This is a genomic window from Flavobacterium salmonis (assembly GCF_903819435.1).
Classification (GTDB): domain Bacteria; phylum Bacteroidota; class Bacteroidia; order Flavobacteriales; family Flavobacteriaceae; genus Flavobacterium; species Flavobacterium chungangense.
Genome location: NZ_CAIJDP010000086.1, coordinates 1 through 57,671, shown reverse-complemented (window position 1 = coordinate 57,671; position 57,671 = coordinate 1). Strand labels below are relative to the sequence as shown.

The window sequence follows — 57,671 nt, the reverse complement described above, 5'->3', positions numbered from 1 at the left end:
GTGGTCAGATTCCAGGTAATTCCAACTCCTATCAAATAATTGGTACGATCCGGATTTACGCCATCCCAATAATTTCGGTTAAAAGCGGTCTGATCTGTCGCATAAGCCGAGTCAAAACCTGAAGCTCTTGTCTGTAAAATCCCAAAAGCACTCATCGTAGGATAATAAAATCGCTTGTATAATTTAGTCTGCTGATTGCTGTAATCAATTCGGGTTTTATATAATTGCAATAACGGATGAAGGCTATCAGTTGTTTTTTCGGCTAATAATAATGCTTTCGGAATCTGGTTTACAAAAACTGTATCGGTAACAAAATCCTGAGGTGCAACGCCCATCAAATCGACTAATTTGTTGTTTTGTTCCTTAACGAAATTGCGGGCAAGATTCAAGGCGATTTTAGCTTTTGAAACTTCGGCTGTAGCCAAAGTAGAATCGACTCCAGCTAATAATCCGTTTTTAACACGGGCTACGGCTGTCTTTTTGAAAACTTCGGCACGGCTTAAATTCTTTTGCTGCGAAATCAGTAATCTTTGGCTTGCCAATAAATTAAGGTAGGCGGCAGAAATTTTAATTTTGTGTTGAAACATTTCCTGCTTTAGATCGTTTTCTTTGGCCTGAACATCGACTTTTGCCAGATTGATTTTTTCTTTTGCTTTTCCGAAAGTGAAAAAATCCCAGTTCATATTCACTAAATAAAGTGCTCCAAAAGCGGAATTCCAGTTTTGATCCGGCAATGCAGGTCCTGAAGAAGCAGCTGCCAAACCATTAAATCCGTAAAGGGCACCATTTTGCCCGTTGATCGTTCCGTAATCCTGTTGCGCAGATAAATTTAGATTCGGTAAATAATCGCGTTTGGATTGTTTTAGGGTTTCTCGCGAAGCATTGGTATAATTGTTTTTTGCCCTGATTGATCCGTAATTTTCAAGACCTGTTTTTATCGCTTCTTTTAAGGATAAGGTTTGTGAATAACCGATTGAGGCAAAAATCAGGAAAAATAGTAAAGCAACTCTTGAACTCTTGTTAAAAACGTCTGTTCGAGTGTTTTTTGTGGAGTGAAAGGGAGCAAAAAATGTATCGAGAACCGTTTTTAGTTTTAATTTTTCTTGTTCTCGATACATTTTTTTATCGAAAAACACTCGAACTGACGAAAAATTAAAACTAAAAACTAATTGCAACCAACGAGTTAAAGTAGTTTTTTTGAAATACATAAAATTTAGATGTGATATTACAGTCCAAAATTATTTCACTTGCATCGATATTTGCCTTCTTAAATGATGTAATGCAATACTAAATGACCAATTGAATTTGTCATTTTTTGGAAAAAGAAATTAAATATTTGTCCGTACTTTGTAAACTATTTAAATTTAAAAATGAATAAAAAATTTGATAACATATTGGACAACAAATGGTGGCAGGAAATTGCCGTTGTCCTCTTCTCATTTACAATTTATACATTGAAGAATGACTGGATGTTATTTAGTTCTTTTACTTCTATTTTAATGGGTGTTTTTTTCTACTTTATTTTATACATGCACGCCCAATTCAACCGATTTTTTCTTCTTCCTATATTATTCAAAACCCGCCGTCCTTTAACTTATGTATTTCTAACGCTTTTTGGTGTATTTGTCTTTTCTGTATTGTTGTATGAAATAACGATGCTGAAGATGTTTAGCAATTGTCATCTGTACCAAAATTCGCATCAAAGAAGCTATGTGTATCAATTGGCGAGTGTTTTGGGGACTTTGGTTTGTATTTTGAGTCCGATAATTGTGTTTAAATTCTACAGAATCCATAGAAAACAAACAGATGAAACCTTGCTGTTCAATCAAATGCAGCTGAATTCATTAAAAGGACAATTGAATCCGCATTTTTTATTCAATACGTTCAATACACTTTACGGTATTAGTTTGGAATTCCCTGAAAGAACGCCGGATTTGATTATGAAAGTGTCACAATTAATGCGTTATCAATTAGAAAGTAATAACAAACAATGTGTTTCTCTTGAAGATGAACTGGAATTTATAAACAGCTATGTTCAGCTCGAAAAAGAGCGTGTAGGCTATCGTTGTGATATTACCTACGATTGTAAAATTGACAACGAAAACGCTTATAAAGTTTCACCAATGTTGTTAATCGCATTTATCGAAAATGCCTTTAAACACGGAACCTGCGCTATAGAAAAATGTTTTGTTAGAATCATTGTCACGGTCGAAAACGGTTTGTTGCACCTGCATGTTGTGAATTCTATTCCGAAAAAAACCGATGTTGTTTCTACTAAAATTGGTTTAAAAAATACGATTGAACGTCTGAATTTAATTTACGGAAAAGACTATAAATTAGATATTCAGGACGATAAAAATACCTACATCGTTGATTTGAAATTGCAACTGAAAAAGTTTGTATAATGAAGGAAACCAAAAAATGCATTATTGTTGATGATGAGCCGGCTGCGCATTATGTTTTGGCAAATTATATCAAACAGAATCCACAATTGGAACTCGTTTTTCAGGCATACAATGGCATTGAAGCGATGGATTATCTGCGCGAAAATAAAGTCGATCTGATGTTTCTGGATATTAATATGCCTGAGATTTCAGGAATGGAATTGCTGAAAATCATTCCAACGCATCCTAAAACTATTTTGACAACTGCGTATTCTGAATTTGCTTTGGAAAGTTATGATTACGGTGTGATTGATTATCTGTTGAAACCCATTTATTTTCCGAGATTTCTAAAAGCTATCGATCGTTTTTTCGCAACAGAAAATGTAAAAATCAAAGAAGAAGAAGTAATCGTAAATTCTGTTAGCGTAAAAGTGGATGGTTATTTTATGGATATCGAATTAGACCAGCTTTTGTTTGCCCAAAGTTTTGGCAATTACGTAAAAATCCACACTGTCAAAAGAACGTATCTGGCTTCTATTACCACAACAGAACTGGAAAAATGCCTGCCTGAGAAAAGCTTTATGCGCATTCATAAATCGTATATCGTTGCATTGGATAAAATTGAAGAAAGTGAAAAAGATTTTGTGGTGATAAAAAATGAAAAACTTCCGGTTGGTATTACCTATCGACGAGAATTGACCGACCGGCTAAAAAATAAAGACCATATATAAGAATTCAGAAATAAGTGCTTACTAATTCAGTTATTTCAAAAAAGAAGCCTGCTAAGATTCATTTCCTGCAGGCTTTTTTGATTTTGTTTCCAAAATTAATTAACGGCTAACTTTTCTTTCCAAACAGGAAGGTTGACTCCTTTAAAAATAAGCCATAAGCTTAAGGCTAATTCTGCGATAAGGCACGGCATCAATAATAGAATACTGGAAAGCTGCGGAAACAGAATTAAAGCAAAACTGTTTGTTAAATAGCAGAATCCTGCAATTGACATCAGTACTCCAAATATTTTTGGAAAATATCCGGATTTGCAAATTAAATATCCTTCGATAAGACATACAAAACCAAAAAAGATCAATCCAACGCCGAAGCCAAAGTCGTGCAATTTTATAGAAAGATAAGACAACGTATGCAATTGATCCGGACTAAATGATTTTAAATAATCGGCATCTCCCAAAAAGAAAAGCGCTGCCAGTAAATTTAATTTGTTGGCAACCAAAACAGCGGTCTGAATCAAATTGAAAGAAAGATTAAGGAGTGCTAGTTTTTTGTTTACAGGTCTAAGTAAATAATAGAGAATTATCATTACAGGCAGATCACAAATCTGCATAATCAAATCTGCGGTAATGCCAATTTTCCATAAAAATTCAGAATGTATAATGTTGTTTGCAGTAGCGGTTGCATCTCCATAAACAACTAGTTTATTTCGGACAAAGGTTTCAGCAAAAGCACCGGCTATGATGATGAGTAAATAAAATAACCCTGCGATTCGGGCATAAAGCTGTGGAGAAGTTTCAAATTTTGTTTTGTCTTTCATAGGTGATGATTTGGTTTCAAAATTAGACGGTTAGTACATCAAAAAGTTACTTGTTTTATCAATTAAAAATCAGATTATTTTTAATTTAAACTGAAAATTTCATTGAAACTTCATTTTAAATTCATTTATAAGTAGTAAATTTATTACTGATTTTTTGGACTTATTAATTTTTAATGATAGAAAAAATGAAAAGAATGTCTGTAATTTTCGCTCTGTTCAGCTTTAGTTTTTTAATTGCACAGGAAGGAACGAATATGAAAAAAACAGTAACTCCTACTGAATTGGTTAGAGTTGCTTTTGAAAAAGAATACCCGGGAAAAATACCGGTCTGGTATGAAGAATATGTTGGCGACGACAATGATGAAATTCGTTATGAGGCAAAATTCAATGTAAACAATACTACGAAAGCACTGGCGATTTATGACAACTTAGGAAATATGAAAGCGTATGAGCTACAGATTCCGTTAAGTAAGCTGCCGGTAAAAGCACAGATTTACCTGAAGAAAAATTATCAGGCAAAAGCAATAAAAGAAATGGCAGTAGTGGTTAATGATAAAAACCAAACTACTTATGAAGTTGGAGTCGAAAAAGATTCAAAGTTTTACGATCTCATTTTTGATAAAAACGGAGGATTCGATGTGAGTATCGAAAAAAATTAAATGTGCTTACTTACTAATTCAGATATTTAAACGACAAACCCGATAAGTTTTAGCTTATCGGGTTTTGTTTTTGTAGAAGCATAGTGTTAATTTAAAACACATAGAAGCATAGTTTTTGTAAACGTAAAAGACGTTTCACTTATTTAAAAAACACATAGCTATGTGTTGAGAAATGAGTTTCTCTTTTTTAACCTTTTCAAAAAAAAAGCTATGTTTCTATGTGTTGAAAAACAGGTTGAATTTCTAAAATATTATAAAAATATTCCTCCCGAAACCTCAATACGCTGTCCATTTACCCAACGGGATTCTTCAGAACATAAAAAGGCAACTACACCGCCAATATCATCAGGAAGACCAACTCTTCCTAAAGCAGTTAAACCGGCAATCATTTGGTTTATTTCATCATTGTCACGAACAGCGCCTCCGCCAAAATCAGTTTCAATAGCACCGGGAGCCACTATGTTGGCTCTGATTTTTCTCTCGCCCAGTTCTTTTGCCTGATATTGTGTCAGAGTTTCGATAGCGCCTTTCATCGAAGCATAAGCAGCATAACCCGGGAATGAAAATCTTACCAGACCGCTTGAAATATTTACAATTCCGCCGCCATCGTTTAGTATTGGTAATGCTTTTTGGGTTAAAAAGAAAGGGCCTTTAAAATGAATATTAGTCAGGAGGTCAAATTCATCTTCAGTAGTTTCTGCAAATGAATTATGAATTCCGATTCCGGCATTGTTTACCAAAAAGTCGAATTTATTTGTTTTGAAAGTGTTTTTCAGAACAGTTGAAATGTTCTCAATAAAGGAATCAAAAGTAGCGGACTCCGCAACATTTAACTGAATTGCAGCTGCTGTCTGACCTAAATTTTCAATCTCTTTGACTACTTCATCAGCTTCGTCTTTTTTACTGTTATAAGTAATAATCACGTCAATTCCTTTTTTTGCAATTGCGATTGCCATATTTTTTCCCAGACCTCTGCTTCCGCCTGTTACCAAGGCGATTTTTGTATTTACTGCCATATTGTATTTTGTTTTAAATTGATATGACAAAGGTATAAGCAAAGCCGTGTATGCAATTGTAAATATCAAACCGATGTTTGCAAAATTCAAATCAGAATTAAAAATTCAATAGCAATGTCGATGTCAAAATTCAATATCAATTTTAAACCCAAACGTTAAATCTGAAACTGAACTTTCAAAATTAATTCCTGAAAGCTAATGGTGTTAAAGAGGTTTGTTTTTTAAAGAAATTCGAAAAATGTGCCAGTTCTTCAAAACCCAGCGAATAGGCAATTTCAGAAATATTCCAGTCGGTTTGTTTTAAAAGAATTTTGGCTTCGCTTGTTAATCGGGAACTGATTAATTCTGTTGTGGTTTTTCCGGTGTTTTCCTTTAAAACTTTGTTTAGGTGATTAACATGAACTGATAGCCTTTCTGCAAAATCTTTGGCAGTTCTTAATTCTAAACGCTGATGTGGCGATTCTATTGGGAATTGCCTTTCTAGTAATTCAGCAAATAAGGATGAAACCCTTGCTGCCGAATTGTGTTTGGAGTATAAAGCTGTAATGGGCTGTAATTTCTGTCCAAAGTGAATTAATTCAGCGACATAATTCCGAATCAAATCATATTTATAGACATAATCAGAGTTGATTTCTTTTTGTATTTTGTTGAAAATCAATTCTACTTCTGAAACTTCTTCATCCGAAAGCTGGAAAACAGGATAGCCGTCTGAAGCAAAAATAGGTAGTTCGTTTAAATCAATCCCACTTTTATTTTTTGATAAAAATTCACTCGAAAACACACAAAATTGTCCAGCCTGATTGGTTTCCTGAGGGATATAATTGTAAGGTATCCTGGGTGTGGCAAACAAAAGTCCCTGCTTTTCAATTTCGATTATTTTGTCGGCATATTCTGCTCTGTTTTTCCCCCGAATTAAACTTATTTTGTAATAGGCTCGTCGGTCATAAGGCATGGCGGCGCATTTACTGGAAAGCCTTTCTAAAAGATCTTTGATATCAAAAACATTAAAATGTCCAATCTCTTTCTGAATGTCACTTGGCAATAATGACTTTGGTTCTACAGTTGAGCCTTTGGTAATATCCTCGTAAAAAGAGTCTAATGATTTCATAAGTGTGAATTGTAAAATTCAAATATACGAAAACTAATTGTGAGATGTAAAATGTAAAATGTAGAATGTAAAATGTAGAATGTAGAATGTAAAACTTATTCACTTTCTAACTTCTAACATTTTACAAAATCAAAACAAACTTCCCTGAACAAATTCAGGCTGTGCGTTTCCATTAAATATAAAAGTATCAATAACAAAAAACTGCTTTTTAACAGGGTCGAGTTCGCGCAAGACAATTTCTTTACACAAAAAATCAATCTCAATAGTAGTAAAGAGCTGTGAGGCTATTTTGAGATTTTCAGATGTAAGTTTTCTGCCAATCGACAGGTGCGGATCATCACTTTTTTTGAGTTTTAAAGATTTCAAAGTTTCCTGAATCTTTTTCATGACTGGTTTCAGATTGTTTTTCGAAGCTTCATTGGGAGCAATAAAAAAGGCACCGCTGTTTTCATAAAACGAAAAATGATCCAGATAAATAGGGAGAGGTATAAAAGTATCGCAAACTTTAACAAGTTTTTGTTTGAAGATATTAATTTGAGAATCGTCAATTGTGAATTCGCAGATCGTAATATGTGCAGTCGAATTGCAACTGTTATACCAGTTGATTTTGCTTTTTAAATACTCCTTCATTGTTTTAACAGCATCAATAACATCCTGCGAAGGATAAATTGCAACTGAATACTTTTTCTCCATCTTAGAGTTCTCCTTTTTTATACAACCGTTCATAAATTTCAGACTGAAGCAATCCGCTTCCGCCTCCAAAATGCTCTATGATTTCAACTCTGGGATGGGCTTTTAAACAAAATGCTGAAAATTCCTTTTCGACATGATCCTCAATTGCAGAGCTTAATAGAACAAAATCAACATTATGCTGTAAAAAGTGATCCTTGGCTAATTCTTCATCATTAAACCCAACGGCATTCCAGTTTTCATTTGCATTTACTAACCTTAGCAAAATTTCAAGTATGGGTTGATTTTTACCTAATATTAAAAAGTCATATTTTTTCATAATGCTATAGTTTTCATTACAAAAATAGTTTTTAAAAGCTAAAAATGACTTAATCTACATTAAGAATAACATTCGATTGCGATAAAAAAATAATGTTTTGAGTTAATCTAATTCCTGTTAAAAATGGAAATTTGATGTAACAAACAAAATCAGTATTAACTAAAAAATCAATATTATGTTACGTTGGACAGTCATTTTTATTATCCTGGCTATAGTAGCCGGAATATTTGGTTTCGGAGGAATAGCTGCCGGAGCCGCTAGTATCGCTAAAGTCTTATTCTTTATATTTATTGTATTATTTCTGCTGTCATTAATTAGCGGAAGAAGAAAAATTTAGATAAAACTTCAAAAAAGGAAAGTAAAAAAACGGCACATTTATTTTGGTAAATGTGTCGTTTGCAATTTTAAAATAAAACATAAAATCATGGCAACAAAAAGTGGCGCTTATCAGCACGTTTACATCAAAAGAGAAGAGGAAATGGTAAGCTTAAAAAATGATGTTACAGATTTTTGCGAAAAATATATAAAACCGATTCATCCGGATAATTGGGACTGGTCGGTCAGGGATTTTGAAAATCCGGATAATGATCCAACCGTTGAGGAAGCAAGAGTAATTGGAAGATTGGTTTTTAAAGATTTGAGTGATGAAAAAGAAACCGATGTTGATCTTTCTACGATGAATAATGTTGAATCTATAAAAGCTTACTTAAATCCGGACAGTAAGTATGAAGTATTTAATATGGAAGAATTTGCTTTTGCGCTTAAAGTCGAACTGGAACATGGAAGAATTAAGGATGTCAATGTAACCAACAACCATCCTTTTTTAACTGCGATGATTGCACTTGCTCATATGACAGAAAGCCTGACGTATTATAAAAGATTAAAAGTGATGGAAGCTGAAGGTGAAATTTATGAAATCATGCGTAAAATAGAAAGTTCAGACAGTTTTGAAAAAGACAAATGGTACAAGGAACTGATTAAAGCCGAAGAAGAACTTACAGAAGCAAGAGCAGGTCTGGCGGAACGTCTTGAAAAAATGGATGATATTCCGGCTCTGGAAAAAATTGGGGATTGATTATTAAAGTGTAAAGCCGTTAAAATTAAACGGCTTTTTTTGTGTTTTAGGATTAAGTTGTTGATTATAAGGGAGATTATTTGTTTGGATAGAATAGGGTAATTTTCTAAAGAAATCCTTTTTTAATTCTTTTAATATATAAATAAGCTATTGCTCCCTTTCTGACGATGCAGATAAAGAAGAATATAAGTTGTCGTAATTTCTTTTTTATCTTTTTGTTTAAATCCTCCCCAAAGTGCTGATTTTTTATTGTTTATTTTTTGTAAGCACACAAGCTTGCCATTAGCATAAAATTTGACAGTAAATTTCTCAATAGGTTTTAAATCAAAAAAGTCAAGATTCTGATCAGTTCTGAATTGATAATCATTCTGCCATCTGTCTTTTATTTCAGCAGATGATAAATAAAGTTGCTGCGAAATTCTCTTCTCTTTATCATAATTTATATTAGCTAGTTCGTCTTTAGTACCGGATAGATATATTTCTCTAATTTGATTGTATTTTGTGAGTACCTGTTCTTGTAATTGTTCTAATTTTTCTATGTCTTCTGTGAAAAGAATTTCTGAGTTTTCTAAAGTTTGTATTTCATAAGGAACTTCAGAAATAAATGTAAAATTGTCTTGATAAGACGGTCTGCCTGAAAATACTGAAACTAATTTCTCATTTATTTTATTTAGAGGAGTGTTGTAGGTTATAACTTCTTCTTCATCAGCCATTTTGTTAGTACTGTCTAAAAATGATTTAACTATTTTTATTTGTATAGCTGAGTTATTCTCTAAAATTTGATTAAATGTATTTGCTTCCTGATTAAAACCAGGATACATTTTAATCGTTATGTTTTGAATTCCGTCTTTAGAAATATGCCAGTTTAAAGGATAGTATGAGCCTTTTAAAGTTGCATTTGATGGCATAAAATGATTAACTATTGGCAAATCATTTATGAGTATTTCAAATGAGCAATTATTGGTATAAATATATGCTCCATAATGATATTCTTTTTCAAATCTGTTTATTTCCTTGCTTAAGGAATAAATATCCTGACTATTTTTCATTGTTTTTAATAGTATGTTATTTCTCTGATCGTTTGTTCTCTGATTTCCTTTTTGTCCTCATTATAATATATAGTACGTTTAATCCAGTTATTTTTATCATCGTATTCATATTGAAAATAGGAGTAACCATCTTCTTTGTTTCTCGAATTATACTCTTCTTTGTACTTAATTAAGATACAATCGCCAATTTCATTATAGCTGTAATTAATATATTTGTCACTTATTTTCAAGCGTCTATTAGAATCAATGTATTTTTTATAATCAAAGAAATTATCTTCAAATCCATGTTTGTTAAAAGTAGAATCTAACAAAACTTTGTCATGGCGAACCGCTGGGTTATTTGGAAGCATATTTTTTATGGAGTATCTCATTATACTGCTTTTTATAATATTTCCTTTTTTGTTAAAGGTTATTTTTATAGTATCTACAATTCCCATATATTGACCTTTGTATATTTGAGATGAATTAATACCTGCAATGTGTTCATCAATATGTATCAATTTTATAGATTTTACATCATTTATTAAATCATATAATTCCAAATCCTCAGAATTAAATTTTTTAGGCTGTATTTCTTTTTTTTGAATGTTTTGGCAACTCGTTATCTGAGAGAATAGAGTTATCATGTAAATTATTTTTATGTATTTCACAATGTCCTGAGTTAAGTTAAATAAAATTGAATTTTTTTGTCATTAGAGTCTTCAAAGCTGCCTTCATATTCATGCATTAAAACTAGATTAAATTCCATTGATTCTTCACCAGATGAATATTCTCCCCCTTCAGAATTTTCAGCGGCGTATCCGGCTGCGACTGTGATTTGTAATTTTATACCATGAAAAGTTAATAGAGGATCTATGAAAAAACCTTTATCATCTGCTTTTATAGCTCCAGATAGAGTAAAACCAGTAACTACCTCAACTCCTGCTTCTGCATAAGCTGATATTGTTCCTAACCATATGCTACTATATTTTCTGGATAATTTAATATTTGCTTCTAATTTTAAACCAAAAACACCATTTACGGTTAATGGACTGTCATCTTCAGCATCCCCAGCTAATGATTGTTGGTTTAGGTTGGTTGTTCCGCTTGCATGGTTATATCTAAGCATACCGCTAATTTCTAATTGTCCACTTACTTCTAAATTGACATTTATTTCAGGTCCTACTCCTATAGCAGCTCCTACGTCAATTAATGTAATAATCCCTCTTGCGATTGGATGTGCTTTTTGTGCTAAAGCTAAAAAATCCATAGTTATTGATGCTCCGATTAATGGCTTTGCCAAAACTTGAATTTCACCAACAATTCCCACTTGGGTCTTATGAATATCTTTAGGGTTTTCAGCATACCAAGAACCTAATATTGCAAGTGAAGGAGGTATGACATCAAAAGAAAATAAAGGTCTTCCTTTTAACGCATCACCAATTTTAGCCAGTTGCTCGGAGGCCTTTTCCTCATCAATTTCTTTTAATTTTTTATCTAACTTCTTTTTTGATTTCTTTTTACCATCCAAAATTAATTCAATCATTTTGGTGATTTCAATAATTTGCTTTACCAGACTGATGTACCTTTTGTAGCTTGCGGATATTTCAATTGCTTCTCCTGGGCGGTCATACTCTACATTTAAGGATACTACCAGGTCTGACAATCCTGATTCAACATTATCTTTAAAACTAAATAGATCGGGTCTGTCTGCCTTATATTGTTTTTTTGCTTTTGTTTTATCTTTATTATATTTTTTTTGAATGTTTAATTGCTGTTTCTTTCTTTCATTTAGTTTTGAGATTAATTTTTTAAATTTTTCCTTATCCTTTTTTTTAGCTTCACTCAAACCTAAATTTGCATTTGCAATATCCTGATCTATTTTGTTGATTTTCGATGCAATCTCTTTTGGTTTTAGTTTTTCATCTAATTTTTCAACCCGCACCAAATATTTGTCATATTCTTCGTTTCTCATTTCCTGAAATTCTTCGGGATCACAGTCATATGAAAATTGTAATATCCATTTTATATCAGGATAGACAACAATATCTAATTGTTTTGTAAAACAACAAGTTTGCAAAATAATAGGATAATGCTGTAATGCACCTTGACGTAGAGGCCAAATATACTTTAACAAACTAACTGAAGATTCATTACCATAATCAAATCCTATATCTAAAACGACTTCTGTATCTGAATTAGGATATTTTCCCGTGGTTTTTTTATCTTTATATAATGTTGAGTTACTCGTTTTAGAAATACCCATAGGGCTTTTTAAACTAGAAGTGCTACGAGTATGAGAAGCACTGATTTCATTATCGTCATTAGTGTCTTCATGTCCTTCTTCTTCCTTGCTGAAATTTAACCATCCAATTTTAAAACTATTTTCACTAAATATCAAATGTTCATTAATTCTGGTACTATCTGCAACAACAATATTGCCTTGAATTAACGATAAATCTATAACTTTTCCTTTATGAGATTTAATTTTATCATTAATAAAAAGACATTCGTCAGTTTTTGAATCTAATATAATCTTGACATCTCTGCGTGCTTCCCTTACTCCAGCTATAACAGGCATTATTAATTTTTGTTTTGATGCTTCTGTCTTTGAATTGAAAATTTCAATTTCAACAGGCTCATTATTTTCTCTATCAGCGTTTTTTGCGTATGAACCTTTAATGGTATCATATCTGCATGGTCTAAAAATGGCTAAATTAGTTTCTACTTTTCCAACAAGAGTAGGGTTATTGGTTGCTTCTATGACAGTTTCAGTCATTTTACCATCAGGAGCTACTTCTAAAAAATAATTTTCTTTTGTAGGTAATTTTAAAAACTGTCCGGTTTCTTGTGATTTTACAGAAGGATAAATTTTTAACTTGCTTCCTGCTAAAGCCTCCCATTTTTTGTCAACTAAAACCTCGATTTTTATTTTTTGAACATGGGTTTCCGATTTGCCATTTACTTTTAGATTACCAGAAATTCCGGTTTTGTTTATCTCGTTAGGAAGCAATTTATATATTAACGCTTCACTTGTAAAATTGTCCATATTTGAAATTGGCAGTAAATCATCTGAATCTGCTGTGTCTCTATCCCATAATCCAACCTCTAAATCTTGGCCATAAAGATGGCTTGTATAAATATTTAAAAGCACCTTGGAACCAAACTTAACTTTTTCTGTAATAGGTTTGCAATCAAGATCTGTCCATGCAACGCGAACAATTTTAGGAATTCCGGTAGCACAAACAAATAAACCATGTGGTATTTTTCCTGTAGCCGGATCATTCTTTGTAAAAACTTCAAGCCACGCAAAGCCGCCACCAACCAAAATTTCAGGAAAATTAATTTGCTTTTCAGGAATTTTAGGCATTCCAATTGTAAAATCGTTATTGTGGGCTATCATTTTTCCGTTCATACCATTACCTACAGTTTCCCAAGCCCAGCTTAATGTTGAAAGTTCTTCATTAAGCTTTTCATTAAAAGCATCTTTTTCTTTAGTATATTCGGCTTCCTTCTTCTCTCTTTTTTTAAGATCGGCTACATACATTTTCCGATCATCAACATTAGGCATTTTCCAAACTTCTTCCTGAGTTAATTTTTCAAAAGGGGGCAGTTTTTTTGGAGCACCACTATAAAAACCATCGGTAGGTATGATTTCAACTGTAAAATTTCCTGCCTTGGACAATGTTAAACAACCCATTGCCTTATCAAATTTTTGATCTTTTGTGAGTGGTGTTTTTAGAACTAAATGTAAATTCTTGCTCATGGTTTAATTTTTATTTTCAATCATTAAAATAGAATTTCCTAAATCTTCAAAATTTACTCCCGGCAGAATTTCGTTTAACACTTCAGGCTTACTATTCTCTATATTTTTTTTAGAGACTTCTGAAGTTTGACCATGATCTTTAATGATAATGCAGTCGGGTCCTCCAATAGGGCAAGTTCCTTTGCTGTCTTCGAGTAATATTTTACCCTGATTAGATAAAGTTACTTTTTCGTAAAGACCACTCCATTTTGTAATTGTTGCCTGACATGGTAAATAATCTCCACTTCCATTGGGTTGCATTTTGCATTTGCCAAAAGTGTTTTTTTCTAATGTTTGCCCAATTTCTTTATCTGTTGCAATAAGTTTATCCTTTACGTCTTTATCATTTGCATAATGCTTAGAATGTGTTTTTACTTTTAAGGTATCTTTTTTGGGTTCAACGCTAAACTTACATTGGCAGGTTGCCCCCTGAACTACAAAATGTTTTTCGGCCATAATAATAGGTTTGTTATACTTTGATTTAGGATCGTATATTTTTTAAAATAATTTAAATTTGCTCCAAAAACTCTTTTTTTCTTTAACGGGTTCCTCTTCACGAACGAAAAATGATATGTTTGTGTGCCTGGATTTTGATGAAGGTCTAAAAGAACTATTTTCAGGCAAATGATAAATTTCTATTTGGGTAGTTTTATGTTTTTTTTCTGAGATTGTAGTGTTATAAGTTCCTACTATGGAAAAGATACTTAAATCTTCTCCATACAACTTATATTGCACTTCCATGTGAGATTCCAAAGGTTTATATTTTATTCCTGTCATTTCAGATTTTGGATAGCTGTAATTATTCAATACTTCGCCTATTGATCTTTTATCTTTAGAATCTCCTTTGATGTTTATGTAAATTTTATTTGTTGCAGAGTAATGTTCCTCTAACGTCTGATGTATGTCATAAGAAATGACTTGGTTTCCAAATACAGGAGATTCCCAGGCATAATTATGTGATTTACCTTGATTGTAAATTTTGTACAATGGTTTGAAGTAAAGATGAAAAAACCATGTTTTACAAATTGATTCGGATAATAAAATTTTATTATTTAAAACTGTTTCCGTTTTGAGAATTATCTCAGGGAATATATCTCCTCTGTAATATGTAGACAATTTTTCTTTTATTGAAGGCCATCTTTCTTTGATGTCATGATGATTTGTAATATCTATAAAGTTGCCTTCTTTGGTTACATCTATTCTTATTGGAAAAATAGCCTGTGAGCATGCATCGGCAATTTGTTCAATTTTTAAATCAGGGGCTAGATTATCTATATAAATTTGTTGCCTGTTTATTTCAAAAGATATAATATTTTCAGCATAACTTTCAATGCATATAATATCTACCTTATAATGCAAAGTGCTTAGTAAATTATCATTTTCGAAGTTTTGACATACAAACCCATAAGTTCTACCTTGATAAAATCGGTTGAATTCTATTAAAGTATCTTTTTCTAAAAATACTTTTTTTAAATCTGACATAAATTAATTATTTGGGGCTAATTTTTTGCGTTTCAATTTAGATTCAGCAATTAAAATGTAAGATAAATACACGATAGTAAAGATATGTATTTTTCTTACATGTGAAAATTAAAATAAGGAAATGATTACTTATTGGAGAAATAATTATTTAAAGTATACGTAGAGATTCGAAGATATTTTACTTTAAGTCATATAAAAAGGTGCAACTTTTATAAAGTTGCACCTAAATTATTTTTTATATTGATTAGATATGGCAGAAGCGTTGAGTAATCTTAGAACTTCCTCGGATCATTTGAAGGATAATTTTCCTCATTTTTTTCTTTCTGAATATCATCTTCTTTATATTCTAAGCCGTCCTCTTCTTTAATCTCTTCGTCGTCCTGATCAATTTCTTCTAAATCTTCTTCGGTTTCATTAAAGGTGTTGTCAAATGAATCAGAAGGATTGTCAAATTCGTCATTAACGATTCTTTCATCGCCATCAAGGTCAATTTCTTCATCAAGGTCGTCTAAGTTGTCATTGCCTTCCAGATCTCTGTCTGCATGAAAATCATCGTTTAGGTCGTCTAAATCATCTTCATCATTTGTGATTCGTTCATCCGGATTTGGTTTGTTTGGGTCATGACCATTTCGAACCGCAAACCCCTGTTCGGCGATTTCTCTGTTGGTTTGTTTCTGTTTATTGTTTTGATACAGTTCCTCATTCATAAGGACATTTTTATCTGTATTATTTTGATCTATAGTGCTCATAATAGTAGTTTTTAGTATTATTAATATTTAGCTTATGATTAGTCATTTCGTTGTTCTAACTCGTCATAATCTAAGTTTTCATCGTTTTGTATGCCTTCTTCTTCCTGTTCCGTTTTTTCAGGTTTGTAGTAATTATCATCTTCCTGATGTTTTTTAACATATTCTTCTTCGCTCATACTTCCATCATTTGGAATATTTTCATTTCGAAGTATATTATCTTTTTTCAGAAGTTTATCAATTGCGCTTTCAATTAAAATAGCCGCATCAGGATCCAAAAATCCTCCCTGATATTTTTGTTCAAAGTAAAGCTGTGCGTTTTCGTAATGGTTATATTTATTTCTGCTATTTGAGATATGCGTTTTCATGATATTTATTTTTAATAATTCAATATTACAAAGCTATCCACGATTCAAAAGAAACCTCTTACAGAATTTAATAATCTATTTTCATAATCTACAGGTGTTTATCTTGAAACTCTGGATTTGAATAATATAAGTAAAGGGTTGATTAACAATCTAATTTTGAAAACATTAATCAATAAAAATTTATAATTATGAAAACTACAGATAATAAAAAAGAAACAGCCCTTAAACAAGAAGCTAAAAAAAGTGGAGCAGTAAAACCAAAGTCAAATGCTGCAAAAGGTCTGACAGAATTGTTTGAGGATAGTCTTAAAGATATCTATTGGGCAGAAAAAGCCTTGACAAAAGCACTTCCAAAAATGGCTAAAAATGCAACATCGGCTGATTTAATCGAGGCTCTAAATTCTCACTTGACCGAAACGGAAGAACATATAATTCGTTTGGAAAAAGTTTTTGAACTGATAGGCAAAAAAGCTACAGCTAAAAAATGTGATGCTATGGATGGCTTAATCGAAGAAGGAAAAGGAATTCTTGAAGAGACAGAATTAGGTGTGGTACGTGACGCCGGAATAATTGCAGCAAGTCAAAAAATTGAACATTATGAAATTGCAACTTACGGAACACTTAGACAATTTGCAGAAACATTAGGATTCGAAGAAGCAGCTGCTTTATTAGAGCAAACGCTTGACGAAGAAAAAGGAGCAGACAAAAAACTTACCGAAGTAGCAGTAAATGCAGTAAATCTTGAAGCTGCAGAATTGGAGTAATTTTTATGAAATATTAAAAAGCGCAGTTCTATACTGTGCTTTTTTAGTTTATTAAAATAGTGATATTATGCCAGAAGGTCCATCAATAGTGATATTAAAAGAAGCAGTACAGCAATTTTCAGGGCAAAATATCATTGATGTTTCGGGAAATAGCAGTATCGATATTTTGAGGTTAAAAAACAAAACGATACTTGAATTTAAAAGTTGGGGTAAGCATTTTTTAATTTGCTTTGATGACTTTACTGTCAAAATTCACATGCTCATGTTTGGTACTTATCTAATCAATGAAAAAAAGGAAACTATTCCAAGACTGAGATTGGTTTTTACAAATGGAGAAATTAATTTTTATACCTGCTCGATTAAAATTTTAGAAGGCGACATCAATCTTTATTATAATTGGGAAGAAGATGTGATGAGCGAAAATTGGAATCCCGAAAAAGCAAAAAAAAGTTTGGATAAGATTCCCAACAAGATGATTTGTGATGCTTTATTAGAACAGGACATATTCTCCGGAGTAGGAAATATTATAAAAAATGAAGTTTTATACAGATGTAAAATTCATCCGGAATCTTTAGTAGGTAAAATTCCTTTAGAGGACATTCAAAAACTTATTGACGAGAGTGTTATATATAGTTTTCAATTTCTGGACTGGAAAAAAAAGTATGAATTAAAGAAACATTGGCTCGCACATACCAAAAAAAAAATGTGTTCGTTGTAATCTTCCATTAGAAAAAAGGCATACCGGTATAAAAAAACGACGAAGTTTTTTTTGCACCAATTGTCAAAAAATATACCTATGAAAAATAATGTTTTAAAAGGCTGTTCAAGTTTTAATAATCGTTTTTGGAAAGGTATTTTCTATCCTGAAAATCTCCCTGCTTCTAAATGGTTCGAACATTATTGCCAATATTTTGATACTTATGAATTCAATGGTAGTTTTTATAAATTTCCTACAGTAGAAATATTTCACAATTGGTATAAAAAAGCTCCTGAAAACTTTCTGTTTTCAGTTAAGGTGCATAAAGAGATTACTCATATTAAAAAATTTACAAATTGTAAAACCCTCATTGAAGATTTTTACAGCATTTGTAAAAACGGCTTAAAGGAAAAATTAGGATGTATTTTGTTTCAGTTACCGCCAAGTTATCAGTATAGTAAGGAAAGGCTCCATGAAATTGTAGTGAACTTAGATTATGAATTCAAAAATGTTATTGAATTTAGGCATGAAAGCTGGTGGAATGAAGATGTATGGGAAATTTTTCTTGAAAATAATATTACCTTCTGCAGTGTAAGTTATCCAAATCTTCCACAGACAGTTTTTACTGAATTCCCATTAATTTACATCAGGTTTCACGGTAATTCAGAACTTTTTTATTCGGGTTATTCTACCGTCGAATTAAAGCAGATTAAGAACAAGCTGGAAGACAAAAATGCTTTTGTTTATTTTAATAATACAGCAGGCACACAAGGAATCTTAAATGCCCTTGAATTTTAAAAAATATAAAAATGACAATTAATAATCATTTCGATTGCCATTTTTATATCCTTACTATAGTTCAAGATTGCCTTCAATTCCGTCATCCATTGTTTTTCCGGTTACAAAAGCTACTGTCATTTTTGCAATTGCAACCATTTTACCATTTTTATTATTCCAGTAATAACCATCTTCGGGAACAACTTTTATAATACTCAAATTAGGATCATCAGCACCGCCGGTCATCCAGATTTTGATTATAGAATTCCATAATTCTTTAATCCTTTTTCGATCATACGAAATAGTAGCATTGCCATGCAGGATCATGAATTTGTCGTGAGGCTGGGCAAAAATAATTTCGACTTTTGAATTTGCTGAAATTTCTTCATTTTTGTTACTGTTCTTATCTGATAAGAAAAAAAAATTTCCATATTCGTCGATCTCCTGAAATGACATTGGGCGAGATTGTAATTTTTCGTTTTTATATGTACACAACATACACGTTTTTATATCTTCAGCCAGATCTTTTATTTTTTCAGCTGCTGAAATATTTTTAAGGTCTTTATGATCTCCCATGTTTTTATTTTTAAAATTTATACAAAAAATAAAGATCAGTTTTTTTAGTTTTTTACAGTTATATAATTCATTCTTAGGATTATGATATTTCTATTTTTCCTGTTTTCAGAAATTGTGATGTAATTGGTAATCCTCTTAAATTATTTATCTTTGGCTTAGATTTATTAATTTAAAAATTCTTATGGATGCAATAACTATATTCTACACTGATGATGACGAGGATGATTTGAGTATTTTTGCTGATGCTGTAGAATCATTGCAGAAAGAAATAAAACTTCAGACATACACAGGTGGAGAAAAACTGTTAAATGCAATTTATAATCCCCCACCAGCACCGGATGTTATTTTTTTGGATTTGAACATGCCGGGGAAAAACGGTTTTGATGTTTTGTCAGAACTTTATAATGGCGATAAACTAAATATTCCGATCATTATATTTTCAACATCAAATGAGCCCGGAATTATCGAAAAATGTCGTGCTTTAGGAGCTAGTTTATTTATAACCAAGCCAGTTTTAATGAATGACATTATAAAGTCTATTGAGCATGCCCTGCAAATAGACTGGGAGAATTTTGTTCCAACAGTTAATAATTTTGTTTTTCAAAATAAAGATTAAAAGCACTGTCTTTATCTTTTAGTTTTGATTATTGTAATTTCTTATACTTTTCTGCATTTTACAATTTCCTGAGCCAATCTGGCTCAATTCCTGTTTGCTTTCACAATATTGATAATTCGGAGATGGCATTGTATTTTAATTGCTTTTTTTCGGGTTAAAATCTCAATATTGTTCTATATCGAATTTATAGTTGCGTTTTTTAATTTTTGCACAAATGACTTAATGGGATAAAAAAAATATTTTTTGAGTCAAAAGGTTCTTTTTAAATAAGTGAAATTTGCTTAGAAAGGTTTGAAAAACTTTAATGAATCATATAATTGATATTATCATGAAAAAAGAACTTTCAAAACACGAATTAGAATATATAGAGGAGTATCAAAAAAAAGGGTATTGCTGTAATTTTTTGTTTCAGGATGACTCTCTTTTAGAAACAGAATCTAAATATTCTTATAAACCGGAAGAGATTTTTATTGTAGCCCATCATAGATACGAAGGAATGAGCGATCCGGACGATATGTCAATTTTGTATATTATAGAAACGGCAGACAATAAAAAAGGTACTTATTTATTAGGATATGGCCCATCTGCCGATTTGGAAGCAGCTGAATTTTTTAAAGACATACCCGAAAAAAACTATTCGACTAATGCCGATATTAATAAACTCACTTAAAGCTTAATTAGATTCATAGGTTAGGATTTTTTTATTTTGCTGAAAAAACAGCTGTTCAAACATTAAGTTGGAGCAGCTGTTTTTGTTTTATCAGACATGTTGTTTTTTTATAAACTATTAATTATGAAAGTCCTGCGAAAAATTATATAACAACAAACCTTCGCAGTATATCGAAATTTGAATTGTTCAAAAGAGATAGAATTAATCATAAAAAATTAAAGTTTAAAATTCCGAACTCTTTTTAATTATAAAACTCATTTTTAAAAAACGATCAGATGAAAAAACTTTACTTAAATACAGGCAGAATGAACACTATTTTTAATGACCTTAAAGATAGTTTGAATGGGACATTAACTTCAGAAAATAATCAATACAATTTAACGGTTAAGTCTAAAAATGCAAACGGGTTTATAAGTGGTATCACTTTTAATAAACAAATTTCATATATACAATTTGATATCGTATTTAATGATGATACGTTGCTTAGCATGGAATCCTGCGCACATTCGCCTATTTTATTCGCTTACTGCTCAGAGGGTAGCTTTAGTCATAGTTTTGGAATCAATGGTGCAATAAAAAAAATAAAAACCAATCAAAGCGGTATTATCAGAAACACGTCAAATATTAATAATATTTTTTATTTGGAGGGATATAAACGTGTTCAGATGTCGATTGTGATCTGTACTGCTTCTAAAACAGAAGATGTTGGTCTCTTGTCAGATTTAAATAAGATTTTCTATAATACATCAGGACAATATATCAATATTGAGCCGCAAAATTTTAAAATCGCACAAAAGATTAAAGAAATTGAGGCTATTCCGCAAAAAGGAATTGTAAAAAAATTATTGAGTAAAAGAATTGTAGAGAACATTTTAGAAACAGAACTCGATCAGCATACATATGGATATATGAAAGACATAAAGCCAATTTTAACACTCGCCAATAAACAAATAGAAGAACTTAAAAGAGTTTCTAATTTGAATTTTTTGAATGCGTTTTCAGGAACCGGCCAGATGAGCCGAAATTATTTATCAAAAGTATTTAAAGAAAAATATCATCTGGCATTCAGTAAATTATATAATCAAAAATTAGTTAGCTAGCAGAGCCTCACATATTGAAAAAAAACAGCTTTTATCAGGCTGTTTTTTTTATTTTAGGATTTATTCTCTTTCATAGTAAATAATAAAATAAACCATTATGAGATTTAAGAATAACGAAATGCTGTTGGTAATAATGATTGGGAAATCTTTTTTTAAAATCCCGTAAACAACCCATATTACAATTCCAAAAGTGAGTACGCTAAAGGTCAGTAGTGAAATTTGTTTTACCTTTTTGGTTTTCCATACTTTTATTATTTGAGGAATAACCGAAACAGTGACACAAAATCCTGCAAACAAACCCATTATGTCAGTAAAATTCATAATTTTAAATTTAATTAACCTCCTATCAATTCACCACCGTTTATGTGAATAAATTGCCCGGTAATATAACTGCTGTCTTCAGATGCTAGAAAAACATAAGCAGGACCAACTTCTGATGGCTGCCCTGGTCTTCCCATTGGATTGTCTTTTCCAAAATCAGAAATTTTATCGAATGTAGCAACAATCAGAGGTGTCCATATGGGGCCAGGAGCAACGCCGTTAACCCTGATTTGTCTTTTTGCCAGCATGGTTGATAACGATCTGGTAAAACTTAAAATAGCACCTTTTGTACTCGAATAATCAAGAAGATGTTCACTTCCACGATAAGCAGTGACCGAACTTGTGTTTATAATGCTGTCGCCTTTGTTTAAAAAAGGTAAAGCTGCTTTGGTAATATAAAAATAAGGATAAATATTGGTTTCAAAAGTTTTTTGAAGCTGTGCCGCAGTAATTTTTTCAAGCTCATTTTGAGGAAACTGAACAGCAGCATTGTTTACTATCACATTTATTTTGTTAAATGTTTTGATACAGGCTTTTATAGCATTTTTGCAAAATTTTTCATCCTTCAGGTCCCCACTGATTAAGAGGCATTGCTGACCTTCTTTTTCAATTAACTCTTTGGTTGTCTGCGCATCTTTATCTTCTTTAAGGTAAACAATTGCAACATTGGCACCTTCTCTTGCAAAATGGACAGCAACACTCCGGCCTATTCCGCTGTCACCTCCGGTTATAAACGCGACTTTCCCTAAAAGTTTTCCGCTTCCGTCATAATTTTCTTTGATAATCTCAGGCTCGGGTTTCATTAAATATTCATTGCCAGGAAGGCTTTGTTTCTGTTCAGGAAATGTTTTTGTATTTTTCATGATACTTAATATTTAAGATTACCTGCTAAAATAATTCTAATCCTTGGTAATGTTTGACTTGAAAGAATTTAAGATTGTCGCAAAAAGTCTTTGATTGCATAAACAAACAGACATGGGAATTATGTAAGGAATATAATTTCTAAATACAAAAGGTTGATTTTTTTTTAAATATATTTGAGAGTTTATAAAAATTTAAATTATAAAGTAAATTTTTAAAATGTACTGTAATCATAATGCTTTAGCTCACAAATAGATGATATTAATTGTAGACGATATAAGGGCAAATATTATAGCCTTAAAAAAAACATTAGAATTACATGATATCGATGTAGATACCGCAGAATCAGGAGAAGAAGCATTAAAGAAAATTTTACAAACAAATTACTGCCTTATTATCATGGATGTTCAGATGCCTGGTCTGGATGGTTTTGAAGTGGTAAAAATTCTCTCGGGCAATAAAAAAACAAAAGACATTCCTGTTATTTTTCTTTCGGCACTTAATATTGAAAAAAAATACATTTTTAAAGGATACGAAACCGGAGCGGTAGAATATATAACAAAGCCGGTTGATACAGATTTGCTGATTTTGAAGGTAAAAACTTTTCTGAAGATTTACGAACAGCAGAATCAGTTAAAAGAAATGAAAGACCTGCTTTCAAAAGAAATCAAGATTCGAAAAGAAGCGCAGGATAATCTTGAAGTAAAAATCTCAGAAAGAACAAAAGAATTAGTCTTAAAAAATGAAGAGCTGGAGCTTAAAAATCATGAGCTGCAACAGTTTGCATGGGTAGTTTCACATGATTTAAATGAACCTATAAGAAAGATTCAGATTTTTATTAAAATCATCAAAGACCTTTATCTGGCTAAAGATGAAAAAGCGGTTGATTATGTAAACCGTACTATTAAATCGGCTGAAAGGATGCAGACTCTAATTACAGATTTGCTGGCTTATTCGAGATTATCATCAAAAGTACAGCCTGAAAAAACCGATTTAAATGAAGTTCTGCAAGAAGTGTTATCTGATTTTGATTACCTCATTGAACGTAAGAATGCAACAATAAAGACAAATGTGCTTCCAACTATAGACAGCATTCCGAGTCAATTGCGACAGGTTTTTCAAAATTTGATAGGAAACGCGCTTAAGTTTTCAAACAATAAAGAAAATCCTTTTGTAGAAATTACATCTGAATTAATCGCAACTAAAGATTTCGGAGGAAAACCTTCAGCTCATGGAAAATATTGCCGCATCATTGTCAAAGACAACGGAATTGGTTTCGACGAAATTTATCTGGATAGGATTTTTATCATTTTTCAAAGTCTCAATGACCGTCAAAGCTACGAAGGAACCGGTATTGGACTCGCAATTGCAAAAAAAATAATAGAAAAACATAACGGTTTGATTACTGCCAAAAGTCAGATTGGTCAGGGAGCAAGTTTTATTATGGTTTTACCCTTAGAATATCAGGAAATAAAATAATATATATGAAAAAAAATAACTTTAAAAGAAATTTACTGATCAGTTCTTTTGCCTCATTAATTATATTGATGATTAGTTCTATAGCTTCTTTTTTAAGCATTAGAAACTTATTAGAAAGTAATTATTGGGTCAATCATACTCAGGAAGTTATTTACAATTTAAACGAAGCAGCTTCTGTAATTACAGATGCTCAAACCAGTATGCGCGGATATTTAATATCAGGTGACGAGCAATTTCTGGATCACTATAATAATGCTGAAGAAGTATCAAATACATTTTTTAACAGACTGGAAGAATTAACAATTGATAATCCTTCGCAGCAGAAAAGCCTAAAAGAATTAAAAGAACGACGAGATATTTTTTTGAAATATCTCAATAATCAGGTTGTAAAAAAACGTTTGAAAAAAGATGCAGTCACTTTTGACCTTAACGAAGGAAAAAGGATGATGGATGAGATAAGAAGCTATTTTAAGCGTATCGAAAATAGCGAACAGTCCTTATTGAAAGAACGAAATGCAAAATCTGAGAAGTATGGCAATTACAGCTTTATTTTAATTATTGCAGCTTTTATAATCTCGTTTATAATTGCGATTACTTTTTTTATTCGGATCTTAAAAGATTATAACCAACGGTCTTTTCTTCAAAGTGAATTGCAACGAAAAGATAGTGAAACAGCACAGAGGATTGAGGCTATCAGTACTATTGCACAAAATATTTCAAATGGAAATTATGATGTTAAAGTAGACGATAAAAAAGCGGATGCTTTAGGCAGTGTTGGCGAATCACTTAATGCAATGAGTACTTCACTTAAACACTCATTCAGTTTGCTATCTCAAAAAGAATGGATGCAAACGGGGATAGCTAAACTGAATAATGTAATGCTGGGTGAGAAAGAACTCGAAAACATGTCAAAAGATATTATTGAATTTTTATGCCAATATACCAAAAGCAGTGCCGGGGTAATATATGCAATGGAAGGGGATGAGTTGTATGCAACGTCAGGTTACAGTTATCTGCCTAATAAAAATAGAACGCATATTAAAAAAGGACAAGGTTTAATTGGTCAATGTGTTGTGTCAGGAAAAGTTCTGGAATTAAAATCGTTTTCCGAAAATGATGTTCAGATTACATACGCTTTGGGAGAAATAAAACCCAAACATATTGTAGCAGTTCCTTTGATTGATACCAAAATTGAAGGCGCATTTGAGTTAGCGAGTGTTTATGGTTACAGCGATATAGATTTAGAATTTTTAGAAACTGTTTCCAGCAATATTGCCATTGCTTTAAAATCAACTCAAAATCGTAGACGTGTTTTTGAATTGTTAGAAGAAACTCAGGCACAATCTGAGGAACTGCAATTGCAACACACGGAATTAGAATCAATAAATGCTGAATTAGAAGCTCAAACCGAAAAATTACAAGCCTCAGAAGAAGAATTGAGGGTTCAGCAGGAAGAACTGGAACAGACTAATGAAGAACTTTCGGAACGCAGTGTTTTATTAGAGGAAAAGAACACTGAAATTCAGAAAAAATCTGAAGCTTTGGAACTTACAACCCGCTATAAATCTGAGTTTTTAGCCAATATGTCTCATGAGCTGCGAACGCCATTAAACTCTATTTTACTTTTAAGCCGATTGTTGTCTGAAAACAACAATAAAAGCATGAACAAAGAAGAAATTGAGTTCGCAAGAGTAATTATGAGTTCCGGTAACAGTTTGTTGGGACTAATTGATGAAATTCTGGACTTATCTAAAATTGAAGCAGGAAAAATGGAACTCGAGTTTTTGGAGGTCTCGACAAAAGAGATAACCGATAGTTTAGCAAGTTTATTTACTCAGGTCGCAAAAGAAAAAAATATCGGTTTTGAAATAATCTCAAAAGAAGCACCTCTTGTTATTAAAACGGATCGAATGCGCTTAGAACAAATCCTTAAAAATCTGCTTTCAAACGCTATTAAATTTACCGAAAAAGGATCTGTAAGTTTAGAAATAAAAATAAATGATGATGATGATAAAATTATTTGTTTCATTGTAAAAGATACCGGAATCGGAATCCCGTTAGATAAGCAGCCTTTAATTTTTGAAGCTTTTCAACAGGCAGATGGTTCTACAAAACGTAAATACGGCGGGACTGGTTTAGGATTGTCAATAAGTAGAGAATTAGCAAAATTGCTTAAAGGCGAAATTATTTTGCATAGCAAGGAAAATGAAGGAAGCAGTTTTACATTATGTTTGCCAATTTATGGTTCATCAATAAAAAAAGTTATAGTCGAAAAAACACCGCCAATTCAAATTCAGGAAGAAAATAATGAGGAAACAGAAAGCAAAAAAAAATACATAAGCACTACTATTCCTGAAGAAATTGAAGATGACAGGGATTCGATATCTGAAAATGATAAAGTTATTCTGATAGTAGAAGATGATATGAATTTTGCAAAATCACTGCTTACCTTTACACGCAAAAGCGGTTATAAAGGAATTGTTTCAGTGCGAGGCGATTATGCTTTGAATTTCGCCTTAATGTATAAACCTGTTGGTATTTTACTAGACATAGAATTGCCTGTAAAAAGTGGTTGGGAAGTTATGGAAGAATTGAAAAACAATTTGCAAACCAAACATATACCGGTGCATATTATGTCATCGCATAAATTAAAACAGGAAAGCTTATTAAAAGGAGCCGTTGATTTTCTGGATAAGCCTGTTGCGTTTGAAAAAATTCCTGATGTTTTTATGAGAATTGAACACATCATTAGCAAAGAATCTCAAAAGGTTTTAATTATAGAGGACAATCCAAAGCATGCCAAAGCGCTGTCTTATTTTTTAGAAACCTATAATATCAATTCTGAAATTAAAAGTGATGTTTCTGACGGGTTAAAATCCTTGACTAAAAATAATGTCGATTGTGTGATTTTGGATATGGGAATTCCCGATAAACAGGCCTATCAAATTTTGGATGGTGTAAAAAAGAGTCCAGGTTTAGAAAATCTTCCGGTAATTGTATTTACAGGAAAAAGTTTATCATTAAAAGAAGAAGTAAAAATCAAGAAATATGCTGATTCTATTATCGTAAAGACAGCACATTCTTATCAGAGGATGCTGGACGAAGTTTCTCTTTTTTTACATTTGGTTGAAGAAAATAAAAATGAGAGCGGTAAAAAAGAGAGTTATAAAAAACTTAATCTGCTCAATAATATTTTATTTGATAAAACGGTTTTAGTGGTTGATGATGACGTTCGAAATATTTATTCACTGACTAAAGCTTTGGAAGTTTTTAAAATGAATGTTATTACCGCTTTTGACGGTAATGAAGCCATAAAAGTTTTAGAAGAAAATCCAAATACAGATATTGTTTTGCTTGACATGATGATGCCTAATATGGATGGCTATGAAACGGCAGAAAAAATAAGAAGTAATCCTAAGCATTTATCTCTTCCATTAATAGCGGTTACAGCAAAAGCAATGACGGGTGATCGTGAAAAATGTATCAAAGCAGGCGCATCAGATTATATCACGAAACCGGTTGATATTGATCAGTTGCTGTCATTGCTGCGTGTTTGGCTGTATGATAAAGTTTAATTATAAAGTGGTGAAAAATGACTAAAAAACGACTTTTAATTATAGACGATGATTTGAGAAATATCTTTGCTCTCGAAAATACACTTCGCGCTAAATCATTCGATTGTTTATCATGTTTAAGTGCTGAGGAAGCTTTAAAAATGCTGAACTCTGACGAGAATATTGATGCAGTGCTAATAGATATGATGATGCCCGAAATGGATGGTTATGAAGCAATTCCTTTGATAAAAAAAATCCCTTCACACGAATCAACTTTTATTATAGCAGTAACAGCTCAGGCAATGACAGGAGATAAAGAAAAGTGTTTGCAAGCTGGCGCTGATGATTATATTTCTAAACCCGTTGATGTAGATAAATTGCTTTTAATGTTAAGCAAAATTTGAAATTGTTATGATAGAAGATATCGAACTGGAAACCCTTATTAATGAAATATACGAATACTACGGTTTTGACTTTGGTAGTTATTCAAGAGCATCTTTAAAAAGACGTGTAAACAGAGTATATCAATTGGATGGATTTACTCATTTTGATGAATTTTTATCAAAGGTGAGATACGATTCGGACTATTTTAAACACATGGTTGATGAAATTACGGTAAACGTTACTGAAATGTTTCGGGATCCTTTTTTTTATACTGTAATTCGAAATCAAATCCTTCCATTATTAGGAACAAAACCTTTTATACGTATATGGCATGCCGGCTGTTCATCCGGAGAAGAGGCCTATTCAATGGCAATTTTATTAAAAGAAGCTGGAATTTTGAATAAATCCTTAATCTATGCTACAGATATAAATACAAAGGTTTTGGAAACAGCCAAAAAAGGAATTTTTCCATTGAGAATGATGAAAGAGTATTCTGAAAATTACCGTGTTTCAGGAGGTAAAGAAGATTTTTCAATTTATTATACTGCAAATTATGGGATTGCAAAATTTAATGAGGAATTAGCTCAAAAAATGGTTTTTTCACAGCATAATTTAGTTTCGGATACCTCATTCAATGAATTCGATTTAATTTTTTGCAGAAATGTTTTAATTTATTTTGATAATGATTTGCAAAAAAGAGCCATCAGTTTATTTGATGAAAGTTTGTCTGTTTTAGGTTTTTTAGCTTTGGGAACAAAAGAAACCATAAAGTATTCAATCTCTCCGGGTAAATACAAACAATTAGACAAGGAAAAAATATGGAGAAAGATCAAGTAATTCCAGATTTTAAAGTTGTAATTATTGGTGGGTCTGCAGGAAGTTTAAGTGTTTTAATGCAAATTTTACCTCAATTACCTGTAATAAAATCGTATGCTCTGGTAATCGTACTGCATAGAAGAAGTACAGATGAACAGACCCTGGAAGAGCTTATAACATTAAAAGTTAGCAGTAATGTTAAAGCCGTAGAAGACAAAGAACCCTTTCTACCCGGATGTGTTTATGTTGCGCCTTCCAACTATCATTTGTTATTTGAGAAAAATAATGTTTTATCGCTCGATACTTCTGAAAAAATAAATTACAGCAGGCCAAGTATTGATGTTTCTTTTGAATCGGCTGCTGAGGTATACAAAAAGCAATTAACAGGAATCTTATTGTCCGGTTCTAATGCTGATGGTACTCAGGGATTAAAAGCGATTCAAAATGCAGGAGGAACCATTATCGTTCAGGATCCGGAATCTGCCGAGATGCCTTTTATGCCAAATAGTGCCATTCAAAACACGACACCTGATTATGTTTTAAATATTCAGGGAATACTTGACTTTATTCTTTCAATAGATAACGAAGTTTAATTATTTTAGTAGTTTGAAAATAACTATATAAAGTATTGATTTGATGAATTCACCTATCTATGTTCTCGGTACCGGACTTTCCCACAACGGTTCAGCAGTTTTATTAAAGGACGGAAGTGTTTGTGTCGGTATTGAAAAAGAACGTTTGAGCCGTATTAAACATGACGGAGGCAATGATAATTTGGCAATTCAGTATTGCCTAGAGGCAGAGGGAATTGAATTAAAAGATATTTCCCTGGTAGTACAGTGTGCTAATTTTGAAATTCCGGAGCGTGATCAATACAAAGGTAAAAGACTTTTTGCAGAAGCAAAGGATTTAAAAATAGTTGATATTTCACATCATTTGGCTCATGCCTACAGTGCTGTTGGAACCTGTTCTTTTTCTGAATGTGCGGTTATGGTTATTGATGGCTGCGGAAGTCCGCTTGACCAATTCCTAAAATTACATCCCGAACAAAAACAATTTATAAGCCCTGAAATTCTGAATGAAGTTCAGATGGTTTGTGAAAAAGACAGTTTTTACCATTTCGACGGACAAAAACTAACTCCTTTAATGAAGGATTTTAGCGTAATGGCATATAAATCAGATAGTTTATTTTCGCTGCCTACCACCCAGCATTCTATTGGAGGTTTTTATGCGTCGGTTAGCCATTATGTTTTTGGTGATATGGATGATGTGGGTAAATTAATGGGACTCGCACCATTTGGGAAATCGGGAATCTTTAATTTTGAAGCTTTTGAATTCAGATCTGGCAACCTGTTTATAAATGAAGACTGGAAAAATCAATTTGCGAATCCGTCAAAAGGATATGAGTATTTCAAAAGTAATTTTGATTATTATGCCAATGTAGCAAAATGGGCTCAGGAGCAGGTAGAAAAAGCCGTTTTAAAATGCATTCATAACCGATTGGAAAAATTTCCTCACAAAAATTTATGTTATACAGGCGGAGTTGCGCTTAATGCCGTTGCAAATGCCAAACTGCAGGATAGTAAAATAGTTGAAAATATATATTTTGAACCAGCTGCCGCAGATAATGGTTTGGCACTGGGCTGTGCATTTTACGGTTGGTTAGAATATTTAAATATGCAAAAAGTACCTCACGATGGCAGTACCTGTTTTGGTAAAGCATACGCAAGTAATGAAATCGAAAAAGAGATCCATAAAGTTGAAAATAAAAAATACAATCCTGTAAAGTTTTTAGACGAAAATGAGCTCGTAAAGTTTTGTGCCGAAAAATTAAATCAGGGAAAAACAATAGCGTGGTTTCAGTCGGGAGCAGAATTTGGACCTCGTTCTTTGGGACGAAGAAGTATCTTGGCGCATCCCGGAATTGAGGGAATCAAAGATCATATCAATCTGGATATTAAATTCAGGGAAGATTTTCGTCCGTTTGCACCGGCAGTTTTAAAAGAAAAAGCAGACAAATATTTTGTGCAGGGAAGAAATAGTCCTTATATGATTTTAGTAGATAAAACAAAACCGGAATATTTAGAAAAGCTCAAAAACGTAACGCATCGGGATGGTTCAGCACGCGTACAGACTGTTGAAGAAAGCTGGAATCCGAAGTTTGTAAAATTGCTTACGGCATTTTATGCACAAAGCGGAATCGCAGTCTTACTGAATACAAGCCTGAACAAAAAAGGGATGCCGATTGTTGAAACCCCACAAGAAGCAATTGATTTATTTGAAATGACAGCTTTGGATATTTTGGTTTTAGAAAATTATGTTTTAGAAAAGTGATTTAATTTACTCCAAATCGTTCAAAATAGCATCTAAATTTGGCGGGTTCATTCGTTTCAGTTCTGCAATCATAAGTTGTTTTTCCTTTTCGGAAATTTTTGTAGCAGACCGTACAAAATCATTTTGATCGGCTTCCTTAAAAAATAAACGATCAGTCCATTCATTGCGAAGTCCGTCAATAACTAAATGAATACGATCTTCAGACCCTCGGTTAGCTACCGAATGAATAAAGTTTGCATCAATATACCAGCATTCGCCTTCATTCATAATCAGTCGATTACCATCCAAAACAAATTCAACGTCACTATTTGTAATGATAGGAATATGCAATCTGAAACAGCCGTCCTCATATCCAAGACAATTGTCACGATGAGGTTTGACTGTTGCACCAACATCTAATTTCAGCAAGCGAACAGCCGTTTTTTCGAATAAAAAGCTATTTAATATTTCTTCAAAATAAGTACAGGAATCCAGAATTTCGGTAGCAACGAGTTTATCCTCACCATTTGGCAGTGCAAAAATAGAATTCGATTTTCCGTTTTGCGACATTAAGGCAATCGAAGTCCATTTTCCGGAATAATCATTTGTATTATAATGATTTATCCAGTTTTTATCGATGATTTTATAAACATCTTTTTTAAGTTTTTCAGGATCAAAAAACATTGGAAACTTTATTGACCGCACAAGTTTATCCATAATTTAATCTCTTAGCCATTTCAGCATTTTTGGAAAAGGTTCTTTATCTTCTTTAGCTGCGCGTTCTTTTCCTAAAGTAAGTCCTGCCCATTCCAGAAAGGGCAATCCAATATAATTTTCATTGGTAAAATTTGAAATCAGCCATTTTGATTCATTTTTGTATCCGTTGGGATGAAATACAAATTCAATAGGCAACTCTAAATGTTGTGCTGCAGCAAAAGACCATAAAATAGCCCCTATTTCTTCGCCTTGTGAAGGCCAGTCTGAAGCCATTCTATCCGTTCCTGCGATTTTTCTTTCGGCAGAAGTTGTAACAGCCAGATGCCCAGCTTCGTGAAGGATGTCTCCAGGATATAATAATTTTTCGAAATCAATATAAAGACAGTTTGGCCCTAAACTCAATCCGGGCAAAAAAGAAGTTTCGAGTACTTTCTCAAACACGTCTATCCCGATTTCGTTTAAGAATCCCAGGACTTTTTTTAATTCAAAAGATTGATTTTGTACAGTCATTTTAATAAATTATTTCGCAATTAAATCGGTGTACCAGAATCCATAATCAAATGCATTGGTTGCGTTTGTGTCGCAGGCTGTATTCGAAGAATCCTGATTTTTAGGCTTTTCATATTTACGATAAACAGTTTCACCAATTTCAAAACTAATTGGTTCTGAAAAAACAGGACCATCAAAAGTAAAAGTATGAAATTCTCCGTTTTCACCACAAACATCTACATTTTCCGGTAAATCATTTATAAAATCCTGATCTATAATCCGGCCAACAAAACTTTTATCGAGGTAACGTTCGTTTACACACACAACAATAGTTTTAAACCCTAAGCTGATAAACTCCTGAATTAACTCTTGTGTTGAAATTTTCCATAAAGGAAATTCGGCTTCAAAGCCAATTTCGGCTAATTTATCTTCACGGTATTTTCGTAAATCTTCCAGAAAAATATCTCCAAAAACCGAATGTGTGATGCCTTGTTTTTTCAGTTCAGATAATGTTTCAGTCATGACATTTTCATAAACTTCCATGGTTGGCATCTCTGGAATCTGCATTATTTTTAAAGGTAAACCAATACTTTTTGCCTGAGATTCGAGCAATCCTACACGTACACCGTGCATCGAAATTCGCTGATATTGCTGGTTGACACTTGTTAATAAACATTCTATTTTAAAATCAGAATTTTGAAGGATTTTGTATAAAGCCAGAGCAGAATCTTTTCCGCTGCTCCAGTTAAATAAAGCTTTTTTAGATGTTGACACGATTGTATAATTTTCTAATGTAAACATACAAATTTCATTCGATTTGTTGATGAAACCTTTGTAACTTTGGATTTTGCCTTCAATTTAATTCAATGAAATACATTCTATTATTTTTCACCGTCTTGGGTTTTGCACAACAAACCCAATTTGTCGATTTTAAATCCGTTTCCGCACAATTAAAAATAAATGCCAATGAAAAATCGGTTTCAGGTTTGGTTGACTATGAATTTGAAGTTTTGAAACCAGTTGATACCATTAAGATTGATGCCAGAAACATGGAATTTTCAAAAGTAGAAATCAACCAAAAACAAGCTGTTTTTATTAATACGGGGAAGCAATTGCAAATCATAGATCATTTTCAGAAAGGTGAGAATCAATTAACTTTTGAATATTCAGTAAAACCAAAACAGGCTTTGTATTTTGTAAACATTGAAAACGCTGAGGTACAAATCTGGACACAGGGGCAGGGAAGGTACACGAGTAACTGGTTTCCGAGTTTTGATGATGTAAATGAAAAACTGATTTTCAATTTAGGAATTTTGTACAATAAAGATTATCAGGTTCTTTCGAACGGAATTTTAAAAGAAAAAACTGAGAACAGCAATCAATTTCACTGGCAATACCAAATGAAAAAACCAATGAGCTCCTATTTGTTGATGTTAGCCATTGGAAAGTTTGATAAAAAAGAATTCAGATCAAAGTCTAAAATTCCGCTTGAATATTATCTTGAGCCTAAAGATAAAAACTGTTTTGAACCTACCTACCGATATTCTAAGCGTATTTTTGATTTTTTAGAAAAAGAAATAGGAGTGAAGTATCCCTGGGAAATCAACAGGCAAATTCCGGTTCGGGATTTTTTATATGCCGGAATGGAAAACACTACGACAACACTTTTTGCAACCCGACATGTAGTGGATTCGATTGGTTTTGAAGACCGAAATTATACTAATGTTGATGCACACGAGTTAGCGCATCATTGGTTTGGAGATCTGATTACCGCCGAAAGCAGCACACACCACTGGCTTCAGGAAGGTTTTGCTACTTATTATGCTTTATTGGCCGAAAAAGAAATTTATGGCGAAGACTATTTCTATTCGAAATTATACGATACGGCACAACAACTTAAATTTGCTTCCAGAACCGATACAATTCCGGTTTTGAATGCCAAAGCCAGTTCGTTGACTTTTTATGAAAAAGGGGCCTGGGTATTATTTGTTTTGCATGAATCAATTGGCGACAAAGCATTTAAAAAGGCTGTAAAAAGTTATTTAAAAAAGTATGCCTATCAAACAGTCAATACCTGGAATTTCTTTGATGAGATTAAAAAAACATCCGATTTTGATTTGGAAAAATTTCAGAAAACCTGGCTTGAAACAACTGCTTTTGATACACCAACGGCCAATGCTCTTTTGAGTAAAAATAAAGCAATTCAGGATCGTCTGGAAATTGATAAACTTAAAAAAACACCTTTGGCAGAAAAGCAGGATTACTTTTTAAAAATTTTAAATTCAGATGCGTATCACGCTGTAAAAGTATCTGTTATTGATCAAATTGAATCTGAAAAACACGAAGCTAAAAAAACACTCTTAATAGCTGCTTTAAAGACCAATAATACTAAAGTTCGTCAGGCTGTGGCTGAAAATTTATCGACAATTCCTGAAGATTTTAGAACAGAATACGAAAGTTTACTCGAAGACAAATCCTATCAGACACAGGAAATAGCTCTTTATTTTTTGTGGAAGAATTTTCCGGAACGCAGAACAGAATATCTTTACAAAACTAATACCTGGATTGGATTCAATGATTACAACCTGCGTACTTTATGGCTTTCATTAGCATTGTCCACAACAAATTACAGCAATGATCCCGAAGTTTTGGTTTCAGAATTAATTGCTTTTTCTTCTACAAAATATGAAGCTACCACTAGACAAAATGCTCTGGAAAAGTTAATTGCTTTTAAAATAATTAATGATCAGGTTTTGAGTAATTTAGTCAACGCTACAACCCATCATATGTGGCAATTTTCGAAATTTGGAAGAGAAATGATTCGATTTTTATTAAAAAATTCTGAAATGCGTGCTTCGTTTGAAAGAATTTTGCCTAATTTGAACCCCGATGAACAATTTCAATTAAATCGTTTATTGACAGAATAAAAATGGATGCAAGAACCAAGAGTCGGGTAACATACTTTAAGAATTTACAGAGATTTTTTTTCTTGATTCTTTTTTTTCTTTCGTTTAACAAAAACAAAATCTACAGTTAATTTATGAGAGCATTGGTTATTTCTGGTGGCGGCAGTAAAGGAGCATTTGCCGGCGGTGTTGCACAATATTTATTAGAAGTAAAAAGACATAAGTACGATTTATTCCTCGGGACTTCAACCGGAAGTTTATTGATTCCGCATCTCGCACTCGGAAATATTGAGCAAATCCATTCGATTTATACCAACGTCAACATGTCTAAAATATTTAACATTTGCCCTTTTGTTGTGAAAGTTAAGGACGGTGTAGACATTGTAACGATTAATCACTTCAATGTAATTCGGCAGTTTTTTAAGGGAAAAAGAACGTTTGGAGAAAGCAAAGGATTAAAGAAATACATTAGAAATAACTTTTCATTGTCTGATTTCAATAAGTTGAAAAAACTTAAAAAAGATGTTGTTATTACTGTAACCAATTTTACAAAAAACGAAGCCGAATATAAATCGATAAAAGAGTGTACTTACGAAGAGTTTTGTGACTGGTCCTGGATTTCGAGTAATTATGTACCTTTCATGAGTCTGGTCGAAAAAAACAATTTCGAATATGGTGATGGTGGATTTTCAAGTCTGGTTCCCATTCGTGAAGCAATCAACCGTGGAGCAACAGAAATTGATGTAATTATTCTGGAAACGGAAGTCAATATGGAAAAAACCGTTATAGGAAAAAACCCGTTTTCTTTGATGATTGATTTATTTCGAATTGCTTTGGATCAGGTTGAAAAACACGACATTGCTATAGGAAAACTAATAGCAAACAATAAAAATGTAAAACTTAATTTATATTACACACCAACTAAGTTGACTAATAATGCTTTGATTTTTAATAAAGAAGTGATGAAAACCTGGTGGGAGCAAGGATATGAATATGCTCAGAATAAATCTGAGATTATGAGTGATAATAGGTAAAAAACTAAGATTTTAGTATCAAGTATTAAGCTGTAATAAATAGCTATATGTATGTGTCTTAATACTTGATATTAAAACCTTACTTCTCCACTACCATAACTCGGCAACCTCATTCTTAATATATCCCAAAGCAGCATTACTAGGAGATTGTTTCTCTAATAAATCGTTCAAAATTACTTCACGTAATTTATCAGCACTGTCGACACGATCGCTCATGGTGGCTTTACGGATCATTTGTATAGTTGAGTTCTTAGCTGTTGTGATAATAGTCCAGCATTCATCAGACATGTAAATCTGCTGAGTCAGATTGTGCTCAAACTCCTGTTCGATCTGGTCAATTACAAAGTTTTCATAATCGTGTTTTTGATTAGAAATCGGTGCAATCCGAATCAATAATTTGGTCAGGTTGATACGTTCTAAAAATAAGGTCATACGCTCGTATGCCTGCAAACGTATTGGCAAAGATTGTTTGTGATATTCTTTGTTTAATAAAAAAGCACGTTTTTTGTCATTGTTTTTAATGTGAAGTTCGAAAAAACTGTAGGCCACAAATCCCGTAACAATCGCAGGCAAAGTATAACTCGCTAATTCTATAATTCTTGTAAAATCCATTTTCAAATATTTTTAGCAAAAATATACTTTTTGCAGAGAAATTCACTTTAAAATTATTTAATAAACTAAATGGAAGCCTTACTTTTGTGCCAATTTTCATAACTTTTTGGAATACAAATTTTTAATGGATTCATATATAATAATTTTACTTTGTTTAGCTGCATTTGCAGCAGGATTTATTGATGCAATTGTGGGCGGCGGCGGATTAATTCAAACTCCCATGGGATTAATTTTATTACCGAATCTTCCAGTTTCGACAGTCGTAGGGACCTTGAAAATTCCAGCGTTCAGCGGCACTGCTTTTGCAGCTTTCCAATATCTTAAAAAAGTTGTAATTCAGTGGAAATTACTTTTAATCATGATGGGTTTGGCAATACCCTCAGCATTTTTGGGTTCAACAATATTAACTTTGGTAAGCAACGATTTTATGAAACCGCTTTTACTGGTGGTTTTGTCATTGTTATTTGTTTACACCTATGCTAAGAAAAATTTCGGACAGCATGTTGCCAAAGATCATTCCTATAAGACACAAATTTTATATGCTGTTTTTATTAGTATAATTGTTGGCTTTTATGACGGATTTATTGGTCCGGGAACAGGAAGCTTTTTTGTTGTTGCTTTTATTGCCTTAATGGGTTTTGATTTTTTGCACGCGTCTGCGAATGCGAAAATGGTAAACCTTGCAACCAATTTCGGATCTATTTGTTTATTTGCAATAAAAGGAAAAATTATCTGGACCATTGCAATACCTATGGCGATAAGTAATGGGCTTGGCGGATGGCTTGGCGCAAAACTGGCTATCAATAAAGGTAATGGTTTTATTAGAATTTTCTTCCTGATTGTGGTAATCGGTACACTTGTCCGGTTTGCTTATGATGTTTTTTATAAAAAGTAATAAAGAAAATTCCTTTCTTTATTTTTCTCTCCTTATTTTGAGTTTATGTCATCGATTACAGTTTGCAGATATTTCTGGTTTTTTCTTACTGTTTTACGAATTTCATAATTACAGATAGTCTTTTTTTAGATGTTAATTTTTACATATTTAAATATATTTTAACATTTTATTAGGTATTGTCTGAAAAAAAATATAAATTCGTGTAATCGATTACATTTGTAAAAGTCAAATGTTTTCGATTTTAATAAATGAGTTTCAGAAATCGAGTATAATTTTTTGAATGAATAATAATTACTAACTATCATAAAACCTTTATTAAAATGAAAAAAAAATTAACCAGTTTATTCGGTGTATTGTGGCTTTTTCCACTTTGCATGTTTTCACAAATTTATGTTTCACCAACAGGTACCGCTGGCAATCCGGGTACTTTGTCAAGTCCTACTACGCTGGCAAATGCCATAGTAACAGTAAGCCCCGGGCAAACCATTTATATGCGGGGCGGTACATATTCAATAGCTTCCACAATTTTGATTGAAAGAGCAAATAGTGGCGCATCAGCTAATCTTAAACGTATTGAAGCTTATAATAGTGAAGTTCCAATTCTTGATTTTTCAGCACAAACTGAGAGTTCTTCAAACAGAGGGATTGTTTTAGATGGACTTTATTGGTATTTTAAAGGAATTACTATTAGAAATGCAGGTGATAATGGTATGCTGCTTTCAGGTAATAATAATACTATAGATAATTGTATTTTTGAAAAAAACAGAGATACCGGTCTTCAGTTAAGCAGATATACCACAAGTTATACTTCAATTAGTCAATGGCCTTCCAATAATTTGATTCTCAATTGTGAGTCTTTCGACAATAAAGACTCAGGTTCAGAAAATGCAGATGGTTTTGCAGCAAAACTTACCTGTGGACAGGGCAATATATTTAGAGGATGTATTTCTCATAATAATATTGATGATGGCTGGGACTTGTATACTAAAACAGATACAGGACCAATCGGGATTATTTTATTTGAAAATTGTGTAGCATATAATAATGGTACACTGACAACAAGCGGAACTTCCGGAAGTGGAGATAAAAATGGTTTCAAATTAGGAGGAGAAGGTATTGCTGTAAATCATATTGTGCGACGTTGTATTGCTTATGGTAATGGCCAACATGGTTTTACAGATAATAACAATCTGGGATCTATAGAAATGTCTAATAATACCTCTTATAATAATGCAGAGAGTAATTTTAATTTCCGAACAGGCGGAACCCATCAGTTCAGAAATAACCTGTCGTTTAACTCAGGCAGCAGTGATAAAAAAACAGGAACCGATGTAAGCAATTCTAATGTATGGTGGATAAACAATGTTAGTACAAATGGAGGTTCACTAGTTGTAAGCAGCGCAGATTTTGTTACTTTAACTGCCCCAACAGTTACTAAAAATGCAGACGGAAGCCCTAATTTAGGTAATTTTTTAACATTAAGTGCCTCCAGCGATTTAATAAATGCGGGTGTTTCTGCTACCGGAATTACTTTTAACGGCACAGCTCCGGATCTTGGAGCAAGAGAATCAGGAGGAACCCCTGTTACGAACTATACGCTTACAACTACTGCAAATCCAACAGCAGGAGGAAGTATTGTGCGCAGTCCTAACGCTACCTCTTATGCCGCCGGAACTGCTGTCACACTTACAGCAACCCCTGCGTCCGGATACACATTTACGAGCTGGAGTAACGGAGCAACAACTGCTACAATAACAGTAACGATGAATGCCAATAACACAATTACAGCAAATTTTACAGCAACAACAACTTCTTATACTTTAACTACAACAGCTGCACCAGCTGCTGGCGGCAGTATCAGTCGTAGTCCAAATGCAGCCAGTTATACAAGCGGAACTGTAGTAACCCTTACTGCAACACCTGCTTCCGGTTACACGTTTGCAAGTTGGAGTAATGGAGCAACAACAGCTTCAACCACGGTAACGATGAATGCCAACACCACAATTACAGCAAATTTTACAGCAACAACAACTTCTTATACTTTAACTACTACAGCCAGCCCAGCTGCTGGTGGCAGTATCAGTCGTAGTCCAAATGCGGCCAGTTATACAAGCGGAACTGTAGTAACCCTTACTGCAACACCTGCTTCCGGTTATACGTTTGCAAGCTGGAGTAATGGAGCAACAACAGCTTCAACCACAGTAACGATGAATGCAAATACAACAATCACTGCAACTTTTAGTCCGGTAACTACAGGTAATACTACCTTAAGAATTGATGATAATACCACCACAACAAATGGGTATTGCGGGGCTGATGGATCTCGTCAAAGCAGTTATACAGGGGCTGATGGAGGTTTTTATATTAATCTGTCTAATTCAGCTGCAAAAGGAATAGATTATTCCATCAATGTACCTTCAGCAGGAACTTATACAATTAAATTTAGATACGCTAATGGTAGTAGTTCTTCGGCCTCGGTAGCCAAAGTAGTTTTAAACGGTGCTACTGCTATTGCCAGTTTAGGATTTCCTAAAACTACAAATTGGAGTACCTGGTCTACTACTGCAGATGCAACAGTTACACTGGTAAGCGGAATAAACAGAATAAGATTAGAAACAACCGTAAGTTCAGAATTTGCTAATATTGACTGGTTAGAAATAACAGGAAATTCTCCAACAGCAGCTAGTTGCAGCAGTTCAGCTAAACTAGCATCATCTAATAAAGCTATTGCAGAAACTGCTTCTGTTTCTGTTTCCGAAGCAGTTGTTTCACCAAATCCTGCTGAAAACAGTATCAACTTAATCGTTACTGCAACAGAAACTAAAGAAGCAAATATTACATTGTCTAGTGTGAACGGGCAAATACTTGTTTCAAAAAAACAAATATTAGCGAACGGACAAAATGTAATTGCGGTTAATGAACATTCAATTTCTGCCGGTTTATACATATTAACTGTACAGGCAGCTGATATTCAAAAATCAATTAAAGTGATTGTGAAATAATAAACACATAACCTTGATCAATAGCCACTTCATAATAATTAAGAAGTGGCTATTTTTTTGATTAATAATCGATATTCAATCTTTTTTTAATTTTTACAGGGTTAAAAAAATAGCATTAATTTGATTCGACTTACATAATAATTGGTTTTGTATATATACAATTTCTAACGCTTAAATTCTTATTTTTGCATAAAAGGAGAAAAATTTCATGCAAAATTATATTGACCAGCTCAACGAAGCACAAAGAGAACCCGTTTTACAAAAAGACGGTCCAATGATTATTATTGCTGGTGCCGGTTCGGGAAAAACCCGTGTTTTGACAATCAGGATTGCCTATTTAATGTATCAGGGAATTGATGCATTCAATATACTTTCACTCACATTTACCAATAAAGCTGCCCGTGAAATGAAACACAGGATTTCAGCAATTGTTGGGGCAAGTGAAGCAAAGAACTTATGGATGGGGACTTTTCACTCTGTATTTGCACGTATTCTCCGTTCAGAATCTGAGCATTTAGGGTATCCTTCTAATTTCACTATTTATGATTCTCAGGATTCACAACGACTGATTTCTTCCATTATAAAAGAAATGCAGCTTGATCGTGATATTTATAAACCCAAACAAGTTTTGGGAAGGATATCGACCTATAAAAACAGTTTGATTACTGTAAAAGCCTATTTTAATAATCCTGAATTGATGGAAGCCGATGCAATGGCAAAAAAGCCACGTTTAGGCGAAATTTATCAGCAATATGTTGAACGCTGTTTCAAAGCAGGAGCAATGGATTTTGATGATTTGTTGTTGAAAACCAATGAATTATTAACTCGTTTTCCGGAGGTTTTAGCTAAATATCAGAATCGTTTTCGTTATATCCTGGTTGATGAGTACCAGGATACGAATCATTCGCAGTATCTGATTGTAAGAGCTTTGTCAGACAGATTTCAGAATATTTGTGTAGTTGGTGATGATGCCCAGAGTATTTATGCCTTTCGAGGAGCCAACATCAACAACATTCTGAATTTCCAAAAAGATTATGAAGGGGTGAAGATGTTTCGTTTAGAACAAAATTATCGTTCTACCCGAAATATTGTTGAAGCGGCAAATACGGTAATGGAACATAATAAAACCAAACTGGATAAGGTAGTTTGGACAGCTAATGATTATGGGCACAAAATTAAAGTGCATCGAAGTCTGACTGATGCCGAAGAAGGCCGTTTTGTAGCCAGCACTATTTTCGAACAAAAAATGCAAAATCAACTGCACAATGGTGCTTTTGCTATTTTATACCGTACAAATGCCCAATCTCGTGCTATGGAGGATGCATTGAGAAAAAGAGATATTCCGTATCGAATTTATGGAGGACTTTCATTTTATCAGCGTAAGGAAATTAAAGATGTTTTGTGTTATTTACGTTTGGTAATTAATCCAAAAGATGAAGAAGCACTGATTCGTGTGATTAATTATCCGGCACGGGGAATTGGAGATACAACTGTTGAAAAATTGACTATTGCAGCCAATCATTACAAACGCTCAATTTGGGAAGTAATGGTGAATATTGATAAAATCGATTTGAAACTGAATGCCGGAACAAAGAACAAACTGAAGGATTTTGTTACTATGATTCAGAGTTTTCAGATTATTAATGAGAATCAGGACGCTTTCTATATTACTGACCATGTTGCTAAGAAAACGGGTTTGGTACAAGAACTTAAAAAAGATGCTACTCCGGAGGGGATGGCTAAAATCCAGAATATTGAAGAACTTTTAAACGGTATTAAAGATTTTACAGAAGGACAAAAAGAAATAGACGGAGCAAGAGGAGCTTTGTCTGAATTTATGGAAGATGTAGCATTGGCTACAGACTTAGATAAAGACACATCTGATGAAGACCGTGTAGCCTTAATGACTATTCACTTAGCAAAAGGTTTAGAATTTCCACATGTTTTTGTGGTAGGAATGGAAGAAGATTTGTTTCCGAGTGCAATGAGTATGAGTACACGAAGTGAATTGGAAGAAGAACGTCGTTTATTTTATGTAGCTTTAACCCGTGCTGAACATCAGGCATATTTAACCTATGCGCAATCACGTTATCGTTGGGGGAAACTGACAGATAGTGAACCATCACGTTTTATTGAAGAGATAGACGGTCAGTATTTAGAATATTTAACGCCTTCAGAAAGCAATTATCGTTATAAACCCACGATTGATAGTGACATATTTGGTGATGTCGATAAATCGAAACTCAGATTAGCAAAACCAATAGGAGGAACACCTCCAAAACCTATTACGTCTAATGAATCCACTCCCGATTTAAATATTCGAAAACTAAAGCCTGTTGCAGGAACAAATCCAAATGCTGCTGCTAATTTATTTGATAATAAACTAACCGTAGGCAATATTGTAATGCATGAACGTTTCGGCAAAGGAGAAGTTATCAATTTAGAAGGAGTTGGAGCTGATAAAAAGGCCGAAATTAAATTTGAAGTAGGTGGAATTAAAAAACTTTTGCTGAGATTTGCTAAGTTAGATGTTGTAGGATAATAAATGTTTTGATTTTCAAGTTTTCGTAAGGTAACTTTAAATCTGAAACAAAATAAAATTTAAAGAAAAAAAAAATGGCTGAATTCATAAAAATATATCCCGACAAACCCAGTGAAGCTGCTATTGCAAAGGTGATCAAAGTACTTCAGAATGGAGGTTTGGTTATTTACCCAACAGATACTGTTTACGGATTAGGTTGTGATATAACTAATTCCCGTGCTTTAGAAAAAATTGCAAAAATTAAATGTATAAAATTAGAAAAGGCAAATTTCTCTTTTATCTGTCATGATTTAAGTAACTTATCAGATTATGTTCGTCAGATAGATACGGCTACTTTTAAAATATTAAAAAGAGCATTGCCGGGGCCTTATACTTTTATTCTGCCCGGAAATAATAATCTTCCAAAAGAGTTTAAAAAGAAAACAACCGTAGGAATTAGAGTTCCTGATAATAATATTATTTTAGAAATTGTTCGGCAATTGGGAAACCCTGTAGTATCAACTTCTATTCGTGATGAAGATGATGTAATTGAATATACAACTGATCCGGAATTGATTTTTGAGAAATGGCAAAATCTCGTAGATCTTGTCATAGATGGTGGTTATGGGGATAACGTAGGTTCAACAATTATAGACCTTTCAGAACATGAGCCGATTATTATTCGAGAAGGAAAGGGGAATGTTGATGTTTTGTAAAAAAAAACTTAAAACAGCTATTCGTAGAAAAAATATTACTAACTTTATGATTAGTTAAATTTAGTTAGTTAATTAAAAAAGTTTATCCTTGCGGATACTAAAAAAGCAGGTCATTTGACCTGCTTTTTCTGTGTAATTCAATATGTATTGAATTATTTTGCCTGTTTTTTCATTTCTTTTTCAATCATATCATAAAACTGATCAATTTTTGGCATAACAACAATACGGGTTCTTCTGTTTTTTCCTTTGTTTTCCGGAGTATCGTTTGCAACTAAAGGCACATAAGAACTTCTACCGGCTGCAATTAATTTAGCTGGATTTACACCTAAATCGTTTGTTAAAACTCTAACAATTGAAGTAGAACGTTTAACACTCAAATCCCAGTTATCAAGTAAAACTCCGTTACTTCTATAAGGAACATTATCTGTGTGACCTTCAACCATACACTCAAAATCTGGCTTATCATTGACTACTTTTGCAACTTTAGCTAAAACACCTTTTGCAGCATCAGTTACTTCATAACTACCACTTTTAAATAATAATTTGTCAGCGATAGAGATAAATACAACTCCTTTTTCAACATTGATTTCAATATCCGGGTCATTGATTCCAACAGCACCTTTTAAACTTGTAACTAATGCTAATGTTACACTGTCTTTTTTAGTAAGAGCATCTTGAAGTCTGGAAATTTTTAAATCTTTTTCTTTTAAACTTTCCAATGATTTTTCAAGATTTTCTGCACCTTTAGTAGTTAAAACTGTCAAATCTTTTGAGCTGTTTATTAAATCTTGATTGTGTTCTTTATAACTCGCAGCCGTAGCAGCCAATCCTGCTTTTTCTTCCAGACATGCATTCAATTTTACAGTACAAGAATTTAATAAATCCTGAGTCTCTTTGTTTTTAGCTTCCAATTCAGCATATTTCTTTTTTGAAACACACGATGTTAAAGCCATTAATACCGATAGTGCGATTACTATTTTTCTCATAGATGTTAAATTTAATTAGACGTTAATTACAAATTTAGTTTTTAATATTTTGATTAATGTTAAAGATTTCTTTAAAAAAAACCAATTTCTTTATATAATAGATGAAAACGATACTTTTTATAGTGTAGTATTTTTGCATTTGAAAATCTTTTCTCTTTTTTAGATAAATTAATGAAAGACAGTAAAATGAAAAATGGGCATGTAAAATTGCAAGTGTTAGTTTAAATTTTCCTTGTGTTAAAAATCTTACTCCGGCAATTCCATCCAGTACCATTCTGAAGAAAATTATAAAAAACAATCCTTTTTTTGGAAGATTTTTGACCATCATCAGTAATGAATTTCTGAAATTCAAATAAGTCTTTTTCGGATTTCCTTGTTGCAGTGTTGCCCCTCCAACATGGTAAACAATAGACTGTGAATTATATTTGATAGTATGTCCTTCGTTTAAAGCACGCCAGCACAAATCAATTTCTTCCTGATGTGCAAAAAAAGATTCATCAAATCCTTCTAATTCATCATAAATTTCTTTTCGGATAAAAAAACAAGCTCCCGATGCCCAGAATATTTCACAATTATCATCATATTGACCACTGTCTTTTTCTAACGTATCAAAAATTCGGCCCCGACAAAATGGATAACCATACTTATCAATGAATCCTCCGGCTGCTCCGGCATACTCAAAATATTCCTTATTTTTAAAATCAAGAATTTTAGGTTGGATAATAACTGTATTTTTTTCTAAATCAAAGGTTTCAATAATAGGTTTTAACCAACTTTCGGTCACTTCAATATCCGAATTAACTAAGGCATAAATTTCGGCATCAACTTCTTTCAAAGCATCATTGTAGCCTTTGGCAAATCCATGGTTGTCAGTATTTTTAATGATTTTTATCGTTGGAAAATGCTGTTGAACGAAATTTACTGAATCATCTGTTGAAGCATTATCGGCTACATATATAGTAGCATCTGGAGAAAATTTAATTACTGATGGCAAAAATTGTTCTAATAATTTTATTCCATTCCAATTTAAAATGACAATCGCAACTTTATCCAAAAGTAATCTTTTTAATAATTTAATAAATCTCTTTGTAGTCTGGCAGTGATTTCAAAAACTCATATTTCTCGTTTTCAAAATCCATCTGGCAATAATAATGATGCAGACCATTTGTGACTTTCAAAAACCGTGCCTGCATTGTCATATTGTAACGCGCAATTTGATCAAAAGTTGCCTGAGATATTTTTACTTCTGGTGCTTTGCATTCTACTAATATATGTATTGAACCATCCGAATTAAAAACTACAACATCATAACGTTTTCGTAAACCATTGACCGTTAAAACTTTCTCGACGTTAATGAGCGATTTTGGGTATTTTTTTTCATTCATTAAATAATGAACAACATGTTGGCGAACCCATTCTTCAGGGGTAAGAATTATAAATTTTTTTCTGATTTCATCAAAAATAGACACTTTATTTTCGCTATTTTTGAATCGAAAATGATAGATTGGAAAATTTAATCGTTGCATAAAGCAAAAATATAAAATAGTTTGAGGTTTCAGGTTTAAACTTGAAACTTTAAACTTGAAACAAAATTTGGATGGACGAAGTTGTAAAAATTGTTAATGATATCAAAGCAGGAAATATAAAACCAATTTATTTTTTAATGGGTGATGAACCTTATTATATCGATAAATTATCAGAATATATTGAACAGAATATCCTTTCGGAAGAAGAAAAAGGATTCAATCAAACTGTTTTATACGGAAGGGATGTTTCTGTAGAAGATATTGTTTCAACAGCAAAGCGTTATCCGATGATGGCAGACCGTCAGGTTGTTATCGTAAAAGAAGCTCAGGATTTATCAAGAACTATTGATAAAATTGAATCTTATGTAAATAATCCAATGGAAACAACGGTTTTGGTTTTTTGTTATAAATACAAAACACTTGATAAACGTAAAAAAGTGACTAAATTATTAGCACAAAACGGAATCGTTTATGAAAGTAAAAAATTGTATGAAAATCAGGTAGCGGACTGGATTAAGCGCGTTTTGGCAGGAAAGAAATATACAATTGACCCGAAAGCAAATGCCATGCTGGTAGAGTTTTTAGGGACAGATTTGAGTAAAATCAATAATGAATTAGAGAAATTACAGATTATTTTACCACAAGGAACGGTAATTACACCACAACATATCGAAGAAAATATTGGTTTCAGTAAAGATTATAATGTTTTTGAACTTCGAAAAGCGATCGGTGAACGTAATCAGTTAAAAGCGTATAAAATTGCCGAAAATTTCGCTCACAATCCAAAAGAATATCCTTTAGTAATGACAACCGGATTGGTTTTTGGATTTTTTGTTCAGCTTTTAAAATATCATGGGCTTAAAGACAAAAATCCAAAAAACGTAGCAACAGCGATTGGCGTAAATCCTTATTTTTTAAAGGAATATGATCTGGCTATCAAAAATTATCCAATGCGAAAAGTCAGTCAGATTGTTGGGGCATTAAGAGATGTTGATGTAAAAAGTAAAGGCGTTGGAGCCAATGCCTTACCCCAATCAGATTTGCTAAAAGAAATGCTTTACAAAATATTTAATTAAGCGATTAAAATTCACGATATTTGCACTTCTAAAAAAAATACCACTTTAAATTATTACACAATTATGGGAATGAATAAAAATACCGTTTTAGGATGGGCTACTTTTATAATGGTAATCATGGGATTGTTACTTATAGGTCTTGGTGCTTTTAGGTATAGTGAAGTATCAGGTTGGGGATTTGCAGCAACTGGAGTTGGATTTTTAGCAAATGCATGGGTTTTTAATGCCTTAAAAGGTAGGGTTTAGGTTTGTTGTTTATAGTTTGTTGTTATGGCGAGGATAGATAAATTTGAAGATTTAGAAATTTCGCAGAAAGCAAGAGAATGATGTCAATATGTTGAGTTATTAATTCAAACAACAACTTTAAAAACAAATTATTCACTAAAAGATCAAATAGATTAGGAGTTCAGGATCTGTAATGGATAATATTGCAGAAGGTTTTGAAAGAAATGGAAATAGAGAATTTATACAATTTTTAAGTATAGCAAAAGGTTCAGCTGGAGAAGCAAAGTCACAATCTTATAGACCTTTTGATAAAAAATTGATTTCAAAAGAACAACATTTTAAATTAAATGAAATGACTGAAATTGAAAAAAATAAAATAGGAGCAATGATGAATCATTTAAGAAATTGTGAAATCAAGGGACTTAAATTTAAGTAATTTAACAATAAATAATAAACTAAAAACAATAAACATAATATGTCAGACGATAAGAAAGTAATTTTCTCAATGCAGAAATTGAGCAAAACCTATCAGGGAGCAGACAAACCGGTACTTAAAAATATTTATTTAAGTTTCTTTTACGGAGCTAAAATTGGTATTTTAGGTCTTAACGGTTCCGGAAAATCTTCGCTTTTAAAAATTATTGCAGGTGTAGATAAAAACTATCAGGGAGATGTGGTTTTTCAGCCAGGATATACAGTTGGGTATTTGGAGCAGGAGCCAATCCTTGATGATTCTAAAACCGTTATCGAAATTGTCCGTGAAGGAGCTGCTGAAACAATGGCAGTTTTAGAAGAATATAATCAAATCAATGATTTATTTGGTCTTGAAGAAAATTATTCAGATCCAGATAAGATGGACAAATTGATGGATCGTCAGGCAGCTTTACAAGACAAAATTGATGCTCTTGGTGCCTGGGAAATCGATACCAAATTAGAAATCGCAATGGATGCATTGCGTACGCCGGAAGGCGATACACCTATCAAAAACCTTTCAGGAGGTGAGCGTCGTCGTGTAGCTTTATGTCGCTTATTATTGCAGCAGCCGGATGTATTACTTTTGGATGAGCCTACCAACCACCTTGATGCTGAGTCGGTTCTTTGGTTAGAGCAGCATTTAGCACAATATGCAGGAACTGTTATTGCTGTAACGCACGACCGATATTTCCTTGATAATGTTGCAGGTTGGATTCTTGAGTTGGATAGAGGAGAAGGTATTCCATGGAAAGGGAACTATTCTTCATGGTTAGATCAAAAATCAAACCGTATGGCTCAGGAAGAAAAAGTAGCTTCTAAACGCAGAAAAACGTTAGAGCGTGAGTTAGAATGGGTTCGTCAGGGAGCAAAAGGTCGTCAGACAAAACAAAAAGCGCGTTTACAGAACTACGATAAATTATTAAATGAAGACCAAAAACAATTGGACGAAAATCTGGAAATCTACATTCCAAATGGTCCACGTTTAGGTACGAATGTTATTGAAGCAAAAAGTGTAGCTAAGGCTTTTGGAGACAAATTATTGTACGATAACCTGAATTTCACTTTACCACAAGCCGGAATTGTTGGAATTATCGGGCCAAACGGTGCTGGTAAATCTACCATTTTCAAAATGATTATGGGAGAACAGGCAACTGACAGTGGAGAATTTTCAGTTGGTGAAACTGTGAAAATCGCTTATGTAGATCAATCACACTCTAACATCGATCCAAATAAATCGATTTGGGAGAACTTCGCAGACGGTCAGGAATTAATTATGATGGGTGGAAAACAAGTAAACTCAAGAGCTTATTTATCACGTTTCAACTTTGGTGGTGGAGAACAGAATAAAAAAGTTTCAATGCTTTCTGGAGGAGAACGTAACCGTCTTCACTTAGCAATGACATTAAAAGAAGAAGGAAATGTACTTTTACTGGATGAGCCTACGAATGACCTTGATGTAAACACCCTTCGAGCTCTTGAAGAAGGTTTAGAGAATTTTGCAGGTTGTGCCGTTATTATTTCGCACGACAGATGGTTCTTAGATAGAATTTGTACACATATCTTAGCTTTTGAAGGTGACTCTGAAGTATATTTCTTCGAAGGAAGTTTCTCTGATTATGAAGAAAACAAAAAGAAACGTCTTGGCGGTGATTTAACTCCAAAACGTTTGAAATACAGAAAATTGATTAGATAGTTTTCTGAAAATTTTAATTTTAAAATCCCAAATTCCAAATTGTAAAAGATTTGAAATTTGGGATTTTTTGTTTTAATAATTTTTAATGTAGTTTGTCATTTCGACGGAGGAGAAATCTTCCCGAGTAACTCCGTTCCAAATAGATCAATCTTTGTCGAGCTTCTTGTGAAGATTTCTCCTCCGTCGAAATGACAATATTGTATCAAATTGAAATTTACAGAAATTTAGCTTTCAATTCCGGTGTCGGAATCATACAGCTTTCTTTTTTGCCGTACCATTTGTAGCGGTTTTTAGCAATATAATCGTAAATGTAATTCCGTACTTTTTCAGGGAAAATTTTAAAAATTGAAATTAAACTGTAAATCCCGCCTAATTCTTCTGCAATTTCAATAGCTGCAGATGATTTGTAGTAATAAGCGACTCCGGGATTATAGAAAATGATACTGTCAATTTTAGTCTGATCTACACCAATATAACTGCAAATTTCTTTTCCCAAATCAGATTGCAATGCTGTAAAACGAAAAATATCTTTTTTATCGTGCCTGATAATGAATTGAACTGCTCCGTTGCATAAATTACAAACACCGTCGAAGAGGATTATTTTTTTGTTCCCGGCAGTCATTGCGAGGAACGAAGCAATCTCACTATGTACTTCCATTTTTAACTTTTATTATTCAGTAATTATACTTTTTATTTCTTCATACAAATCTTTCCAGGTTGGATTCATTGAACGAATTAAATCATTTTTTGCTTCTCTTGAACCTACTTTGATTTGTTTTTCTCTTGTAATGGCATCTTCAATCCACTGAAATTGCTCATAATAAACTAAAATGTTTACATTATAACGAGCCGAAAATGACTTTGGATATTTTTTGCTTTTGTGTTCTAAAATTCTTTCAGAAAGATTTGAAGTCACACCAGTGTAAACAACAGTTTGATATTTATTGGTGATGATGTAAACAAATCCTGGTTTCATGTTTAAAATTTTTAAGTTTTTTGTAATTGCGAGGAACTAAGCAATCGCCTATTTGAAGGACTTGTTTATTTTAGTGTGATTGCTTAGTTCCTCGCAAAGACTTCTGATTGTGAAAAATAAAATACTATTTCTTCACAGCTTCTACCAATTCCAGTTCATCCAGACTTACTTTCGACGTAAAAATACCGTAATTTACTGTTGCTTTATTTTTTTCGATAGCATCAATACTTCCAACAGATCTTCCGTCGAGCATTCGAACACGGTCACCAACCTTTAAAATAGGTTTTGGTTTTTCAATTACAGGTTTAAGTTTCTTCTCTTTTTTCTCTTTTCGGATTTCTTCAACTTGTACAGCAACTTCAGCAACAACTTCTTTTTTCTTTTCGATTATGGCTTTGGCTTCTTTAGGAGTTGCTTTTTTACGTTTTGAATTTTCAATTTCTATGATTTTCAAAAATTCTCCAATAAGCTCTTTCTTGTTTTTATTGTTGAAATATTTCTCAGAGATATCTTCAATTTTCTGACCAATGTAAATGGTCTTCTGGTTGCTGTCATACAATTCCTGATAGCTTTCCAGTTTCTGTTTGATTTTTACATTGATGTTTTCCATCTTTTTGCTTTCTTCACGTGCTCTGGTTTCTTCCTCTTTTAAATTCAGAGAAGTTTTTTCCAATTTTGAACGCTCTTTTTGTAGTGTTGCAATAGTTTTGTCAAAACGAACTTTTCCAACTTCAATTTTCTTTTTCGCACGATTAATCAGTCCAAACGGAATTCCATTTTTCAGCGCAACTTCAAAAGTAAACGAACTTCCGGCCTGACCTAAAGCCAGTTTGTACATCGGTTCGAGTGATTTTTCATCAAACATCATATTGGCATTCGTTGCATATGGTAATTCGTTAGCCAAAATCTTTAAATTGGAGTAATGCGTAGTGATAATTCCGAACGCTTCACGATGATAAAATTCTTCAAGGAAAATTTCTGCCAGAGCACCACCCAGTTCAGGATCTGAACCTGTACCAAACTCGTCAATCAAAAACATGGTTTTATGATTACATTTCTTCAAGAAATAATTCATGTTTTTTAATCGGTAGCTGTAAGTACTTAAATGGTTTTCAATAGACTGATTATCTCCAATATCAGTTAAGATTCTGTCAAACAAAAAAGTTTCACTTCGCTCATGAACCGGAATCAACATCCCGGATTGCAGCATTAATTGCAATAAACCAACAGTTTTAAGCGAAATGGTTTTTCCTCCCGCATTTGGTCCGGAAATCACAATGATTCGGTTATCTTGTTTTAATTCAATGGTCTGAGGATGCGTAACTTCTTGTTTTTGTTTGTTATTCAGATACAAAATCGGATGATACGCTTCTCTAAAGAACAATCTTCTTTCTTCAGTAATTGTTGGAAGGATTGCGTTAATTCTGTTAGCGTATTTTGCTTTTCCGGCAACGACATCAATATCACTTAAAAAATCCTGATATTCAATTAGTAAAGGGAGATATGGTCGAATCACATTCGATAAATTCTTTAAAATTCTCGTAATTTCTTCTTTCTCTTCGTATTCTAAATTGGCTAATTCACGAGAATATTTTAGTGTAGCTTCAGGTTCGATATAAGCAATACTTCCGGTTTTGGAACTACCTAAAATTGAACCTTTTACTTTACGGCGATACATGGCTAAAACAGCTAAAACTCTGCGATTTTGCACAAAGCTTTCTTTAATATCATCAAGATATCCTAAACCATTGTATTGTGTCAGTGCAACACCAAAACTTTGGTTTACTTTACCGCGAACCAAATTCATATTTTGGCGAATACTTAATAAAGCAGGAGAAGCATTGTCTTTTATTTCTCCGTATTTATCTACAATCGCATCAATTGCAGTGATGATATCTTTGGTCAGTTCTACACGTGATGCTCTTGCATTTAAGTTTGGATAATAATCGTCGAATTTTCGTAAGAAATTCAACAGGACATTTGTCGTTGCAGAAAGATTGGCGATTTTTCTGAAACTTCCCACTTCAAGAAAACTGTCTTCAATTGCCAAAAACTTAATTTCATGCGTGATGGGGTCAAATCCGTGATTCGGAATGGCGTTGTTATTTTCAAAAGACGAAACATATTCAGAGGTCTGCATTAAGGCCTGCATCAAAGTTTCTTTGTCTCTAAATGGTTTTATTTGTAAAGCTTTTTCTTTTCCAATATCGGTATTGCATCCATCTGAAATGGTTTCGAGAACGGTTGGAAATTGTAAATCTTGTAATGTTTTTTCGGTAATACTAATCATTTAATTTCTTTAAGAAAGTGAAGGCAAAAATACAAAAAATAGTAGCATCGAGAACTGTAAAGTTTAGATCTAATTTTATTCGTTGTAAATATGATTTCAATAAAAAAATTCTGAAATTCGCATAAAAAAATTATGGACGTTAAAATACATGATTCCTGGAAGCCGGTTTTGAATGAAGAATTCGAAAAACCGTATTTCAATGAGTTAATTGAATTTGTAAAATCTGAATACACGACAAAAGTCTGTTATCCAAAAGGTAGCCAGATTTTTTCAGCTTTTGATCATTGTCATTTCGATCAGGTAAAGGTGGTGATTATCGGACAAGATCCTTATCATGGTGCCAATCAGGCGAATGGTTTGTGTTTTTCTGTAAATGACGGAATTCCATTTCCACCTTCTTTATATAATATCTTTAGAGAAATAGAAACCGATTTAGGTAAGCCGTTACCCAAAACCGGGAATTTAGAACGTTGGGCAGATCAGGGTGTTTTTCTTTTAAATGCAACTTTGACAGTCAGACAATCTGAAGCCGGAAGCCATCAGGGAAAGGGGTGGGAAAAATTTACTGATGCCGTTATCAAACAAATTTCTGCTGAAAAAGAAAATGTCGTTTTCTTGCTTTGGGGAGGTTTTGCTCAGAAAAAAGCAACTTTGATTGATGCTTCAAAACATCATATTTTAAAATCTGGACATCCTTCGCCTTTAAGTGCAAACAGAGGATTTTGGTTTGGAAACAAACATTTTAGCCAGACCAATACTTTCCTGAAAGCAAAGGGATTAAAAGAAATTGAATGGTAGTGTTTTAAGTTAGATTGGATTTTTTTGTCAATCAAACTTACGAATCATCAAAGAATTAAAAAAAGGGATTATCTTTGCACCACATTCAACACAAACTAAGTTTCATGAGTTCAGATTCTAGCAAAAGGTACGCACAAAGAGGTGTTTCGGCATCAAAGGAAGACGTACACAACGCCATAAAAAACATTGATAAAGGTTTATTTCCGCAGGCTTTCTGTAAAATCGTTCCTGATTATTTAACGCAGGACGAAGAACATTGCCTGATTATGCATGCTGACGGAGCCGGTACAAAATCGTCTTTGGCGTATATGTACTGGAAAGAAACCGGAGATATTTCAGTCTGGAAAGGAATCGCTCAGGATGCTTTGATCATGAATATTGATGATTTATTATGTGTGGGAGCAATCGATAATATTCTGCTTTCTTCCACTATCGGAAGAAACAAAAATTTAATTCCTGCCGAAGTTATCTCTGCAATCATCAACGGAACAGAAGAATTAATAAACGAATTAAAATCTTTCGGCGTAACGATTCATTCAACAGGAGGAGAAACTGCTGATGTTGGGGATGTGGTTCGTACTATTATTGTAGATTCAACCGTTACGGCCCGTATGAAACGAAGTGATGTTGTAGACAATGCAAACATTAAAACCGGAGACGTAATCGTTGGTTTGGCTTCTTTCGGACAGGCAACTTACGAAAAAAGCTATAACGGCGGAATGGGGAGCAACGGATTAACATCTGCACGTCACGATGTTTTCGGAAAATATTTAGCTAAAAAATACCCTGAAAGTTTTGATGCAGCCGTTCCTGAAGAATTGATTTATTCAGGTCAGGTTAATTTGACTGATGCTGTAGAAAACAGTCCAATAAATGCAGGGCAGTTAGTGCTTTCGCCAACCAGAACTTATGCGCCAATCATTAAGAAAATTTTAGACACTTATACGCCAAATGAAATACACGGAATGGTGCATTGCAGTGGAGGAGCGCAGACTAAAATTTTACATTTCGTTCAAAATTTACATATTGTAAAAGACAATTTATTTCCGGTTCCGCCATTGTTCAAACTGATTCAGGAGCAATCAAAAACAGATTGGAAAGAAATGTATCAGGTTTTCAACTGCGGTCATCGTATGGAACTTTATATGCCTGAAAATATTGCTCAGGATATTATTGCGATTTCAAAATCATTCAATGTCGATGCACAAATCGTAGGAAGGGTAGAAGCTGCTGATGTTAAAAAACTGACTATCACCAGCGAATACGGAACTTTCGAATATTAAAATATATAACTATTAGCTTTTTTAGGAGCTAATCCCGCTATTCGTTACAATCTTTTGCTTTTTAAAGAAAAAGCAAAAGGATTTTCACTTCTATCGGGGCTAAAATTATAGTTGCATAAGAATTACAGTGGTTATCCATAATTTTCAAGATCTGAATTTTTTAATCTTTCAATGTTTTAATCTTTTAATTTAAAGATATGTATGAACTGCTTTTTTGGAGATATTTAGACGAAATTTACCTGAATAATCAGGAAGTTTATGAAGCTTTACTTGAAAAGCAGGAAATTGAAGGTCTTGAAATTCTTCCCATACAGATAATCCTTAACCGAATTGGCTCAGTTTTCTCACAATGGGAAAAAGTGGATGAAAACAGCTGGAAAAATAATACTGGAAAAGGTGCTTTTCAAATTATTACTACACCACAAAGCATAAAAATAGACTGTTACGGGACCGAAGGCAAAACTATGAACAAACTGGTAGATTTACTGGAAGAGTTCAAATGTCCTTTATATGATCCACAAGTTCCGGAACGCTATGACGAAATGAGCGAGTAATTTTTCTCTTCTATAATTTTAAAATTCCTTCATGACATCAGATTTAAATTTCACAGATAATATTTTTTTAGAAGATGATTTTGTTTTATTGCGTTCCCTGCAGGAATCAGACGTTGAAAATTTATTAGAAATATCTATCAACGAGCCCGAAACCTGGAAATATTCTTTAGTAGGCGCTGACGGAAAAGAAAATCTCATCAATTATATTCAGTCTGCTATAAAAGCAAGAGAAGCCAAAAAAGAATTTCCTTTTATAGTTTTTGATAAAAAATCCCAAAAATACGCAGGCTCAACCCGATTTTACGATATAAACTTAGATTTTAAAACTCTTCAGTTAGGATATACCTGGTACGGTTCTGTATTCAGGGGAACCGGACTTAATAAACATTGTAAATTTTTATTACTTCAATTTGCATTTGAAACTCTCGGACTAGAACGTGTAGAATTCCGTGCTGATAATAATAACGACCGAAGTATTGCTGCAATGAAAAGTATTGGTTGTAAAGTCGAAGGCGTTTTGCGAAGTCATATGCCAACAGCAGAAGATGGAGTTCGACGCGATTCAATCGTTTTAAGTATTCTTAGAAATGAATGGTTTGGCGAAGTCAAGGAAAAACTAAAACAAAAATTGTAGAATTTATAAAAACTTCACGAAATTAGCACTTTAAAATTAATAGCGAAATATGAAAATAAATCTAAAATCAGGAATTGATAAATTGCTTTTCGGAATGAAGCAAAATGATGTAACAGCAGTTTTAGGAAAACCTGATAAGAATTACAAAGATGAAGATGATAATGTAATTTTTGTTTACAATGAACAAAAAATAAGATTAACTTTCTATCAGGAAGAAGATCTGAAATTAGGATATGCAGTTGCTTCCAGTAATGATCTCGAGGTTTTCGGATTTAAGTTAATAGGAAGAAAAATTGCAGATGTAAAAAAAGATTTGGCAACCAAAGGAATTACAAAATACAATCAGGAGACTTTTGATACTTTTGAAAATTATTTCAACGAAGACAATTGGTTCATTCTGCAAACTGAATTTGATGAAGTAGTGAAATTCGAAATAGGAGCAATCATTAATAATAAAGATGAGTTTGATTGGAAATTCCCGGTTAAGAAATAAGAGATAAAAAAAATAGAAAACAGAAAAAACCGATAAGATTAGTCTTGTCGGTTTTTTTTTAGTTTTAGAGTAATATATAAGTATAGTTTTTTTGCTATACTATAAATATAAGTTTGTATCCGACAGGTTTTCAAAACATCTGGGGTTTGTTTTTGAGTATACATATAATATATATTTATAGAATGTGTCAGGTTGAAGGAAGATGAAGTCTTTTTTAGGTACCGATTGGAATTTAAAAATTGAGAATAGACAATAATAAGTAGCATATTCCTTCTATCTTTTTTGAATACTCTCTATAAAAAGGATTTCGGATGCTTCCAGGGTTAAAAATCCGGTTTTTAGAAGAGGTTAAGTTAGGGATGGAGGTTTTGAAATAATAATAAATTCAGATAAAAAAGGCAATAAATACTAAAAACTCTTCAAAATGGGTAACCTTAGCATAATAGAAAGTATTAAAACTGTATTATTGTTAAGAAAAAACTTATATTAAAATAAAAAAGTTAAATTATAAACAAGCTGTTACCAGACAGTTAAGAAAAAGAATAAAAAAAGGTTGAAATTTTATAATAAAAAGGCTTGGTAAAGTGGATAAAGGTTGTACTTTTGCACCCGCAACA

General features: G+C 32.9%; 57 protein-coding genes and 1 pseudogene (1 of these 58 running past the window's edge). 32 read left to right on the top strand and 26 right to left on the bottom strand.

What is annotated here, in order from left to right; translation table 11 throughout:
* Positions 1-1,118: the 5' portion of a TolC family protein gene (locus FLACHUCJ7_RS20860; protein ID WP_180910308.1), read on the bottom strand. The gene continues 364 nt to the left of window position 1, outside the view; the window shows 1,118 of its 1,482 coding nt (coding positions 1-1,118); the start codon lies at positions 1,116-1,118; its stop codon lies beyond the left edge, outside the window.
* A 252-nt stretch (positions 1,119-1,370) separates the two neighbouring features.
* Between FLACHUCJ7_RS20860 and FLACHUCJ7_RS20855 the strand changes: the two genes are divergently transcribed.
* Together FLACHUCJ7_RS20855 and FLACHUCJ7_RS20850 are read left to right on the top strand one after the other, a co-directional pair.
* On the top strand, positions 1,371-2,405 hold the full coding sequence (locus FLACHUCJ7_RS20855) for a sensor histidine kinase (RefSeq protein ID WP_180910307.1): 1,035 nt from the start codon (positions 1,371-1,373) through the stop codon (positions 2,403-2,405).
* Complete coding sequence (locus FLACHUCJ7_RS20850; protein ID WP_180910306.1) at positions 2,405-3,115, top strand: LytR/AlgR family response regulator transcription factor; 711 nt, start codon at positions 2,405-2,407, stop codon at positions 3,113-3,115. Before FLACHUCJ7_RS20855 ends, FLACHUCJ7_RS20850 begins: the two co-directional genes overlap by 1 nt.
* Positions 3,116-3,210: 95 nt before the next feature.
* On the opposite strand, the gene FLACHUCJ7_RS20845 is transcribed toward FLACHUCJ7_RS20850, so the two are convergent.
* Positions 3,211-3,930, bottom strand: a complete 720-nt coding sequence (locus tag FLACHUCJ7_RS20845; protein ID WP_078230031.1) for a DUF4386 domain-containing protein — start codon at positions 3,928-3,930, stop codon at positions 3,211-3,213.
* 194 nt (positions 3,931-4,124) lie between these two features.
* Here FLACHUCJ7_RS20845 and FLACHUCJ7_RS20840 point away from each other — a divergent pair, with 194 nt between their 5' ends.
* On the top strand, positions 4,125-4,589 hold the full coding sequence (locus FLACHUCJ7_RS20840) for a hypothetical protein (protein WP_230408889.1): 465 nt from the start codon (positions 4,125-4,127) through the stop codon (positions 4,587-4,589).
* Positions 4,590-4,840: 251 nt separating this feature from the next.
* Here the strand turns inward: FLACHUCJ7_RS20840 and FLACHUCJ7_RS20835 are convergent, their stop codons facing one another.
* The 4 genes from FLACHUCJ7_RS20835 to FLACHUCJ7_RS20820 all read right to left on the bottom strand — a co-directional run bounded on the left by FLACHUCJ7_RS20835 (position 4,841) and on the right by FLACHUCJ7_RS20820 (position 7,722).
* Positions 4,841-5,605: an SDR family NAD(P)-dependent oxidoreductase gene (locus FLACHUCJ7_RS20835; RefSeq protein ID WP_180910304.1), complete on the bottom strand. Its 765-nt coding sequence runs from the start codon at positions 5,603-5,605 to the stop codon at positions 4,841-4,843.
* 181 nt (positions 5,606-5,786) lie between these two features.
* Positions 5,787-6,713 (bottom strand): helix-turn-helix domain-containing protein, encoded by a 927-nt coding sequence (locus tag FLACHUCJ7_RS20830; protein WP_078230030.1) that lies wholly within the window; start codon positions 6,711-6,713, stop codon positions 5,787-5,789.
* 129 nt (positions 6,714-6,842) lie between these two features.
* A complete protein-coding gene (locus FLACHUCJ7_RS20825; protein ID WP_180910303.1) occupies positions 6,843-7,406 on the bottom strand; it encodes a 2'-5' RNA ligase family protein in 564 nt (187 codons plus the stop codon).
* Position 7,407: 1 nt separating this feature from the next.
* Positions 7,408-7,722 (bottom strand): hypothetical protein, encoded by a 315-nt coding sequence (locus tag FLACHUCJ7_RS20820; protein ID WP_180910302.1) that lies wholly within the window; start codon positions 7,720-7,722, stop codon positions 7,408-7,410.
* Positions 7,723-7,897: 175 nt separating this feature from the next.
* Between FLACHUCJ7_RS20820 and FLACHUCJ7_RS20815 the strand changes: the two genes are divergently transcribed.
* Entirely contained in the window at positions 7,898-8,059 is a 162-nt protein-coding gene (locus tag FLACHUCJ7_RS20815; RefSeq protein WP_078230027.1) for a DUF1328 domain-containing protein, read from the top strand.
* Positions 8,060-8,146: 87 nt separating this feature from the next.
* Positions 8,147-8,797: a DUF5661 family protein gene (locus tag FLACHUCJ7_RS20810; protein WP_180910301.1), complete on the top strand. Its 651-nt coding sequence runs from the start codon at positions 8,147-8,149 to the stop codon at positions 8,795-8,797.
* A 131-nt stretch (positions 8,798-8,928) separates the two neighbouring features.
* Here FLACHUCJ7_RS20810 and FLACHUCJ7_RS20805 read toward each other — a convergent pair whose 3' ends face one another.
* From FLACHUCJ7_RS20805 to FLACHUCJ7_RS20775, 7 genes are all read right to left on the bottom strand, one after another.
* A complete protein-coding gene (locus FLACHUCJ7_RS20805) occupies positions 8,929-9,846 on the bottom strand; it encodes a hypothetical protein (RefSeq protein ID WP_180910300.1) in 918 nt (305 codons plus the stop codon).
* A gap of 5 nt (positions 9,847-9,851) precedes the next feature.
* On the bottom strand, positions 9,852-10,472 hold the full coding sequence (locus FLACHUCJ7_RS20800; protein WP_180910299.1) for a hypothetical protein: 621 nt from the start codon (positions 10,470-10,472) through the stop codon (positions 9,852-9,854).
* A gap of 35 nt (positions 10,473-10,507) precedes the next feature.
* Positions 10,508-13,591, bottom strand: a complete 3,084-nt coding sequence (locus FLACHUCJ7_RS20795; protein WP_180910298.1) for a hypothetical protein — start codon at positions 13,589-13,591, stop codon at positions 10,508-10,510.
* Positions 13,592-13,594: 3 nt separating this feature from the next.
* A complete protein-coding gene (locus FLACHUCJ7_RS20790) occupies positions 13,595-14,086 on the bottom strand; it encodes a DUF4280 domain-containing protein (RefSeq protein ID WP_180910297.1) in 492 nt (163 codons plus the stop codon).
* Positions 14,087-14,128: 42 nt separating this feature from the next.
* A complete protein-coding gene (locus tag FLACHUCJ7_RS20785) occupies positions 14,129-15,112 on the bottom strand; it encodes a hypothetical protein (protein ID WP_180910296.1) in 984 nt (327 codons plus the stop codon).
* A gap of 272 nt (positions 15,113-15,384) precedes the next feature.
* Positions 15,385-15,861: a hypothetical protein gene (locus FLACHUCJ7_RS20780; RefSeq protein WP_180910295.1), complete on the bottom strand. Its 477-nt coding sequence runs from the start codon at positions 15,859-15,861 to the stop codon at positions 15,385-15,387.
* Positions 15,862-15,899: 38 nt separating this feature from the next.
* Positions 15,900-16,226, bottom strand: a complete 327-nt coding sequence (locus tag FLACHUCJ7_RS20775) for a hypothetical protein (RefSeq protein ID WP_180910294.1) — start codon at positions 16,224-16,226, stop codon at positions 15,900-15,902.
* A 188-nt stretch (positions 16,227-16,414) separates the two neighbouring features.
* On the opposite strand from FLACHUCJ7_RS20775, the gene FLACHUCJ7_RS20770 reads away from it, so the two are divergent.
* The 3 genes from FLACHUCJ7_RS20770 (at position 16,415) to FLACHUCJ7_RS20760 (ending at position 18,485) form a co-directional block, all read left to right on the top strand.
* Positions 16,415-16,990 (top strand): YciE/YciF ferroxidase family protein, encoded by a 576-nt coding sequence (locus FLACHUCJ7_RS20770; RefSeq protein WP_078230023.1) that lies wholly within the window; start codon positions 16,415-16,417, stop codon positions 16,988-16,990.
* Between the two features lie 67 nt (positions 16,991-17,057).
* A complete protein-coding gene (locus FLACHUCJ7_RS20765) occupies positions 17,058-17,708 on the top strand; it encodes a DNA-formamidopyrimidine glycosylase family protein (protein WP_230408888.1) in 651 nt (216 codons plus the stop codon).
* Positions 17,709-17,786: 78 nt separating this feature from the next.
* Positions 17,787-18,485: a DUF72 domain-containing protein gene (locus FLACHUCJ7_RS20760; protein WP_078230021.1), complete on the top strand. Its 699-nt coding sequence runs from the start codon at positions 17,787-17,789 to the stop codon at positions 18,483-18,485.
* Between the two features lie 54 nt (positions 18,486-18,539).
* On the opposite strand, the gene FLACHUCJ7_RS20755 is transcribed toward FLACHUCJ7_RS20760, so the two are convergent.
* Complete coding sequence (locus tag FLACHUCJ7_RS20755; protein ID WP_180910293.1) at positions 18,540-19,040, bottom strand: pyridoxamine 5'-phosphate oxidase family protein; 501 nt, start codon at positions 19,038-19,040, stop codon at positions 18,540-18,542.
* A gap of 181 nt (positions 19,041-19,221) precedes the next feature.
* On the opposite strand from FLACHUCJ7_RS20755, the gene FLACHUCJ7_RS20750 reads away from it, so the two are divergent.
* From FLACHUCJ7_RS20750 to FLACHUCJ7_RS20740, 3 genes are all read left to right on the top strand, one after another.
* Entirely contained in the window at positions 19,222-19,656 is a 435-nt protein-coding gene (locus FLACHUCJ7_RS20750) for a response regulator (protein WP_180910292.1), read from the top strand.
* A gap of 304 nt (positions 19,657-19,960) precedes the next feature.
* Positions 19,961-20,326 (top strand): hypothetical protein, encoded by a 366-nt coding sequence (locus FLACHUCJ7_RS20745; protein WP_317170941.1) that lies wholly within the window; start codon positions 19,961-19,963, stop codon positions 20,324-20,326.
* 275 nt (positions 20,327-20,601) lie between these two features.
* The gene (locus tag FLACHUCJ7_RS20740) at positions 20,602-21,426 is read left to right on the top strand and encodes a hypothetical protein (protein ID WP_180910291.1); all 825 of its coding nucleotides are present in this window, start codon (positions 20,602-20,604) and stop codon (positions 21,424-21,426) included.
* A 60-nt stretch (positions 21,427-21,486) separates the two neighbouring features.
* On the opposite strand, the gene FLACHUCJ7_RS20735 is transcribed toward FLACHUCJ7_RS20740, so the two are convergent.
* Positions 21,487-21,747: a SemiSWEET family sugar transporter gene (locus tag FLACHUCJ7_RS20735; RefSeq protein ID WP_180910290.1), complete on the bottom strand. Its 261-nt coding sequence runs from the start codon at positions 21,745-21,747 to the stop codon at positions 21,487-21,489.
* A gap of 14 nt (positions 21,748-21,761) precedes the next feature.
* Positions 21,762-22,610, bottom strand: coding sequence for an SDR family oxidoreductase (locus FLACHUCJ7_RS20730; protein WP_180910289.1), 849 nt, complete (start codon positions 22,608-22,610; stop codon positions 21,762-21,764).
* A 253-nt stretch (positions 22,611-22,863) separates the two neighbouring features.
* On the opposite strand from FLACHUCJ7_RS20730, the gene FLACHUCJ7_RS20725 reads away from it, so the two are divergent.
* The 6 genes from FLACHUCJ7_RS20725 to FLACHUCJ7_RS20700 are packed head-to-tail and all read left to right on the top strand — an operon-like array spanning position 22,864 to position 31,175.
* Entirely contained in the window at positions 22,864-24,087 is a 1,224-nt protein-coding gene (locus FLACHUCJ7_RS20725) for a hybrid sensor histidine kinase/response regulator (protein ID WP_180910288.1), read from the top strand.
* 5 nt (positions 24,088-24,092) lie between these two features.
* Positions 24,093-27,662: a response regulator gene (locus FLACHUCJ7_RS20720; RefSeq protein WP_180910287.1), complete on the top strand. Its 3,570-nt coding sequence runs from the start codon at positions 24,093-24,095 to the stop codon at positions 27,660-27,662.
* A 17-nt stretch (positions 27,663-27,679) separates the two neighbouring features.
* Positions 27,680-28,045, top strand: a complete 366-nt coding sequence (locus FLACHUCJ7_RS20715) for a response regulator (RefSeq protein WP_078230007.1) — start codon at positions 27,680-27,682, stop codon at positions 28,043-28,045.
* A gap of 7 nt (positions 28,046-28,052) precedes the next feature.
* A complete protein-coding gene (locus tag FLACHUCJ7_RS20710) occupies positions 28,053-28,862 on the top strand; it encodes a CheR family methyltransferase (protein ID WP_180910286.1) in 810 nt (269 codons plus the stop codon).
* On the top strand, positions 28,844-29,434 hold the full coding sequence (locus FLACHUCJ7_RS20705) for a chemotaxis protein CheB (protein WP_180910285.1): 591 nt from the start codon (positions 28,844-28,846) through the stop codon (positions 29,432-29,434). The genes FLACHUCJ7_RS20710 and FLACHUCJ7_RS20705 overlap by 19 nt, the downstream gene beginning before the upstream one ends.
* A 43-nt stretch (positions 29,435-29,477) precedes the next feature.
* Positions 29,478-31,175 (top strand): carbamoyltransferase family protein, encoded by a 1,698-nt coding sequence (locus FLACHUCJ7_RS20700; RefSeq protein WP_180910284.1) that lies wholly within the window; start codon positions 29,478-29,480, stop codon positions 31,173-31,175.
* Positions 31,176-31,181: 6 nt separating this feature from the next.
* Here the strand turns inward: FLACHUCJ7_RS20700 and FLACHUCJ7_RS20695 are convergent, their stop codons facing one another.
* The 3 genes from FLACHUCJ7_RS20695 to FLACHUCJ7_RS20685 are packed head-to-tail and all read right to left on the bottom strand — an operon-like array spanning position 31,182 to position 33,161.
* The gene (locus tag FLACHUCJ7_RS20695) at positions 31,182-31,871 is read right to left on the bottom strand and encodes an aspartyl/asparaginyl beta-hydroxylase domain-containing protein (RefSeq protein WP_180910283.1); all 690 of its coding nucleotides are present in this window, start codon (positions 31,869-31,871) and stop codon (positions 31,182-31,184) included.
* A 3-nt stretch (positions 31,872-31,874) separates the two neighbouring features.
* Positions 31,875-32,381 (bottom strand): hypothetical protein, encoded by a 507-nt coding sequence (locus tag FLACHUCJ7_RS20690; protein ID WP_180910282.1) that lies wholly within the window; start codon positions 32,379-32,381, stop codon positions 31,875-31,877.
* 9 nt (positions 32,382-32,390) lie between these two features.
* Positions 32,391-33,161 (bottom strand): Dph6-related ATP pyrophosphatase, encoded by a 771-nt coding sequence (locus FLACHUCJ7_RS20685; RefSeq protein ID WP_180910281.1) that lies wholly within the window; start codon positions 33,159-33,161, stop codon positions 32,391-32,393.
* Positions 33,162-33,226: 65 nt separating this feature from the next.
* On the opposite strand from FLACHUCJ7_RS20685, the gene FLACHUCJ7_RS20680 reads away from it, so the two are divergent.
* Positions 33,227-35,287 (top strand): M1 family metallopeptidase, encoded by a 2,061-nt coding sequence (locus tag FLACHUCJ7_RS20680; protein WP_180910280.1) that lies wholly within the window; start codon positions 33,227-33,229, stop codon positions 35,285-35,287.
* A 113-nt stretch (positions 35,288-35,400) separates the two neighbouring features.
* Entirely contained in the window at positions 35,401-36,300 is a 900-nt protein-coding gene (locus tag FLACHUCJ7_RS20675) for a patatin-like phospholipase family protein (protein WP_180910279.1), read from the top strand.
* Between the two features lie 90 nt (positions 36,301-36,390).
* On the opposite strand, the gene FLACHUCJ7_RS20670 is transcribed toward FLACHUCJ7_RS20675, so the two are convergent.
* Positions 36,391-36,912, bottom strand: a complete 522-nt coding sequence (locus FLACHUCJ7_RS20670) for a DUF7935 family protein (RefSeq protein WP_180910278.1) — start codon at positions 36,910-36,912, stop codon at positions 36,391-36,393.
* 124 nt (positions 36,913-37,036) lie between these two features.
* On the opposite strand from FLACHUCJ7_RS20670, the gene FLACHUCJ7_RS20665 reads away from it, so the two are divergent.
* From FLACHUCJ7_RS20665 to FLACHUCJ7_RS20650, 4 genes are all read left to right on the top strand, one after another.
* Complete coding sequence (locus FLACHUCJ7_RS20665) at positions 37,037-37,807, top strand: sulfite exporter TauE/SafE family protein (RefSeq protein WP_180910277.1); 771 nt, start codon at positions 37,037-37,039, stop codon at positions 37,805-37,807.
* Positions 37,808-38,127: 320 nt separating this feature from the next.
* On the top strand, positions 38,128-40,809 hold the full coding sequence (locus FLACHUCJ7_RS20660; RefSeq protein ID WP_180910276.1) for an InlB B-repeat-containing protein: 2,682 nt from the start codon (positions 38,128-38,130) through the stop codon (positions 40,807-40,809).
* A gap of 208 nt (positions 40,810-41,017) precedes the next feature.
* A complete protein-coding gene (locus FLACHUCJ7_RS20655; protein WP_078229990.1) occupies positions 41,018-43,351 on the top strand; it encodes an ATP-dependent helicase in 2,334 nt (777 codons plus the stop codon).
* Positions 43,352-43,425: 74 nt separating this feature from the next.
* On the top strand, positions 43,426-44,046 hold the full coding sequence (locus FLACHUCJ7_RS20650; protein WP_180910275.1) for an L-threonylcarbamoyladenylate synthase: 621 nt from the start codon (positions 43,426-43,428) through the stop codon (positions 44,044-44,046).
* 152 nt (positions 44,047-44,198) lie between these two features.
* Here the strand turns inward: FLACHUCJ7_RS20650 and FLACHUCJ7_RS20645 are convergent, their stop codons facing one another.
* Genes FLACHUCJ7_RS20645 through FLACHUCJ7_RS20635 form a run of 3 tightly spaced genes read right to left on the bottom strand, consistent with a single transcriptional unit; the run spans position 44,199 to position 46,558 of the window.
* Positions 44,199-45,032: an OmpA/MotB family protein gene (locus FLACHUCJ7_RS20645; protein WP_031454675.1), complete on the bottom strand. Its 834-nt coding sequence runs from the start codon at positions 45,030-45,032 to the stop codon at positions 44,199-44,201.
* Between the two features lie 34 nt (positions 45,033-45,066).
* Complete coding sequence (locus FLACHUCJ7_RS20640) at positions 45,067-46,086, bottom strand: glycosyltransferase family 2 protein (RefSeq protein ID WP_180910274.1); 1,020 nt, start codon at positions 46,084-46,086, stop codon at positions 45,067-45,069.
* Between the two features lie 19 nt (positions 46,087-46,105).
* The gene (locus tag FLACHUCJ7_RS20635; protein ID WP_180910273.1) at positions 46,106-46,558 is read right to left on the bottom strand and encodes a type I restriction enzyme HsdR N-terminal domain-containing protein; all 453 of its coding nucleotides are present in this window, start codon (positions 46,556-46,558) and stop codon (positions 46,106-46,108) included.
* A 71-nt stretch (positions 46,559-46,629) separates the two neighbouring features.
* Between FLACHUCJ7_RS20635 and holA the strand changes: the two genes are divergently transcribed.
* The 4 genes and pseudogenes from holA to ettA all read left to right on the top strand — a co-directional run bounded on the left by holA (position 46,630) and on the right by ettA (position 50,026).
* On the top strand, positions 46,630-47,634 hold the full coding sequence (holA, locus tag FLACHUCJ7_RS20630) for a DNA polymerase III subunit delta (RefSeq protein ID WP_078229986.1): 1,005 nt from the start codon (positions 46,630-46,632) through the stop codon (positions 47,632-47,634).
* Positions 47,635-47,703: 69 nt separating this feature from the next.
* Entirely contained in the window at positions 47,704-47,880 is a 177-nt protein-coding gene (locus FLACHUCJ7_RS20625; RefSeq protein WP_180910272.1) for a CAL67264 family membrane protein, read from the top strand.
* Positions 47,881-47,904: 24 nt separating this feature from the next.
* Positions 47,905-48,295 (top strand): annotated as a pseudogene (locus FLACHUCJ7_RS20620) (four helix bundle protein).
* Between the two features lie 39 nt (positions 48,296-48,334).
* Complete coding sequence (ettA, locus tag FLACHUCJ7_RS20615; protein WP_180910271.1) at positions 48,335-50,026, top strand: energy-dependent translational throttle protein EttA; 1,692 nt, start codon at positions 48,335-48,337, stop codon at positions 50,024-50,026.
* Between the two features lie 214 nt (positions 50,027-50,240).
* Here the strand turns inward: ettA and FLACHUCJ7_RS20610 are convergent, their stop codons facing one another.
* The 3 genes from FLACHUCJ7_RS20610 to FLACHUCJ7_RS20600 form a co-directional block, all read right to left on the bottom strand.
* Positions 50,241-50,684, bottom strand: a complete 444-nt coding sequence (locus tag FLACHUCJ7_RS20610; RefSeq protein ID WP_180910270.1) for a thiol-disulfide oxidoreductase DCC family protein — start codon at positions 50,682-50,684, stop codon at positions 50,241-50,243.
* A 12-nt stretch (positions 50,685-50,696) separates the two neighbouring features.
* On the bottom strand, positions 50,697-51,002 hold the full coding sequence (locus FLACHUCJ7_RS20605; protein WP_180910269.1) for a GIY-YIG nuclease family protein: 306 nt from the start codon (positions 51,000-51,002) through the stop codon (positions 50,697-50,699).
* A gap of 124 nt (positions 51,003-51,126) precedes the next feature.
* The gene (locus FLACHUCJ7_RS20600) at positions 51,127-53,292 is read right to left on the bottom strand and encodes an endonuclease MutS2 (protein ID WP_078229981.1); all 2,166 of its coding nucleotides are present in this window, start codon (positions 53,290-53,292) and stop codon (positions 51,127-51,129) included.
* Positions 53,293-53,424: 132 nt separating this feature from the next.
* Between FLACHUCJ7_RS20600 and FLACHUCJ7_RS20595 the strand changes: the two genes are divergently transcribed.
* The 5 genes from FLACHUCJ7_RS20595 (at position 53,425) to FLACHUCJ7_RS20575 (ending at position 57,054) form a co-directional block, all read left to right on the top strand.
* A complete protein-coding gene (locus FLACHUCJ7_RS20595) occupies positions 53,425-54,090 on the top strand; it encodes a uracil-DNA glycosylase (protein ID WP_180910268.1) in 666 nt (221 codons plus the stop codon).
* A 104-nt stretch (positions 54,091-54,194) separates the two neighbouring features.
* The gene (locus FLACHUCJ7_RS20590; protein WP_180910267.1) at positions 54,195-55,373 is read left to right on the top strand and encodes an AIR synthase related protein; all 1,179 of its coding nucleotides are present in this window, start codon (positions 54,195-54,197) and stop codon (positions 55,371-55,373) included.
* A gap of 197 nt (positions 55,374-55,570) precedes the next feature.
* Positions 55,571-55,927, top strand: coding sequence for a hypothetical protein (locus FLACHUCJ7_RS20585; RefSeq protein WP_078229978.1), 357 nt, complete (start codon positions 55,571-55,573; stop codon positions 55,925-55,927).
* Between the two features lie 31 nt (positions 55,928-55,958).
* Positions 55,959-56,561, top strand: coding sequence for a GNAT family N-acetyltransferase (locus tag FLACHUCJ7_RS20580; protein WP_180910266.1), 603 nt, complete (start codon positions 55,959-55,961; stop codon positions 56,559-56,561).
* Between the two features lie 49 nt (positions 56,562-56,610).
* Positions 56,611-57,054, top strand: coding sequence for a hypothetical protein (locus FLACHUCJ7_RS20575; protein WP_078229976.1), 444 nt, complete (start codon positions 56,611-56,613; stop codon positions 57,052-57,054).
* Positions 57,055-57,671: the final 617 nt, after the last annotated feature.

Coding starts and splice junctions, on each gene's coding strand:
- FLACHUCJ7_RS20715 (WP_078230007.1), top strand. CDS start 27,680: ATGACTAAAAAACGACTTTTAATTATAGACGATGATTTGAGAAATATC.
- FLACHUCJ7_RS20820 (WP_180910302.1), bottom strand. CDS start 7,722: ATGAAAAAATATGACTTTTTAATATTAGGTAAAAATCAACCCATACTT.
- FLACHUCJ7_RS20725 (WP_180910288.1), top strand. CDS start 22,864: ATGATATTAATTGTAGACGATATAAGGGCAAATATTATAGCCTTAAAA.
- FLACHUCJ7_RS20855 (WP_180910307.1), top strand. CDS start 1,371: ATGAATAAAAAATTTGATAACATATTGGACAACAAATGGTGGCAGGAA.
- FLACHUCJ7_RS20685 (WP_180910281.1), bottom strand. CDS start 33,161: ATGTTTACATTAGAAAATTATACAATCGTGTCAACATCTAAAAAAGCT.
- FLACHUCJ7_RS20660 (WP_180910276.1), top strand. CDS start 38,128: ATGAAAAAAAAATTAACCAGTTTATTCGGTGTATTGTGGCTTTTTCCA.
- FLACHUCJ7_RS20675 (WP_180910279.1), top strand. CDS start 35,401: ATGAGAGCATTGGTTATTTCTGGTGGCGGCAGTAAAGGAGCATTTGCC.
- FLACHUCJ7_RS20690 (WP_180910282.1), bottom strand. CDS start 32,381: ATGACTGTACAAAATCAATCTTTTGAATTAAAAAAAGTCCTGGGATTC.
- FLACHUCJ7_RS20610 (WP_180910270.1), bottom strand. CDS start 50,684: ATGGAAGTACATAGTGAGATTGCTTCGTTCCTCGCAATGACTGCCGGG.
- FLACHUCJ7_RS20845 (WP_078230031.1), bottom strand. CDS start 3,930: ATGAAAGACAAAACAAAATTTGAAACTTCTCCACAGCTTTATGCCCGA.
- FLACHUCJ7_RS20625 (WP_180910272.1), top strand. CDS start 47,704: ATGAATAAAAATACCGTTTTAGGATGGGCTACTTTTATAATGGTAATC.
- FLACHUCJ7_RS20755 (WP_180910293.1), bottom strand. CDS start 19,040: ATGGGAGATCATAAAGACCTTAAAAATATTTCAGCAGCTGAAAAAATA.
- holA (WP_078229986.1), top strand. CDS start 46,630: ATGGACGAAGTTGTAAAAATTGTTAATGATATCAAAGCAGGAAATATA.
- FLACHUCJ7_RS20710 (WP_180910286.1), top strand. CDS start 28,053: ATGATAGAAGATATCGAACTGGAAACCCTTATTAATGAAATATACGAA.
- FLACHUCJ7_RS20785 (WP_180910296.1), bottom strand. CDS start 15,112: ATGTCAGATTTAAAAAAAGTATTTTTAGAAAAAGATACTTTAATAGAA.
- FLACHUCJ7_RS20665 (WP_180910277.1), top strand. CDS start 37,037: ATGGATTCATATATAATAATTTTACTTTGTTTAGCTGCATTTGCAGCA.
- FLACHUCJ7_RS20655 (WP_078229990.1), top strand. CDS start 41,018: ATGCAAAATTATATTGACCAGCTCAACGAAGCACAAAGAGAACCCGTT.
- FLACHUCJ7_RS20575 (WP_078229976.1), top strand. CDS start 56,611: ATGAAAATAAATCTAAAATCAGGAATTGATAAATTGCTTTTCGGAATG.
- FLACHUCJ7_RS20790 (WP_180910297.1), bottom strand. CDS start 14,086: ATGGCCGAAAAACATTTTGTAGTTCAGGGGGCAACCTGCCAATGTAAG.
- FLACHUCJ7_RS20735 (WP_180910290.1), bottom strand. CDS start 21,747: ATGAATTTTACTGACATAATGGGTTTGTTTGCAGGATTTTGTGTCACT.
- FLACHUCJ7_RS20720 (WP_180910287.1), top strand. CDS start 24,093: ATGAAAAAAAATAACTTTAAAAGAAATTTACTGATCAGTTCTTTTGCC.
- FLACHUCJ7_RS20700 (WP_180910284.1), top strand. CDS start 29,478: ATGAATTCACCTATCTATGTTCTCGGTACCGGACTTTCCCACAACGGT.
- FLACHUCJ7_RS20600 (WP_078229981.1), bottom strand. CDS start 53,292: ATGATTAGTATTACCGAAAAAACATTACAAGATTTACAATTTCCAACC.
- FLACHUCJ7_RS20740 (WP_180910291.1), top strand. CDS start 20,602: ATGAAAAAACTTTACTTAAATACAGGCAGAATGAACACTATTTTTAAT.
- FLACHUCJ7_RS20825 (WP_180910303.1), bottom strand. CDS start 7,406: ATGGAGAAAAAGTATTCAGTTGCAATTTATCCTTCGCAGGATGTTATT.
- FLACHUCJ7_RS20585 (WP_078229978.1), top strand. CDS start 55,571: ATGTATGAACTGCTTTTTTGGAGATATTTAGACGAAATTTACCTGAAT.
- FLACHUCJ7_RS20730 (WP_180910289.1), bottom strand. CDS start 22,610: ATGAAAAATACAAAAACATTTCCTGAACAGAAACAAAGCCTTCCTGGC.
- FLACHUCJ7_RS20810 (WP_180910301.1), top strand. CDS start 8,147: ATGGCAACAAAAAGTGGCGCTTATCAGCACGTTTACATCAAAAGAGAA.
- FLACHUCJ7_RS20745 (WP_317170941.1), top strand. CDS start 19,961: ATGAATCATATAATTGATATTATCATGAAAAAAGAACTTTCAAAACAC.
- FLACHUCJ7_RS20765 (WP_230408888.1), top strand. CDS start 17,058: ATGCCAGAAGGTCCATCAATAGTGATATTAAAAGAAGCAGTACAGCAA.
- ettA (WP_180910271.1), top strand. CDS start 48,335: ATGTCAGACGATAAGAAAGTAATTTTCTCAATGCAGAAATTGAGCAAA.
- FLACHUCJ7_RS20695 (WP_180910283.1), bottom strand. CDS start 31,871: ATGGATAAACTTGTGCGGTCAATAAAGTTTCCAATGTTTTTTGATCCT.
- FLACHUCJ7_RS20800 (WP_180910299.1), bottom strand. CDS start 10,472: ATGATAACTCTATTCTCTCAGATAACGAGTTGCCAAAACATTCAAAAA.
- FLACHUCJ7_RS20830 (WP_078230030.1), bottom strand. CDS start 6,713: ATGAAATCATTAGACTCTTTTTACGAGGATATTACCAAAGGCTCAACT.
- FLACHUCJ7_RS20705 (WP_180910285.1), top strand. CDS start 28,844: ATGGAGAAAGATCAAGTAATTCCAGATTTTAAAGTTGTAATTATTGGT.
- FLACHUCJ7_RS20780 (WP_180910295.1), bottom strand. CDS start 15,861: ATGAGCACTATAGATCAAAATAATACAGATAAAAATGTCCTTATGAAT.
- FLACHUCJ7_RS20775 (WP_180910294.1), bottom strand. CDS start 16,226: ATGAAAACGCATATCTCAAATAGCAGAAATAAATATAACCATTACGAA.
- FLACHUCJ7_RS20580 (WP_180910266.1), top strand. CDS start 55,959: ATGACATCAGATTTAAATTTCACAGATAATATTTTTTTAGAAGATGAT.
- FLACHUCJ7_RS20635 (WP_180910273.1), bottom strand. CDS start 46,558: ATGCAACGATTAAATTTTCCAATCTATCATTTTCGATTCAAAAATAGC.
- FLACHUCJ7_RS20760 (WP_078230021.1), top strand. CDS start 17,787: ATGAAAAATAATGTTTTAAAAGGCTGTTCAAGTTTTAATAATCGTTTT.
- FLACHUCJ7_RS20840 (WP_230408889.1), top strand. CDS start 4,125: ATGTCTGTAATTTTCGCTCTGTTCAGCTTTAGTTTTTTAATTGCACAG.
- FLACHUCJ7_RS20650 (WP_180910275.1), top strand. CDS start 43,426: ATGGCTGAATTCATAAAAATATATCCCGACAAACCCAGTGAAGCTGCT.
- FLACHUCJ7_RS20815 (WP_078230027.1), top strand. CDS start 7,898: ATGTTACGTTGGACAGTCATTTTTATTATCCTGGCTATAGTAGCCGGA.
- FLACHUCJ7_RS20670 (WP_180910278.1), bottom strand. CDS start 36,912: ATGGATTTTACAAGAATTATAGAATTAGCGAGTTATACTTTGCCTGCG.
- FLACHUCJ7_RS20805 (WP_180910300.1), bottom strand. CDS start 9,846: ATGAAAAATAGTCAGGATATTTATTCCTTAAGCAAGGAAATAAACAGA.
- FLACHUCJ7_RS20835 (WP_180910304.1), bottom strand. CDS start 5,605: ATGGCAGTAAATACAAAAATCGCCTTGGTAACAGGCGGAAGCAGAGGT.
- FLACHUCJ7_RS20645 (WP_031454675.1), bottom strand. CDS start 45,032: ATGAGAAAAATAGTAATCGCACTATCGGTATTAATGGCTTTAACATCG.
- FLACHUCJ7_RS20590 (WP_180910267.1), top strand. CDS start 54,195: ATGAGTTCAGATTCTAGCAAAAGGTACGCACAAAGAGGTGTTTCGGCA.
- FLACHUCJ7_RS20770 (WP_078230023.1), top strand. CDS start 16,415: ATGAAAACTACAGATAATAAAAAAGAAACAGCCCTTAAACAAGAAGCT.
- FLACHUCJ7_RS20605 (WP_180910269.1), bottom strand. CDS start 51,002: ATGAAACCAGGATTTGTTTACATCATCACCAATAAATATCAAACTGTT.
- FLACHUCJ7_RS20595 (WP_180910268.1), top strand. CDS start 53,425: ATGGACGTTAAAATACATGATTCCTGGAAGCCGGTTTTGAATGAAGAA.
- FLACHUCJ7_RS20750 (WP_180910292.1), top strand. CDS start 19,222: ATGGATGCAATAACTATATTCTACACTGATGATGACGAGGATGATTTG.
- FLACHUCJ7_RS20680 (WP_180910280.1), top strand. CDS start 33,227: ATGAAATACATTCTATTATTTTTCACCGTCTTGGGTTTTGCACAACAA.
- FLACHUCJ7_RS20795 (WP_180910298.1), bottom strand. CDS start 13,591: ATGAGCAAGAATTTACATTTAGTTCTAAAAACACCACTCACAAAAGAT.
- FLACHUCJ7_RS20850 (WP_180910306.1), top strand. CDS start 2,405: ATGAAGGAAACCAAAAAATGCATTATTGTTGATGATGAGCCGGCTGCG.